The following is a 57,671-nucleotide window of genomic DNA, read 5'->3' on the forward strand; positions in this document are numbered from 1 at the left end:
GCATCACACCCGCAATGAAACTGAAAGCAGCCGCCTGAATTCTACGGCTGGACCCCATTAAAAATGGGGGGATTACCCGCCCAGACCTTGGCCTGGGCACCATGAAGTTACGGGCTTAGGATCGCCAGCTGTCCAACCACCGGCGAAACCGGCCACGTCTTTCAGAAATGGCATCGCCAGCCGCATCAAAGCTGTCGCCGACATCTTCCAGAACCGGATCGATCCGCTTTTCGCGAAACCGACGCCAACGCACCCAGATCGCATAAATAAGCGCCGCCAGAATCGTCAGAACGATGATATTGAACCAGTTGATCACGCGATGATCCGGCCCGTCGACCGACTTGATCCGCACGGCGTTGGGATAGATCGTCAGGTACGGAATGCGCCAGCCATAATGCGTCACGACCACCCAGTTCGGATCGCTTTCGGTCGACCGCAACTTGGACGCCTCGGTCTGCAGGTTGTCAGTGTCAAACTTGAAATAGGGCGGCCATCCCCACCCGGTATCCTCGTTGCGGTAGACAAACGGCTTGCCATTCGGGCGCACCGTGCGAATGAACTGGACATCGCGGTTGACCGTCCCCGGCGTTTCTCCGGTGTCAGGATGCGCCCAGAAGATCGAGTTTTCGCCAAAATCCACTCGCCGGACTTCAGTGTCCGTCACCCAAGCCACGTCATGTTGTGGCAAAGTGTAATGCAGGACGGTTCCGAACATCAGCCAGAAGATCAGGATAATTGCCCATTTGAGGTAAACCATGATGTGGCCTTTACGTGTAATTGATGAAGTAGACGATACTGGCGATCACCACAAAGGGCACGACATATACGCCAAGGATCAGCTTGCGCTTCAAGGACCGGTCATACTTATCCAACCCCCGTTTGACAAACGCCTCGCGATCCCCCGTCAGCCGCTTCTTGTCCCAATGCGCCTCAAGTTTGGTTTTGCGAACCCATCGCGAATACAGCGAAATCCCGACATAGACGACCGTCAGTACGACAAGCAGCGGGATCAGCAGACGAAACAAAGCCATTATGTGGACCTCCGGATAGCGCCCCATGGACCGACCCGCTGGATCAGATCCTTTTGAGGGCGCGGCGACTCTTGCGGCTCAGTCCCGGACATATCCGGCTCGTGCCCGAACAAAGCCGCCCGCGCCCCGGCCTTGTCCACCTGATACTCCCGCCGCAAGAATTCGGCAACATAGGCTTTCTTGACGTCAGGCCAGCGCGCATAGGTGCGATAGAACAGTTCTTTATGGCAAATGAACATCTGCCGGAAATCCAGCGGCGTGAGTTCGGCCAGCAGCATGTTGACCAGATCGCGGTCCGGTGTATCCGCCGCGCGCAACGCATAGAAATACGCCGGGTGCTCGGACCCGATGCGCGGCCACGTCCCACCGGATTGAGCCCAGTTCAGCAGCCGCCGCAGACCGTGGTATTCCTCTGGCAAAACCTCGGCATTGGTGCGGGCCAGCCGGCGCATATCGCTCCGGTCAAGGTTTCTCAGATCCAGCCCGGCGTTGGCGGCAGCATCGATCACGATAAAGTCCATCTTTTGCTGCAGGATCGCCGAGACATCGACGCCGCGCGCCTTGACGATGGGTTCGACCAGATCGTTGTACTCAAGGAATTTCGCGATCCGGTTGCTCTCTTTCAGACCGAATACATATTTGATCGGCAAGTCACCTTCGGGCTTGTCCCGCGAAGCGATAACCGCCGGGTGTTCGACATCCTGAAACAAGTACAACCCGCCAAAATGCGAGGTCCAGAAGTTGCCTTGCTCATAATCAACGGTTTTCAGACGCACCGGATTGCGGGTCAGGTCGCCAGATTTGCCAACCAGATCGATCATCTCGGCGATCAGCACATCATCGAACCAGGCGTCTTCCTGTTCCTTGAACTGATCAACCAGCGTGGCAAGGTGATCGGCATGTTTCAGCGTGCCGCTAGTCGTATCCGCCTCGATCGTGATCTGGCGGATATCGAACAGCCGGATCGGATCCCTGACCGAGAATACCGAATTCACCAGCTCGCCCGCCACCGCATCCGTGGCGGTCAGGGCAAACAGCTGGCTTTCGTTGTCCTGGATAAAGTCGCGCAGAATATCCCGGCTGGTCGAGAATTTTGCGTTCAGCAACGGCGCGCGTTTTTGTTCGGTCGTCAGCAGGATAAACTGCCGGTTCACCCCGCCGTGGTTCAGGTACAGATGATCGTCCAGTTCATCCCCAACCTCGGGCGAATACCCCGAGATATCGATGTGGAAATCACTGAGCGCAGTCTGCTTGCCCGCCAAATGCTCCAGCGCCCTGTTATAGCGGTCGATCAACACGGGGCTTTCCACGTGGATCAGGTTGCCGAACATCAGGCCGTTTTCGATGAGGCGTTTCATGGTTGGATCACCTCCGGCTCCCCCCAAATGTGCATCTTGATTAGCTTTTTTAGATTTGTCGAAAAGCCATGTAGGCCGATCTTTTCTAGTCGCTCTTTTTGATCTTCCGACAGCTTTCCTTCAAGCTCCAGAACATTGTTGACTAAAGCCTCGAGCAACAACGGCAAGTTGGATGGTGGACGCTTGTCTGGAGTAATCTCAACTTCGGCAGATTGAAGGTACTCTGTTTGTCGCTTCACCTCCAAAAACTGTTTCCAGAAATACTCATCTGTAGGCAGTTCACCCAATTTAGAATCCCTTGAAAACAGAGGGTATGGATGCAATTGCGGCACAATAGAATTTGGCTCTTCAACGTACCACCAACCCAAGTTCTCGCATTCAGTCTCGATGAAGTTTCGCAATAATCCCAAACGTTGTTCGAGAACGAGTTTTTCTCTTTCCTCTTGTCTTTGTCGTTGTTCATCTCGAAAAACATCCGCTTGTGCTTCCAGGGCCGTCGCCATTCGTGACGATTCTTTCCTTGACAGTTGCAGCTCCTTTCTTTGAGCTGCAAGCTCTTTGCCCTGCAACATTACTGTCACAATCAACCAAAGGAAGGCCAAGGATCCAGCAACACCAGCCAGTGTGTCACCTACTTCATTGGGGCTAGCACTCCAAAAGTAGGAAAATCCCGAACTTTCACAGCTCGACCCTGAAGGGCATCCTTTTGAGAAAGCAAAAACGAATAACACTACAAAAAAAGAAAATGTCGCAAACAAAGCAAGTTGAATTGCTCTATCGATCTGCGCCCAAATCAGCCGCGCAGCTCTAAACCTTTTCTTGAGAGGCAGCCCCCTAAACCTTTCCGGAAGAAATGGAATGAAAAGTGTACAGGCGATGTACTTACCCATCATCTCCCTCCACATACCGCCGCTTCGCCTCTTCCTGACGACCGAACTCGCGGACCATCGTTTCAATCGCCACCTCATCGGACTTGTCGGCATAGCGGAATTCGCTGTCGGCGTAGCGGTTGATTTCCTGCACAACCATCTCGGTTGTGATCGGCACGCGCAGTTCTTCGATCATCGCCTTTTTGGTGTCATAGTCACGGAACAAGAACAGCTCGGGGTCTTCCATCCACTCATCGGGCAGTTCGAAATCCATCGCCCGCACTTTGACCGCGTCGGTGATGTTCTTGATCGCCCGGCCCGTGAACCGTTCGTCCGCCTGCTGGATCGCCTTGAGATAGGTGCCCATCTTGGCAATCGTGTTCAGCGTGCCGACCTGATCATGCACCCGCTCGAACACTTTTATCAGCCCCTCTTCATGCGGGCGCGAATGGCTGTCAAAGCTGGCAGCGACCGCCTTTTTGATCTCTTGGGCGGAAAACAGATCATGATCGCCCAACGGGATGTCATGGTTCTTACCCATCAACAGGGCAAGGATATCGACATAGTCATCCCGCGTTTGCGGCCCGTCGACCAGAAACCGCGCACCCGCCCGCTGGCGCAACGCATCATCGACGTTCTCGGGATAGTTCGAAAACATCCCGAACGTGCAATTCCCACGCACCACGGTATTGGCCCCGGCAAAGCTCTCCATCAGCACGGCGGTGATCTCCAGCTGCCCGGCTGACGACTGCCGGTCACCCCGCTTGCCCGCCAGCTGGTCGATGTCGTCGATGGTACCAAACCCGATCACGCCGGGGTCGAGGATCGTGTTGATAAACGCCTTAGCATTCTGGCCGGATTTGCCCTGATAGCTGTCGATATTATCGGTGCTGAGGTTCTGATAGCGGAACGGATAGCCCGCGTTTTGGCAATAATCATTGATCAGCCCCGCCATCATCTGAATCAACGTGGTCTTGCCGGTGCCCGGCTTGCCATCGCCCATGAAGGTAAAGATGAACCCGCCCAGTTCGGCAAACGGGTTCAGACGGCGGTCGAAATCATAGGCCATCAGCATCTTGGACAGCTTCATCGCCTGGTACTTGGCGATATGGTTGCCAACCACCTCGTTCGGTTTCTTGAACGTCATGGTCAGCGTGGTGGACTTCGCCTTGGTCGCGGGGGTGAAGCCGCGAATGGTCAGATCATCTGCCTCAATCCGCCATGAGGCCCCGTTGAACGGGCCAAGCTGCGAGGCGGATTGCGCCCGCATGGAGGCCTTGTCCATCAGTTGTTCAGCATAGGCGCTGGTGGCCGCGATCAGGCGAGCATCGTCGCCGGCGTGCTGGGCGATCTTCTGGTCCAGTTCCCACAGCGCGCCATGTAGTGCAAGCAGACCATTGTCGGTCAGAACCTCTTCGGCTTCCCCCACCTCGACCGTGGTTTCGCTCATGTGCGAGGACAGCAGGTAAGCCAGCGCATTGCCAAAGACATGCAGGGTTATCAAAGCTTCGGCGGCCAGCAGTTCGGAAAACTCGGTCTTACGCGCCGATGGAAGATCACCCGCCAAATTGGCGCGTTTAAGGTCGGCAAGCGCCGTCTGTTCGCCAAAGGTGTCGCTGACGGCCAGCGCAATTGAAAGAGCGCGGCGCAGAACATTCATCGTGACAGCCTGGGCCGGGGAAACGAGTGGGTCATCGCCATCCGCAGCTTCGATCCGGGCGATCAGCTGGACCCCCTCTGGCCGCACTGTCTGCCGTGTCACAAGACCTGGCGTGGTCGAGCGGAACCGGCGGCGAGTACCTATGCCGGAAGACCGTTCTTCGGTCTTCTCGGGCGCCGCGGCCTTGCCAATGCGGGGCGCATGGTCGAACCCGGCCAGCATTGCTTCGGCCGCAGTATAATGCTTGACGATATCCGCTTCGCGGAGTTCCATTTGATCGGCAGATTGCGTCATTGGATCAACCTTTGCTGGGTGTTTGCGGATATTTTGGTTCCAGAAATCGGGAAAGCTTCGTGCCAGTCTTGCGAACGGTGCGGCTGCTGGAGAACGATCACATCGCCCTTTTGATCGAAGCATACTCGGACCAAAGCCGACCCGAATTGCGCCACTGTGTAAAGCGATGGATCAAAATCTTCCCGACATTCCCCCCCTGCGAGCCGAGGCCCCCGCGCCTCCGGGTGCAACTGACGAAAGCCCTTACTTTGTAGCCAGATTTCAGCGTCATATCTTTCCATCGGCGCGATTTTGCCGGCGACGGAACCAGCATTTGGGTCCACACCGAAGGTGCAGCCTGAACCATGCAGCAGGGTGGATAAGGTCAAGACATAACTCCCAAATTCGAATACAGACTTCATCTCTTTCCAAATACTCCCGCCGGAGGCATCCGTCATGACCCAACGCGCCATCAGATTATCACAGATAATCTACGCCAGACGCTGGGCGGCGGCGCAGGCGGGCGGGTGCTCAGTACCTGAGCACCCGCCCGCCTGCGCCCACCACGAATTTCCGAACGTCCGCGAAGCCTGATGGGTTCTTTTCGGCCAGCACCTGAAACTGGCTTTGCGGCAAAATGATCGATCGTTGGGTCCGGGTCGCACCGGTTTCCCCGCCTCTGCCTCCGAATGGATCAAGTGCGAAAATCTCCCGCTCCACTGTTCCGAACCACCCGGAACGTTCATCCACCGTGCGTTCGCTTTCCAATTCTTCGGTCGACCAGACCAATGCCCAATCCTGCCCCTGCGGCGCCCGGGCTTCGGCCAGCACATCCCGCAACGGACCGGATTGTTCGGTGTATTCGTGTGAATACATCGGGCCGACATGAATCCGGCGCAGGCGTTTGGGATGCAGGTCGTCAAAATCCTCGTCAAACCCTTTGGCAATGGTCACGAGTTTCAGCGCGCCCAACGATTGCGCCATCAGATGCGCCTGGGCCTCGGGCCAGCGGCGTTCGTCTTTGGGCAAGGCCACGCGACCGGTATCCTCAACCTCCATCATGTAGATGACCGGCAGGTTGATCTGGCTGTCATAGACCGCCCAATGCACCATGAACCGCCGCCTGTTTTCGCCCAGATTACCCAACCAGTTGCAGACAGGGTCGTTCTGCGCCCAAAACAGATCCCCCTTGGCCAGTTCCTCGTAGTAGAGCCGCTGGGACAGGGCGAATTGCAGACGGGTCGGGGTTGACCGTTCGCCAATGATCTCGCGGACCATATCGTCTTTGTATTGCTCCACGCTCGGCATATTGGCCAGATGCGTCTGCGCTTGCTGGGCGTCATTGGCCATGGTCAAAAGCTCGGCCGCCACCGGGAAACCGCTGTCGCGTTTATCCATCGCAAGGCTGCCAAAGAACCGTCCGGTGTCGCGCCCGACCAGCAGGTACTTCATGCTGAGTGCCCGGAACGAATAAGTCAGCGCCATCAGGTAACCGGTGATCACGCGCACCTCGTCCTTGGTGATCGCGCCTTCGCCCTGCATGGTCGCGGCTACCCGGGTCAGATGCCCGGTAATCGTCTCGAACTTGCGAAAATACCGGCGCGAGGCATAGGTATCGATCAGGCCGACGTGATCTTCTGTTGGATCAGTCATGCCGGACACGTTGTTTGCGCTTGAAAATCCACAGAGGGACGATCCCAGCGCTTGCCGCGACGGTCGCCGTCAGCAGTGGGTGGTTTGCTCCCATCGCCAAACCGGCCAAGTATCCGGCTACCGTGCCGACCAACAACCCTAAGAAAAGACCACCAACATCTTTAAGCATGATCGACGTCACCCGCCGTACAAGTTCTTGTCATGCTTCTCGACAATCTCGCTGAACCGACGGGCAAAGCGTTCATCCGCCTTGGCTTTCTTCTCTAGCACGTCGCGGGCAAAAACCATGTGGTCTTCGTGGGCTTCCAGCATGTCGGCCATTTTCTGGTTGGTCGCGGTGCCGATGGCGGCCATCGCCGTCTGCGCCTCTTGATCAGTCTTGACCCCGATCTCGTTGATGCGGTGCGCCACATCCTGCTGCTGTGCCGTTTTCAACGATTTCGACAGCGCATCGTACAAAACAACCCGCTGTTGCGTGTCTGTCTGCAGTTTGTTGATCAGCACCATTTGCGTCGCGGCCTGGTTTTGCAGCGAGTCGACCCAGGATTTGCCTTTTTCGATATAGCGCTCCAGCGTCTGCGATTTGGCCAGCTTGACCTGCTCGTCCTGGACCATGGCGTTATAGGCCTTGTTCAGATCGGCCAGTTCGGTTTCCAGCTTGGTGCGCTCGGCAGCGTCCTGTTCGACCGAGATCTTGTTCTCCAGTTCAATAATCTTGGGGTCCATCCCAAGGATATCAGCCCGCACACCCTCCAGTTCACCGACCGTGAATTCGCGCTCATCCAGCGTCGACGTCAGGTTGGTTTCAACCTTTGTGCGCTGTTCTTCCAACACCGACAACTGACCTTGCAAAAGCTGAACAATCACGTCCGACTTCGCGATCAAATCCTGAAGCTTGTCGTCGATATTTGCGGTGCGCATACGCTCTTGGCGCAGCGATTCCGATTTGCCGCGTGAGAAAATGCCAACAAAGCTTTCCCAGCCGGTTTTGGTCCGCATTTCGTCGAAGTCTTTGGAAAACGCGCTGGTGACATCGTCCAGTCCCATGATCAGTTCGGCGATGTTGGAATTCATCACCTCGGTATGGGCATGCACGTCGTCCAGAGTGGCGTTTTCGATGTCGATGCTGGCGTCTTCCCCGGCTTCGATCTTGGCCCGCGCGGATTCAATCCGCGATGTCAGCGCCTGAATCTCGGACTGTGATTTGGCCACCTGGTCCTGACTTTCACGCACCAACGCATCAAAATTCGCCATCAAATTCATCCCTTCGCTCAATCATACCAGTTATATAGGTGATGTTAACGCCATTTACATCACCGATCCCGCAATTTTCAGCGACAGTCTTACAAAAGACACGAGCCTTGGGAAGCACGCGTTTGCCAGACGCTGCGAATTGCCGCCGGTTTCCAAGCCGCTTGCGTCGCACCGGGCCAACAGTACAATCTTACCACATTAAGGGTTACGTATTGAAAAGGAGAATTCCATGTTCCGTTTTGCCCTGACCGCTGCAGTGCTGTCGCTGACGGCGGTCTCTGTTCAGGCCGACGATGTCACCGATGCCCTGTCCAGCGCAATCGAGGCATATCAGGATGGCGACATCAAATATGCGCTGGAAGAACTGGAATACGCCAAACAGCTGCTGAAATCGATGAAAACAGATGAACTGGTGCTGTTTCTGCCCGAAGCGCCCGACGGTTGGACCCGCGAGGTCAACACCGAGATGAACGCAAGCCTGACGATGATGGGCGGCGGAACCGGGGCCGAGGCCGAATATTCCAAATCCGGTGCAGAGTCGTTCAAAATCACCTTCATGGCTGACAATCCCATGGTCGGCGCCATGTCAGGGCTGCTTGGCAATGCAGCTGTGATTGGCGCAAAGATCGAACGCGTGGGGCGGCAGAAATTCATGGTTCAGGACGGCGAACTGACCGGTCTGGTCGACAGCCGCATACTGGTCAAAGCGTCCGGTGGCGACACTGAAACGATGCTTGAAACGCTGAAAATGATCGACTTCAAAGCACTCGCCGATTTCGGCCGCTAGGTCACACCGCTTTTCGCCCGGTCGGCGCGTACGTTTTCCCTGCGATTTGTGGGAAAGACGTTTGACAGCGCATTCTTCGATACAGCCCTGAATTCACAGAATTGTTGATGTGTGGGCAACATACCGCATAATTGTTTTTTGGCATTTTTTTGAAAAGTGATTCGATTGATGGACCGCCGTCTCACCACGATCCTGGCGGCAGATCTGGTAGGATACTCCCGCCTTGTCGCTGAGGATGAAGAAGGCATTATCCGCAGGCTTCGTGCTTTGCGCAAAGAACTGATAGCGCCGGAAATTGACGCGGCGTCCGGTCGGATCATCAAGCTTTTGGGTGATGGATTGCTGGCCGAGTTCGACTCGCCCGTGGCAGCCGTGCGATTTGCCTTGACCGTTCAGGATGCGATCGCCAAACGCGAAGCCGGGTTGGAAGCAAACCAGATGATCTTTCGCATCGGGATCAATCTGGGTGATATCGTGGCCGAGCAAGGCGACATTCTGGGCGATGCCGTAAACGTCGCCGCGAGGATCGAACCATTGGCCACACCGGGGGGCATCTGCATTACGCGGGCGGTCTGTGACCAGTTGCGCGGTAAGGTCGATGCCCGCCTGACCCTTGTCGGCCCACAAAAGCTTAAGAACCTACCTGATCCGGTTGAGGTTTGGCGCGTCGAACGGGACACTCCGATTGTCATAGTCAACGACGTCGAAACCCAGCACCCCAAAAATCCATCAATCGTGGTCCTGCCCTTTCAGAACATGTCATCTGACCCTGATCAGAGCTTCTTTTGCGATGGGCTGGTCGAAGATATCATCACTGCGCTCAGTCGGTTTCCCGCATTGTTCGTGATCGCCAGGAACACGGCGTTTACGTATCAGGGCAAATCTGTTGACGTACGCAGTATCGGGCGTGAATTGGGCGTTCGATACGTCCTTGAAGGGTCGGTCCGACGGGCGGGCGATCGCGTGCGCGCCACAGCCCAATTGATCGATGCTGTGCATGACCGCCACGTTTGGGCCGAAAAATACGATCGGGATCTGACTGATATCTTTGCAATACAAGACGAAATAACCCAAGCCATCGTTATGGCGGTCGCGCCCGAAGTGACGGCTGCCGAAATGGAAAGGGTCAGCCTCGAACCGACGGATGATCTAAAGGCCTGGGAGGCCTTCGCACGGGCGTCCTGGCACATGCGACGCTTTACAGAAGCCGACAATCTGACCTGCCAGAACATCTTGCGCGGAGCACTTACAGCGACCCCGGAATACGTGCCTGCTTTGGGCCACTTGGCGATGTCATACATGTTCGACGCGCTCTATTCTTGGAACCGCCCTGCAGGAGAGTCGACCCGAAAGGTCATCCAGTACGCCAAACAGGCAATCCGCCTGGATCCAAACGATCCTGATGCACTGACCTTATATGCCCTGATCCTTGGATTTCAGCGCCGTCACGCCGAAGCTGTGCGCCATGTTCGGGCGGCGCTTGAGATCAATCCGAATTCTTCTTTTTCGCACGGCATCCTTGGAATGACGCTGACCTGGATGCATCAATTCGATCAGGCCGAACAGCACCTGTCACTGGCGGCGCGGCTTAGTCCCCGCGACATTCTTCTGCCAATCTATTTGGCCCACCGGGGCGGCATCGACTGGCTGGAACGGAGATACGACGCCTCTATCGACAAGTATGAACAAGCGCTGCGCGCGGGCCCTGGCCACCCCACGCCCTTGCGCGGACTGGCCGTTGTTCTGGCCGAGATGGGCGACCTTGACCGGGCCAGCACCATCAACGGCAGAATCAGGAAAAACCTGCCCAACGCGACAGTGTCGTCATCGGCGCGCACGATGAGCTTTGCCTATCCCGAAGACGAAGAACGATACCGCGCTGGTCTGCGTCTGGCTGGCATGCCCGAATGACCCGGCCGCCGTCACATGGCAGCCCTGTGCCAGCTTACCCGGACGCGCTGATCTTTTCGGGTTTGGCCATCCACTCCTTACCGCGCAACATCGCCTGCCAATAAACCGGCGGCAGCATCTTTTCCTTCAGCAACCACGCAGCCCGCGACGGCTTGGTTCCGTCGATCAGCCACTTCGGGAAAGACGGCTTCATCGCCCCGCCATAGCCGAACTCTGCCAGAACGATCTTGCCGCGCTCAACAGTCAGCGGGCACGAGCCATAGCCATCATACTGTGCGTGCGGTGACAGGCCGTCGATATCGGCCGCGACATTCTCGGCCACAACCGGTGCCTGAATTCTGGCAGCTGCTGCTGTTTTGGCATTCGGCGCGTTCATCACGTCCCCCAAGCTCCAGACATTGTCGAAGGCTATATGGCGCAAAGTTGCCTGATCGACATCGACCCATCCGGCTGCATCCGCCAAGGGCGATACTTTCACGAAATCTGGGGCAGTTTGCGGCGGGCAGACATGCATCATGTCAAATTCCATTTCGACACGGCACGGGTCGGTATCCGGTGCCTTGACCTCGAACACCGCTTTTTTGGCAGGGCCGTCGACTGAAATCAGATTGTGGAAGAAATTCAGCGAGGCATCGTATTTCTGGATGTATTCCATCAAAGCCGGGACATAATCCTTGACCCCGAACAGCACGCCGCCTGCATTGTTGAACTGAATATCGATGTCTTTCAGAACGCCACGGCGATGCCACGCATCCCCCGACAGATACATAGCTTTTTGCGGTGCGCCAGCGCATTTGATCGGCATCGGCGGCTGGGTAAAGATGGCCCGGCCCTTGGACAACCCCTGAACCAATTCCCACGTATACGGAGCCAGATCATAGCGATAATTCGACGTCACCCCGTTACGGCCCAGCGTGTCTTCCAGACCTTCGACAGCGGCCCAGTCGAGTTTCAGACCCGGACACACAATCAACCGGTCGTATTTCACCACCCGACATCCGTCCAGCACCACGGCGTTGTCTTTCGGCTCGAACGCCGCGACGGCGGATTTGATCCAGTGCACGCCTTTGGGGATCAAGCTGCCCATGGTTTTGGCCGTCGATTGCGGGTCGAAGATGCCTCCGCCAACCATGGTCCAGCCGGGCTGATAGTAATGGATATCGGCCGGATCAATCAGCGCGATGTCCAGATCGGGTTTGCGCGCTGTCAGGCTGGCTGCAACCGCAATGCCCCCGGCCCCGGCGCCCACGATCACAACATCAAACTTTGCATCGCCGGTATCGGTTGGTGTCTTGCCTCCATTTGCGATCCGACGCGCGACGCCGCTCATGTCATACCCGGCCGCCTTGGTCGCCGCGAGGATCTCGGGCAGCGACCGGACATTGGCCTGACTTAACGACCACAGCGTGGCCGAGCGTGTGCCGGTGCGGCAATACGCCAGCACCGGACCGGGGAGTTCGGTCATCGCCACGCCGAATCCATCGGCAGTTTCATCTGTCACAATTCCGGGCGTAACAGGCAGAAACCGGAACTCCAGACCTTCTGCCGCCGCTGCGTCCTGTATTTCCTCGTGCCCGGGCTGGTCTGCCGCTTCGGCATCGGGGCGATTGCAAATGATCGACCGGAATCCCGCCGCCTTGATCGCTGACAAATCTGCCGCTGTGATCTGGGGGCTGACCGAAAGGCCGTCGGTAATTTTCTTGATGTCCATCGCGCGTCTCCTCACTACGAAAGGACCTGTCCGGTGGCCCCGTGGTTTCGAAGACTCGACATATTCATAAATTACAATTTGTGCAACAATGACCAGCCCGACTGCTCCGGAATGTCGCAATCCGCGCAGGCGTCGTCAATTTCAGGGGGCAGCTTTGCCCCCTGATCCAGAGATACCGTCTGGCCTATCCAACCACGTTGAAGTCAGGCCCATAGGGATAGCCGGTGATGTTTTCGTTGCCGTCTTCGGTGATCAGCAGGATGTCGTGTTCGCGATAACCACCGGCGCCGGGTTCGCCATCGGCGATGGTCAGCATCGGCTCCATCGAGATCACCATGCCGGGCCGCAGGATCGTGTCGATGTCTTCGCGCAGTTCCAGCCCGGCCTCGCGTCCATAGTAATGAGACAGCACGCCGAAGGAATGGCCATAGCCAAAGGTGCGATACTTCAGCAGATCGCGTTCCTGAAGGAACGCGTTGACGCCGTGAGTCACCTCGGCACAGTTTACGCCGGGCTTCAGCAGGCTCATACCAAGCTCATGGGCGGCGACATTAGCGTTCCAGATCTCAAGCGAGGCATCGTCGACCTCTTCCACAAACAGCGTGCGTTCCAACGCCGTGTAATACCCCGAAATCATCGGGAAGGTGTTCATCGACAGGATATCGCCACGTTCCAGCACGCGCCCCGTTACCGGATTGTGCGCCCCATCGGTGTTGAGGCCCGACTGAAACCAGACCCAGGTATCTCGGTATTCTGCATCCGGGAACCGTTTGGCGATCTCGATCTCCATCGCATCACGACCGGCCATGGCCACGTCAACCTCGCGCACGCCAGCCTTGATGGCATCCCGGATCGCGTATCCGCCAACGTCGGCCACCTGCGCACCATGCCGGATCAGCGCTATTTCGGCAGGGGATTTCATCAGCCGCTGACGCATCGTGGCGGGGGCGATATCGACCATGGTCAGCGGCGACAGGAAATCTTCCAGTTTGTCGCGCAGGCTCAGCGTCAGGTGATCGCCTTCGTACCCGACAATCCGCCCCTCGCCCGTGACCGATTTGATCGCGCGCCAGAAATTGTCGCGCTGCCAGTCAGTATAGGTGATGTTGTCACAAAAACTGCGCCGCCAGGGCTGGCCAGCGTCGATGCCCGCGCTGATCGTAACGGCCTCGGTTTCGGTGACGACCATCGCATAGGGCCGTCCGAACGCGCAGTACAGAAACCCCGAGTAATAGGCGACATTGTGCATCGAGGTCAGAACCACAGCGTTCGCGCCCGAGTCCTCCATAGACTGGCGCAACCCGTTCAGGCGGGCCTGATACTCGGTATCGGCAAACGGCAATCGCGCCTTCTGGCCATTGTGGTAACGATAAAATTCCGGACGTGCCGTAGGTGTGGCGGTCATGTGACCCTCCTTTTCAGAAAGGTCCTGGCGTTCAGGACGGGAACAGGCACATGTGTCATCACATGCGGCGACGCCATCGCCGGATGCCCGGCGCGACCATGCCGGGTTTCGATTGACCCGGCAAGCCATCGTGGCCAGAAACGCACTGCGTGTTTGCGTTTTGCCGGGAAGTTGCACTAGTAATTTGATCAAATGCCTGCGGACTCGACTCCATTGGGCGCAAATGTTACTTCACATGTTAAAGACAAGGGGAGACTGTCCATGCTCGATTCAATGACTGACCTGAAATCGCTTCTGAAAGACCCCAGCCTGCTGGCCACTCAAGCTTACATCGGTGGCCAATGGGTTGATGGCGATGGCGGTACCTTTGCCGTCACCAACCCGGCCCGTGGCGATGTGATTGCCGATGTGGCTGACCTGAGCCGTGCACAAGTCGCAGGCGCCATTGCCCAGGCCGAAGCCGCGCAGAAAGACTGGGCCTCGTGGACCGGCAAAGAACGCGCTGCAGTCTTGCGCAAATGGTTCGATCTGATGATCGAAAACGCTGACGATCTGGCCACGATCCTGACTGCTGAACAGGGGAAACCCCATGCCGAAGCCAAGGGCGAGATCGTCTATGGCGCGTCTTTCGTTGAATTTTTCGGGGAAGAGGCCAAGCGGGTCTACGGCGAAACCATTCCCGGCCACCAACGCGACAAACGTATCACTGTGATCAAGCAGCCGATTGGCGTCGCCGCGTCGATCACCCCGTGGAACTTCCCCAACGCGATGATCACCCGCAAGGCAGCCCCAGCGCTGGCGGTCGGCTGCTCCTTCGTCGCGCGCCCGGCCGCTGAAACGCCGCTTTCAGCGCTGGTTCTGGGCGTTCTGGCCGAGCGCGCCGGTATTCCGGCGGGCGTGCTGAACATCGTGCCGTCGTCGCGATCATCTGATATCGGCAAGGAATTCTGCGAAAACCCAGCCGTGCGCAAACTGACCTTCACCGGATCGACCGAAGTTGGCCGCATCCTGCTGAAGCAGGCCGCTGACCAGATCATGAAGTGTTCCATGGAACTGGGTGGCAACGCCCCGTTCATCGTGTTCGATGATGCCGATCTGGATGCTGCCGTCGAAGGCGCGATGATGTGCAAGTTCCGCAACAACGGCCAGACCTGCGTCTGCGCCAACCGGATCTACGTGCAGGCCGGTGTCTATGACGCTTTCGCCGAGAAACTGAAAGCTGCCGTTGAAAAGCTGACCATAGGCGATGGTCTGGATGACGGCATCACCACGGGACCCCTGATCAATCAGGATGCCGTGGACAAAGTGCTTGAACACTTGGGCGATGTCACCGCCAAAGGTGGCGCGGTTCTGACAGGTGGTCAGCGCCACGCGCTTGGTGGAACGTTCTTTGAACCGACTGTCGTGACGGGCGTCACACAGGATATGGCCGTCGCGCAGGAAGAGACCTTTGGCCCGTTGGCCCCGTTGTTCAAGTTCGACGACGTGGACGAAGTCATCGCCATGGCCAATGATACGATCTTTGGCCTTGCGGCGTATTTCTATGCCAAGGATCTGTCGCGAGTCTATAAAGTGGCAGAAGCGTTGGAATATGGCATCGTCGGCGTCAACACCGGGATCATCTCGACAGAGTTGGGCCCGTTTGGTGGCGTCAAACAATCCGGTCTTGGCCGCGAAGGCAGCCATCACGGGATAGAGGATTATCTTGAAATGAAATACATCTGCATGAGCGTCTGACGGCACGTCATGAAAACTGAGTAATGAACGCGGCGGTGGACCTTGTTCGCCGCCGCATTTCGTTCGGAACCGGGTTGCGCGCCTGCCGCTGAAGTGACGCAAAGTCAGGTGCAAATCGTCAACATTTAGGTGCTAGCCTTGCCTCGCAAGCCGGGAGGAGCCGCATGGGCCTGACTTATCGAGACATTCCACCGTTCCCCGACTATATCGAAGGTGAAACGGATCACGAATACATGGCCAAGTCGCGCGCGGTTGGCCCATTGGTCAAAGACCGTCTTGGCATCGTCAGCGCCTTTTCCCTCGCCGACATGCTTGAGTTCAATGATGACCGCTGGACCCGCCAGATCGAACTGGAAGGTATGTTCGCCAGCGGGGTCAGTGGCGGGCCAATGTTCGATTTCGTCAGCAATGTTCTGCTGTTTGCCAACGGTGCGACGCACAAGAACCGCCGAACTCCGCTGACCCGCACCTTTGCCCATCCAGTTGTCGCAGCCCTGCGCCCCGAAATCCGCCGCCGCGCCGATGCACTGATCAAACCGCTTGTCGGGACCGGGCAGATCGAATTTGTCGATGCCATCGCAAGCCCCCTGCCCGCCAAGATCATTGCCTCGATCGTTGGTGCCCCGGAAGATGACGCTGAACGGTTTGGTGCATATGTCTATTCGGCCATTCGCGGCTTGTCCCTGGTGTCTGAACAGGTCCGCGCCGAATCTGATCGCGACATGGCCGCCCTTACGGATTATGTCGGAGGCTTGCTGGAAGATCGCCGCCAGACCCCGCAAGAAGATTTCATGACCTCCTATCTGGAAAAGGTCGCGGACGGTCCGCTGGACGACACCGAAATCCGCGCACAGATGGTCGGGCTTGTCCTCGCCGGATCGGACACAACGCGCGGGGCGCTCACCGCAACTGTGTCGCAACTGATGCAGCACCCCGATCAATGGGCGTTGCTGGTGAGTGATCCCGACACCCACGCACCCGGTGCCGTGTCAGAAGGGCTGCGCTTTGATCCGGTGATCGGATCGCTGGCCCGGATTACAACTGAACCGCGCGACGTTCACGGATACCGCTTGCCCGCCAGCACGTTTGTGTCCGGATCCATGCTGACAGCCCTGCGTGATCCCGAGGTTTACGCCAACCCCGACCAGTTCGACATCACCCGGCAGGATCACCCGCGCTGGCACCCGGTATTCGGCGGCGGCCCACACCGGTGTCTGGGCGAGGCTTTGGCAAGGATCGAGCTGGAAGAAGCGCTGAAGGCGTTGGCGACACTCGCGCCAGACATGCAGCTGATCGGACCGCCCACACGTCTACGCGGTTACGGCGCTGTCCGGACCCTTACCCCGATGACCGTCTCGATCTAGATCATTTGCTCGTCGATCGGGGCCGCGTGAACACCATCTTCTGATTGGAAAGCTTGTCGCGGTCTCCGACCCACGCATAGCACAGCAAGGCCGGGTTACGGTCGGCCACCGTAATCCTGTGCAAATGGCTTGGCGGGTTAAAGATCAGCGACCCGGGCGCATAAACGCCCTGATCATTCTCGGACACGGCCCCCGACAAACAGATATAGCTTTCGGCAATGCCATCATGCGCATGAGCAGGATAGGTACACCCCGGCGCGAACAGAACCAGACCAAGGATGATCTCATCTGTCACAACCGGCCCCGTTGGCCCCGCCAGTTCGGCATAGGCATAATTGCGTTCCAACCCACGCGGAACCTTTTCATAGCCATACTGCCAGACCAAATGCTCTCGAACCGTTTCAAGCGCGCGGATGAAAGGCGCGTGGCGTTCCAGCCGTCCGTTGTCCAGCCCGCGCTGCAGATGCGCCGTGACCGGCTTGGACACACCTTCGGTTTCGCGCACTTCGGCATTGGATTTGATGACACGACTGATCCGCTCGCGCACAGTTTTCTGATGACTGCGGATCGCGGCGCTGCCGCCCGCCGACAGGAACCGATAGAATTCGTAATAATCGCGCAGCAAATAGCCCCACGCGGGTCGGTCCTGAAGGCGTACAGGTTGTGTCATAGTCCGTCACTCACACTCAAATCTGCAGCCTGTTTCCTTCGACACTTTTGCAAACGCAAGTCAAAACAAAACAACTGGCGTTATCTGGAAACGAAAAACCCCGCACCTGACAAGGTGCGGGGCAATGCCTGAGCAAGTCCGAGGGAGGTTACGAAACTCAGGTCGTGATCGTTTAGGGATCAAGCTGGTTTCAGTTGACCTGCTTGGCCGTTTCCACCTGGCTTTCAATCGCCTTCGAGCCACTGATCTGAATCCGGCGCGGTTTCAACGCTTCGGGGATTTCGCGCTGCAGATCGATATGCAGCATGCCGTCTTCGTGGCTGGCACCCGATACGCGGACATGATCGGCCAGCGTGAAGCGGCGCTCGAACGCGCGGGTTGCAATACCACGGTGCAGATAGGACCGTTCGGCATCATCGCCAGCTTTGCGGCCAGACACCACAAGCGCGTTTTCCTTCACTTCAACCGACAGGTCGGCTTCGGAAAAACCGGCCACGGCGATCGAGATCCGATACGCGTCGGCGGCAGTCTTTTCGATGTTATACGGGGGGTAGCTGGACTGGCTGACATCATTGGTCAGGGCGCGGTCCATAAGGTCGGCGATTTGGTCGAAACCAACAGTTGCACGGTGCAGCGGTGCAAAATCAAAAGTACGCATAGGTCGTTATCCTCATCTTCAGAGCGATTTACCAAAGACCCTCCGAAACGGACGGGCCATTCTGTTGTCAGAACCCAGATTTGGCGTCCCGACTGCTCTGAAATGGGTAGACCCCGTTTGCGTTTCAACCCCCGTTGGGGCGGACAAATTTTGCTCCGGACGACGGTCGACCCTGACCAACCCTGAGCCGTTTGACCGCGCGGTCCGGTGCGGCTGTCGGGTTTCGGCGCAGCATCGCTCTCAATTCCGCAACTCGCTCGGGCAAGGCCATGCCCACGGCGACCTTCTGCCCGTTGACGCTGGCCATTCCGGAAATCACAGACAATATGCGCCCCCGCGACCCGCTGCGTGCAAACACCGGGGACCCGGACGATCCATATGTGACATCGCAGTCAAAAATCATCAGGTTGCTCATGCTGTCCAGCAGGCTGCATTGCCTTTGACGGGACACCGCCTCCGACCGCCCCCGTCCATAGGACGCCACGCTGACCGTTTTATCGTCAACCGGACCAGAGTGCAGGACAAAAGGATCAGCATCGACGGTCGAAATCGGCTGATCCAACCGGACCAGAGCCACATCATGTCGGGCATTCTCAGCGTTGAACCCCTGACCGGGGCTATAGCCTGGGTGCGCCACGATCTGGAGCGCAACACGTTCAGCAATCGTTGCGCCATCCCGCAGACCTGCGCGGAACCTCACGGAACCCGTCTCGATCGCGGCTCCGGTTTGCCGATCATACACGCAATGTGCAGCGGTCAGCACCAGGTCTGTTTCGATCAGAGTACCCGTACAATATCCGGCACGCCCAAGATCAAGCCGACCCACGGCCTCCCATCCCAACTGAGCGGCCCGGGATCCTTGCCGTTGTAATGCAGTGCCATCGGCACCGGCCTGACCAGCGAACACCAGTCCAAGAAGCAATATTAGCAGTTTGTTCCGCATGACTTGATAAACTTCGCCCCAGTATCGTTGCGCTCGTTGCCCACCATGACCCGCGACACGCCCGGAGGCGGAGCCTGGAGAAACCCATGGCCCGACGCCATTTCGAGGTGAAGAAGCTTCAGTTGATCCTCAAGTGCGGCGCCCAGCGCGACACGTTCGCCCCGGACTTCGGCCTTGGCGGACACCACCGACACGATCCGCGGCTCGTCCCCGTCGAAGGAGAAGATCGGCGCTCCGGACGATCCGAAGTCCACATCGCACGACATCACCAGAACACCTTCCTGCCGGGCCATAACCGAACAGACCTCTTGCAAAGACGGTGCTTCGGCACGGTCCTTGGCATAAGAAACGACACCAACCTGTGCGCCCTTTTGCGGGCGGGCTGCGATTTGGAACGGCACAACGGTTGTGTTGCGGATGGGGCGTTGCAATTCAAGCAGGGCAACATCGTTGCTGACCCGCTCAGACGTGACCTCGCCACCAAATTCATAATCCGGGTGCACCAAGGCACGACGGACAAAGCGATAGGCCGACGCGCGGCCATTACGCCATCCCGCCAGAAACTCGATGCTTTCAGGATCGATACGGGCCTTGGTCTTTTTATCGAACAGGCAATGCGCTGCGGTCAGCACAAGATCCGGAGCAATCAGGGCACCTGTGCAGAACCCCATGCCGTTAATATCAAGACGACCGACAGCTTCCCAATCACGTCCGGCATCCGTGGTGTCCAGCCTTTCCAGACGCGAATCGCTGGCGACTGCACAAACTGGCAGCAGATACAGCATTACTCCAAGAACCCAACCGCGCACGCGCCTCTCCTTCGTGATCGTCGTTCCCAAAGAGGTATCGATCCGAATGGGCGAAATTGCGGCAAATACCGGGCATCATCTTAGTAGTGGAATGGCCGGTGCCTTATTTCCCTTCGCGGTCAGCGCCGGCGGCTGCGGCCCCCCGGTTGCCCAATCCAACAGTTCGACGGTGTGCATGATCGGCACTTGAGTCGCGCTGCCGATCTGCATCATGCACCCAATGTTGCCTGCCGCGATGATGTCAGGTGATTTGGCTTCAAGCGTGCGCACCTTGCGGTCTTTCAGCTGTCCCGAGATCTCGGGTTGCATCAGATTGTATGTCCCGGCCGATCCACAGCACAAATGGCTGTCAGCCGGTTCCACGACCTTAAACCCGGCCCGTTTCAGCAAATCCTTCGGATAGGTCTTGATCTTCTGGCCGTGCTGCAGCGAACAAGCCGCGTGATAGGCGACCGTCAGCCCCTTGGCTTCACCTTCCGGCAAGTCCAGCTTCATCAACAGTTCGCTGATATCCATCGCGATCTTCGACACCCGCCCCGCGTCTTCGGCAAGCGGGTCATTGCGAAACATGAACCCATAATCCTTTACGGTGGTGCCACACCCACTCGTGTTGATCACAATCGCATCAAGCCCATCACCGTCCATCTCGCGCGTCCAGGCCTGGATATTTCTGGCCGCCGTGTCGTGGCTTTCCTGTTCGCGCCCCATATGGTGTGTCAGTGCTCCGCAGCATCCGGCCCCTTCGGCCACCACCACTTCGCACCCCAGCCGCCGCAGCAGCCGGATTGTGGCATCGTTGATGTCGGTATTCAGCGCTTTCTGAGCGCAGCCAGTCATCAGCGCCACCCGCATCTTTTTCGCAGCCGCGGGGGCAAAGCTTTGCGGTTTGTCATTCGGGCTGACCGGAGGGATCCGTTTCGGCGCCATCTCAAGCATGGCCCGCAGGCGCGGATCGGGCATCAGACGCGCAAAGGGCCGCCCAACTTTAGCGCCAAGCAGTGCCAGCCTGAATCGACCCGGATAGGGCAAAACCCGCGACAACACCCAACGCAGGGCCCGGTCGCTGAACGGCCGTTTGTAGTTTTTTTCAATATAGGCCCGCGCGTGATCTACCAGATGCATATAATGCACCCCGGACGGACACGTGGTCATACAGGCCAGGCAGCTCAGGCATCGATCGATATGCTTGACCGTCTTCTCATCAGGAACCCGCTCGTTCTCCAGCATATCCTTGATCAGATAGATACGGCCCCGCGGGCTGTCCAATTCATCGCCCAGAACCTGATAGGTCGGGCAGGTCGCAGTACAAAACCCGCAATGCACACAGGACCGCAGGATTTGATTGGCCCGCTGAATGCCCGGGTCCTGCATCTGGCTTTCACTGAAATTCGTCTGCATTTCTCAGGCCTCTACCACTTGGTCCATCAGTCCGGGATTGAAGACCCCCCGTGGATCAAACCGGTCCCGCAAGCCTCGGCTTAGCGCCGCCAATGCTGGTTGTTCGGGGTGAAACATCCCCAGACGTGCACGGGTTTCGGCGCTTGCCCGGACCAGCGTCGCGTGCCCCGAAAAACTGCCGACCCGGGCGCGCAGGTCCGTCCCCGCGGGCACCCGGGCCCAGATCAGACCACCACCCCAGTCAAACAACAAATCATCTGCCTCCAAGCGCGCGGCAATTCCGGGCGCGTCGGTGGGCTTCACAGACATCCGCCAGACGTCGCCCGCCTGTCCATGAAACGGCGCGACATCCCGGATGTTCACCCAGATGCGTTCCGATTTTTCACCATACTCCACTGTGTCCGGAGCCCCGATCTGCCCCAACACATCGCGCAATTTCCCAACGCGATATGCGACTTGTTCGGCAAACCCTTCAATCCGAACCAAAGCCTCGCCCGCGACCGGATCATAGGCCGCCCCCGATACTTCGAAAGGTGAGCCCAATCCAGCCGACAAGACCTGAACACCTGTTGCCGCATCCGGCACACCTATGCGCAGGGTTGCTTCGGTTTCCACCTGCGGCAGGACTTTCAGGGAAACTTCGCTCAGAACACCCAAAGTGCCCCAGCTTCCGGCCATCAGCTTTACAAGATCATACCCGGTAACATTCTTCATCACCCGCCCGCCATTTCGAATAACCGTGCCTTGCCCATCGACGAATCGCACGCCCAGCAGAAAATCCCGGCAAGCACCCGACTGCACCCGGCGCGGTCCGCTGACGTTTGCGGCCACGACACCGCCAATGGTCGGCGCTCCATCGCTCCCAAGCAGAGCCCTGTGGTCCATGGGTTCAAAAGCCAGGCGTTGATTTTCAGCAGCCAGACCCGCGACGATATCCTCAAGCGGCGTCCCGGCCTGCGCGACCAACGTCAGCGCTCCGGGCTCATACAGGGTCACACCGGACAATCCGGTCGTGCTTAACACGTCGCCCGGCCCATTGACCCCACGCGTGCCCCCGCCCTGAACCTGCACTGGCGTCTTAAGCTCGCTCACACATCCCGCAAGCTCGGCCTCGCTCGTCGGTTTCATCATTTTCTTCTCTTTCCAAATACTCTGGGGGTTCGGGGGCAAAGCCCCCGTAACTTGCCCCCCAGTTCAGGCCCGCTACTCGGCCGCCATCTGCGCCGCACGCCGGTTTCGTGTCACCGATAGAGGAAACACCTTGGCCGGGTTTAGCAGCCAACTCGGATCGAACACGTCCTTCACCGCCAACTGCGCCTCCAGGTCTGCTGCCGAATACTGGTGCAGCATCAGATCGCGCTTCTCGATTCCGACCCCATGTTCCCCGGTCAGACAGCCGCCAACCTCGACACAAAGCTTCAGAATTTCGGCCCCGAAGGCTTCACAGGTTTCAAGATCACCCGGCTTGTTCGCATCAAACAGGATAAGCGGATGCATATTGCCATCCCCGGCATGAAACACATTCGCAACGTCCAGCCCAAACTCTTTCGACATCTCGGCAATTCGACGCAGGACAAACGGCAAAGCCGTCACCGGGATCGTTCCATCCAGACACATATAGTCGTTGATTTGCCCCATGGCACCAAACGCCGACTTCCGTCCCAGCCAGATCCGACCAGCCTCATCTGCATCTTTTGCTTCGCGCAGTTCCACCGGATCATGACTAAGCGCAATCCCCTTGATGACCGCCAACTGCGCATCAATCTCAGCCGGGCTGCCCTCAACCTCGACGATCAGCAGCGCCTCACAATCGGGATACCCGGCCCCGGCAAACGCTTCGCAAGCCCGGATACAGGGCCGGTCCATGAACTCAATCGCAACCGGCAGAACGCCTGCCTTGATGATATCGCTGACACAGGCCCCGGCCACTTCGTTCGAATCATACCCGATCAACACGGGCCGCGCGCCCTCGGGCTTGCGCAAAATGCGCAACGTCGCCTCGGTCACCACCCCCAGCTGCCCCTCGGACCCACAAATCAGCCCCAACAGATCCAATCCGCTGGCATCCAGATGCGCCCCGCCAATCTCAACCACGGTGCCATCCATAATCACCATGGTAACGCCCAGCAGATTGTTGGTCGTCACCCCGTATTTCAGGCAATGCGCCCCACCCGAATTCATCGCGATGTTCCCGGCGATGGCGCAAGCCAGTTGCGACGACGGGTCGGGGGCATAAAAAAAGTCGTGCTCTTCGACGGCCCCGCTGACGCTCAAATTCGTGCGTCCGGTCTGTACGCGAATGATCCGGTTGGCATAATCAGTCTCAAGCACATCATTCATCCGCGCCACACCAAGAATAACACAATCCGCTGTCGGCAAGGCTCCACCAGCCAGAGACGTTCCGGACCCGCGCGGGACCACCGGCACGCCTTCTTCGTGACAAATGCGCAGAACGTCCGATACCTCTTGCGTTGAAGAGGGCAAGACCGCCACAAGCGGTGGGCAACGATAGGCCGTCAGTGCGTCGCACTCATACGCGCGTGTTTCGACTTCGTCGTGAATCACGGACTCGACAGGCAAGACCTGCAGCAGCCGCTCAACCAAGCGGGCCTTACGGCTCAGAATCGCCGGGTTCGGTGTTGGCATCTCCATAGCGCGCCTCCTTTGGTAAACTAATATTACCAATAACCCCCTCTGGCAAGAGCAATGGATTGCCCCTAGTGTCGCAGATATGACCTGGATCGATCGTTTGGCCCTTTTTTCCTATTTCGACGCTGCGGCTTTGATCTTCCTGCTTGGCGCATGGATCTGGATCAGCTGGCGTATTGAGACCCCGCACCCCGACAAACCGTCCGTCTCGCTGTTGATGAACAAGTATCGCAGCGACTGGATGGTCCAGATGGTCACGCGCCAGCCCCGCATGTTTGACGCTCAGGTGGTCAACCTCATGCGGCAGGGCACCGCGTTCTTTGCGTCCGCCACGATGCTGGCCATCGGCGGCGGTCTGGCCTTGGTTGGCAACCCGGCACCGCTTCAGGGCATTGCAAGTGACCTGACACTGTCCATCGCCCCCGAAATCGTGTGGGAGATCAAACTCATCCTGATCATCACGTTTCTCGCCAGCGCCTTCCTCAAGTTCGTCTGGTCGCATCGTTTGTTCGGCTATTGTGCGATCATGATGGCTGCAGTTCCAAACGAACCCGAAGATCCGATGGCATATCCCCGCGCGGAACAAGCTGCCGAGGTCAGCATCACCGCAGCGCGCAGCTTCAACAAAGCAATGCGCGCCACCTACTTCTCACTGGCCTCGACGGCCTGGCTACTGGGCGCACTACCGCTGATGATCGCGACGGCTGCAACGCTCGCCATGCTATACCGGCGTGAATTCACCTCGCAATCGCGGGAAATCCTGTTGCAATCTCCGCCAGGCACGCAGACGTGACCACCAGACACCATCCAAACGGATAAACTATCTCCATGAAATACCTGCTTCCTCTGCTCGTCCTCGCTGCGCCGGCCTTTGCCGACCCACCCGTCGTCGAAAACGTGTCCGCCCAGAAAACGGGCTCTGGCTGGAGGTTCGATGTCACCCTGTCCCATCCGGATACGGGCTGGGATCACTATGCCGACGGGTGGCGGGTTTTGGACATGCAAGGCAATGAACTCGGCATGCGTGTACTTGCGCACCCCCACGAAACCGAACAACCATTTACTCGTTCATTGTCTGGCGTGGCTCTGCCTGAAGGCACGACACAAGTGCAGATTCAAGCCCGGTGCAACGTCGACGGCTGGAATACAGAAACAACCACATTCTCCCTGCGCTAATCTGCGCTTCTTTCTTGTTAAAAATACCCTCGCCGAAGGCCGCGCCCCTGAAAGGCGCGCCAAACACACTGTGGCGGGCTTGCCCGCCTCAATTCAACCGATCAAACCCGGTGATACGGCCCGCCAGAAAGGATCGTTGCAGCCCGATACAACTGCTCGGCCAGCATCACTCGCACAAGCATATGCGGCCACACCATCTTACCGAATGACAGGCTGAAATCCGCACCGGCCCGCAATGACGGGTCAATCCCGTCCGCGCCCCCGATCACCAACGCCAGATCTCCACGTCCCGAATCGCGCCAGTCCGCCAGCTTTCCGGCAAAGTCTGGCGAAGACAAAACCTTGCCCCGTTCATCCAGTGTACAAATCAAAGCTCCCGCCGGGATGGCCTTGCGCAGCAGCCCGGCTTCTGCCGCCATGCCACCGCCCTTGCGATCATCAACTTCAACGATTTCAGCCGGGCCAAGGCTCAGTGCCCGCCCCGTTCGGTCAAACCGTTTGAGATAGTCGTCGATCAGAGTTTTTTCGGGTCCGGCCCGCAATCGACCGACCGCACAAATCCGCACGCGCATTCGCGTTCAGTCCATTCCTCCGCAAAAAAGAACGCTCGGCCTTCAGGTAGGGGCGTCGGCTCCCTGCGGCATCCACATTTTTTCCAGCTGATAGAATTCGCGCACTTCAGGGCGGAAGATATGGACAATCACGTCGCCCGTATCGATCAGCACCCAATCGCCGGCATCCTTGCCTTCGATCTTGCAAGACATCCCGAACTCATGCTTGAGCTTTTCCACCAGCTTTTCCGACATCGCCGCCACCTGGCGGGTTGATCGGCCTGACGCGACAACCATATAGTCGCCAATCGACGATTTGCCCTGCAAATCAATCTGCACGACATCTTCGGCTTTGTCTTCGTCAAGTGAGGTTAGAATCCGCTCAAGCAGCTCTTCGCTGGTTGGCTGGAACTGGGCGGCCATCACACCGGCCCGATCATCAGCGGCCAGTGCCGCCTCTGCTTGGATTGACAGGACATTGTCCTCCTTCTGGCACGCCTCATGTCCCCGGCGCTGGGGTACTTAGAAAGTAGCAAGTGCGGCATCACATTTCAATGAATGCGGGCACATTGTCGGCGAATGGCCGCCTTCAGTGCCCTTCTTGCTGCACTTGCACACTTACCGCGTCGTTGACAACCCGTACTTCGCGTTGCGGGAACGGGATCGAAATACCGTTGTCTTTGAACGCATCCCACAGCGAAAGAAAGACATCGCCGCGCACATTCGTCAGGCCCGCCGTTGGATCAATGATCCAGAATCGCAGTACATAATCCACGCTGCTGTCTCCATACCCCACGATATGGCACACAGGATTGTATTTGTCCGACAAGACCCGCGGCACACGTTTGGCCGCTTCGATCGCGACACGGCGCACGACGTGGGGATCGTCCTGATAGGCCGCTCCGAAAGAGATATCCAGCCGGACACGGTCGTTCGAATACGTCCAGTTGACGACCTGCCCCGTGATCAGATCTTCATTCGGGATCAGATATTCGCGCCCGTCCCGGGTCACCACCGACACATACCGGGCCCCCAGCGAATCGATCCATCCAAAGGTTTCGCCCAGCGAAATCACATCCCCGGGCTTGATCGACCGGTCCAGCAGGATAATGATCCCCGACACCAGGTTCGACACGACTTTTTGCAGACCGAAACCGATACCGACACCGATGGCACCCGACAGGATCGCCAGTCCCGACAAATCAAAGCCCAGCGCCTGCACACCGAACAGAAAGATGAACCCGTAAAGCACGACCTGAACTGTCTTGATGCCCAGCACCTGCATCGATGGCGAGATATCTTCGTTGCGCCTGAGCGTGTTCCGGACACCTTGGGTGATCAGTCGCGCCACGGTCATCATCAAGGCGATCAGCAGCACGGCCTCGATCAAGGTCAGCAGTGACAGGCGCAGCGTTCCGACACCAATTGCAATGGTATCCAAAAACACTGTGGCTTCGTCCAGCAAGCCCAGTGCCAGAAATGTTGCATAGGCCCAGAGCGACCATTTGACGACACTGCGCAGGGCCCGATTTCGAACCAGGCGCGTCCCCAGTCCGATAACAAGCCAGGCCGCCGCCATCGTCGCGAACACGCCGATGATGCGGCTTCGCGACGGCCAGGTAACTTCTTGCATGATCAGATATACAGACCAGGACAGGATCACGAAGTAGAGCAGGGTCAGCCGGTTCCGAACTTGAACCAGCGTCCGCAACCGCCATTTCGGCCACTTGGCGCGGGCCCGCATCCAGTCGTCGAACCGGCGCTCGGTCAGGTACCGCAACACATACGACACGCCAACAAGTGCCACCAGGATCAGCAACTGGTATTGCCTCCAACCCGGAGTGGTGGCGACATCCCAAAGCCCGCTCAGCCAGTCAGTCAGCGATTGTGCGGCCTCTTGCGGAGTCATCGGAAGAGTCGTTTCCACAACGGTCCCGCTTTTGGTCGCTGCGGTTGCCGTCTGCGGTGCTTGCGAGACTGAATCCTGGTCCATACATCGTCCTGACCTGCAAATTCCGGCTGGAACGATGACGTGGCGGCCGGGGTAACGGCGATTAAGTCACGTTTCGCTGCTTGATTGCAACACGGCACACGCGTATCTGATCCGGCATGATACCTGTTCTGGCACCAAGACTCGACATTCAGGACCGCGCCCGCTTGCGCGAGCGGTTTTTCGGGGCTGCCCGCTCGGTGTTGGCGCGCCTATAAGCGCCGTCCGCCCCTCGCCAGCCAATTTCACGACAAACGGGAGAGAACCGATGTCCCCCAAAACACTGTACGACAAGATCTGGGACGCGCATGTGGCGCACGAAGCCGAAGACGGCACCAGCCTGCTTTATATCGACCGCCATCTGGTCCACGAAGTGACCAGCCCGCAAGCCTTTGAAGGCCTGCGCATGGCCGGTCGCCCGGTTCACGCTCCGGACAAGACCATCGCCGTTCCGGACCACAACGTGCCCACCACGCCCGGTCGCGAAGATCCGTCAAACATGACTGCAGACAGCGCAATTCAGGTCGCTGCGCTGGATAAGAACGCCAAGGATTTTGGCATTCACTATTATCCCGTGTCCGACGTCCGTCAGGGCATCGTGCATATCGTTGGCCCCGAACAGGGCTGGACGCTGCCCGGCATGACCGTCGTCTGCGGTGACTCGCATACTGCGACCCATGGCGCGTTCGGCGCGCTGGCCCATGGTATTGGAACGTCAGAAGTTGAACACGTTCTGGCCACCCAGACGCTGATCCAGAAGAAATCCAAGAACATGAAGGTCGAAATCACCGGCAAATTGCAGCCCGGTGTGACCGCCAAGGACATCACTTTGGCCGTGATCGGTGAAACCGGTACAGCTGGCGGCACCGGTTATGTGATCGAATACTGCGGCGAAGCGATCCGCGATCTGTCGATGGAAGGCCGCATGACCGTCTGTAATATGGCGATCGAAGGCGGCGCACGTGCGGGCCTGATCGCACCGGACGAAAAAACCTTTGAATACGTCAAGGGCCGCCCCCACGCGCCGAAAGGCGCACAATGGGAAGCGGCGCTGGCATGGTGGAAGACGCTTTATTCCGATGACGACGCACATTGGGACAAGGTCGTTACCCTGAAGGGTGAAGACATCGCGCCTGTCGTCACCTGGGGCACCTCGCCCGAAGACGTGCTGCCGATCACCGCAAATGTGCCCAGCCCCGAAGACTTCGAAGGCGGCAAAGTCGAAGCCGCTGCTCGGTCGTTGGAGTATATGGGCCTCAAGCCCGGCACACCGCTGAGCGAAGTCGAAATCGACACTGTCTTTATCGGATCTTGTACGAATGGCCGGATCGAAGATCTGCGTGCTGCCGCTGAGATCGTGAAGGGCAAAAAGATCAAGGAAGGCATGCGCGCCATGGTCGTTCCGGGCTCGGGTCTTGTCCGCGCGCAGGCCGAAGAAGAAGGTCTGGCTGACATCTTTAAAGACGCCGGGTTTGAATGGCGTCTGGCCGGATGTTCGATGTGTCTGGCGATGAACCCCGACCAGTTGCAGCCGGGCGAACGCTGTGCATCGACTTCGAACCGCAACTTCGAAGGTCGTCAGGGTCGTGGAGGCCGCACCCACCTGCTCAGCCCCGCAATGGCAGCAGCCGCAGCCGTAACCGGCAAGCTGACCGACATTCGCGATCTGACCTGACCCGGTCAGCGGGCTCATCAGGCAGCGATGTGAATTGGGGATGGGGGATCGGCACAGCCGGTCCCCCCATTGTTTTTAAACAAGGACTGACAAGTTGCCGCAGTCTGTTATAGTGCCTCCGAAACTTACCATCACAAGGACTGGTGAAATGAAGGAATGGGTAAAGTGGCTCTTATTGGGCCTGCTTTCGATAGTGTTCGGCGTATTTGTTCTGGGCGCTCCGGTAGTGGCTTCGATTGCCGTGACCGTTACCGCGGGGGTCCTGCTTTTGATCAGCGGTGCCGTTCAAGCTGTTGCCGGCTTTACGGCTGAAGGAACCGGGAACAAGATTCTGACCATCCTGATGGGTCTGTTGATGCTGTTTCTGGGTTGGTCGTTTCTGGCACACCCGTTGCAGGGCACAATTTCGCTGTCGATGCTGGTTCTGATCTTGTTTCTGGCCAACGGCATCTTGCGGATTGTCTTTTCCTTCCAGATGCGCGGAACCCAATACTTCTGGCCAACGCTGCTTTCCGGTGTTCTGACGCTGGTTCTGGCCGGAATCATCTGGAACTATGCCGCTGCCGATCCGGCCTGGTTGCTGCAGCTGCTGGGCATCCTGCTGGGGATCGAGTTGATCTTTAATGGGGTCGGGTTGGTCTTCCTGGCGTTGTTCTTGCGCAATGCGGGCGACGACATCCGCGAAGCACTGTCAGAGTAAACCCGACGGCAAAAAGGCGGGACCAGCCCCTGGTCCCGCCACGCAACTGGACCCGTCCAGCGCGCCAGATCCAAAGCCCAGTTTTTGATCGCTCTATGACAATCCAACACCTTGTTTTCGGCCATGCGACGTGATTAAAACCGTCAACTCGAAAAGGAGCGTCCGATGGACAAGTTCGAAAAACTGACTGGCGTCGCGGCGCCGATGCCCATGATCAACGTCGATACGGACATGATCATCCCCAAGCAGTTTCTGAAAACCATCAAACGGTCGGGCCTTGGTGTAAACCTGTTCGACGAAATGCGCTTTGACGATGATGGCAACGAGATCCCCGATTTCGTGCTGAACCAGCCTGCCTATCGCAATGCCGAAATCCTTGTCGCCGGTGACAATTTCGGCTGCGGATCATCGCGCGAACACGCCCCCTGGGCAATCAAGGACTTTGGCATCCGTTGCGTGATTGCACCCAGCTTTGCCGACATCTTCTTTAACAACTGCTTCAAGAATGGCATCCTGCCGATCGTGTTGCCACAGGAAGACGTCGATAAGCTGATGGACGACGCCCAGCGCGGCTCGAACGCGGTGCTGACAATTGATCTGGAAAACCAGACGATCAGCGGACCCGACGGTGGCGAGATCGCCTTTGAAGTCGATGCTTTCCGCAAGCATTGCCTTCTGAACGGTCTGGACGATATTGGCCTGACTCTGGAAAAAGCCGGCGCCATCCAAAGCTTTGAAACCAAAGCTGCGCAAGAGCGCCCCTGGGTCTGATTCCTCTGGCCATCTCCTATGAAAAAGCCGCGCCTATGCGCGGCTTTTTTGGTTTTGGCGCATGACCTAGCTCCCATTTCGAAAGATTTACGACCCGCGAAATTTGCAAATTAGTTAAGCATTCGGGCCAAGCCACAACATCTTGTGAACATGTGAAAAATTGCGCAGTGCCATTAACCAAATGATGCAAAGAGGCACCAGTCTCACCACGTTTTCGCCTTAAATCAATCGTTTGCTGACCGGCGTCTTGAGCGACGGAGCAAATGGCGGCACAAATAAGGCCAAAATGAGGCAACCCGCTCGCTCAAAGAGTGGAAATCAAGTTGGAACAAAGGCACGGCAACGAACCGGCCTGTCCAAGTTGAAGGGAACGGACAGTGTTTGCACGCTTCGTCGGCGCCGCGATGCGCGGATTTTCAGTGGCAGTATTGGTGGCAGCACCCTCTTTATTGCTGCCAGCGCATGCCGTGGGCTCGGCGGAAGTCATCGTACTTCTGGCGCTGCTGGCGGGTGGTCTGACCTTCGCTGAATACAGCTCGACCTACCCTAGTATTGTTGAGTTCCGGGATGCTCCGCCACTGAATCGCATGCGCTTTATCGCTTTGACGGTTATGGTCTTGTCGCTGACACTGATCCTGAAACATCGCCATGAGCCCAGCAACCTGACCGAGTTGTTCGCCGGACTTGGTTATTTGGCCACCGGGGCGATCGATTTCCCGTATTCGCCTGTCCGTCTGATGGTTCTGACTCTGCCACCCGATGCGTCGGACTATACGCTGGCCTCTGTCAGGGTCACGGCCGGGGTGTCCTATCTGATCGCGCTTGTCACGGTCGGCGCGTTTATGTTCCACGTTCGCGCCTTGAACTGGCCTTTGGCAAACGGCGCGTTCAACGTCTGGATCAACCTGCCTTTGTTCGACCCCACAACCGGAGGTGATGTTGTCCGCCGCTTGCAACGTGATGGGCGCGTCAACACCATCCTTGGCCTTTTGTTACCATTTCTGATTCCGGCTGTCGTCAAAGCCGGTTCTGACATTATCGATCCGCTGACCTTGACCAACCCGCATACATTGGTCTGGACGATGGCCGCTTGGGCCTTCCTCCCCGCCAGCATGATCATGCGCGGCACCGCGATGCTTCGCGTTGCAGAACTGATCGCGGCCAAACGGCAGCGCGCCTATGCCAACGCCGAGTCTGCCCAGACCGTATGATTCAGCTGCGCGTAGCTGCGGTTCTGATCCTTCTCAGCATTGCGCCCACCTATGCTGACTCGGTTCGTATCGCCACATTCAATGTAGAACTGCAACGCGCCGGTCCGGGGCTACTGCTGCGCGACATCCTGAAAGGCAAAGATTCACAGATCAATGCCGCCGCAAACGTGATTGTCCGGAACCGTCCCGACATTCTGGCGCTGCAGGGCTTTGATTGGGACTATGACACCGTCGCACTGAAGGCGTTTAACACCCGACTAAAGGCAGACGGACACGGCTTTGCACACCTACTGGCGCTGCAACCCAATTCCGGGTTTGCGACCGATCTGGACCTGAACGAAGACGGTCGGCTGGGACATGCCGCCGATGCACAGGGGTTCGGAGAATTCACCGGACAGGGCGGTATCGCTGTTCTGTCTCGTTTCCCAATCGACGTGGGCGGTGTGCAGGATTTCTCAGATGTCCTTTGGCGCGACCTGCCGGAGGCCCTGCTGCCGGAAACACCGGTCAAAACCCCCTTTCCGTCCGAAGATGCGCTGGCCATTCAGCGTCTTTCCAGCACAGGCCACTGGGCCGTTCCCATTCAGATCGCCAAGGACCAGCACATCACGCTCTTGACCTTTCAGGCCGGGCCGCCGGTTTTTGACGGCCCCGAAGACCGCAATGGCCGACGCAACCATGACGAGGTTCTGTTCTGGCGACATTTTCTGGACGGGCACATCGGAACGCCCCCAGCCGGGCCTTTTGTACTGGCTGGGGGTGCCAATCAGGATCCGCATGATGGCGACGGGTTGCATAATGCGATCCGGTCCCTGATCGAAGATCCACGCTTGCAAGATCCAAGGCCCGACAGCCTGGGCGCGTCCATGGCACCGGATCAGGGCCACGCCGGCCCCAATGCGCTGGACACCGTAGATTGGCCGGGACCGGGACGCATGCGCGTAGATCACATCCTGCCCTCTGCCCATTGGACTGTTACCGATGCGGGCGTGTTCTGGCCCGCACCGGACAACCCTGACAGCGCGATGGCCCTAGACGCCAGCCGCCACCGGTTGGTTTGGGTCGACCTGCGTCTGGACAAGTGACTTCGGGATTGCAGACGCAATAGCCAGATGCAGAGGCGTATGGTCGAACCCCGGCAGCAGACCCTCGAACAATGCGCCGTCCAGATGGTGCGGCGTATTCCAGAGATAACGCATTTCCATCAAACACCGCCCCGTCGGCCAAACCGCCCCGGCCAGCCGAATGGGCAGCCAGTTCATCTGCTTAAGGCGAACCGGGGCTTGCGTCGCGGCCTGCACTCCCGCCCGGAGATCCTCGCTCGTTAATGTATACCCCGGGAACGGGATGTCACAGAACACTGGGAGCTCTACACGTTTCTCAGCCAGTTCAACCGCCGCGCGGCAAAGGTCGGGCAAATATGTCCAAGCATGTGGGATATTCGGATTGCCCGGATAGGTGAAGACGCCTTTTTTCAACCCCTTGATCATGATCATGTCAAACCAGTTGCCCGACGTCTGGGTATCAAGAAAATCTCCGGTCCGCAGGATGATCGTGCGCACACCGGACCGGCGATATGCCTCTTCCATATCGATCCGTATCCGACCCAGCGGGTTCCTTGCCTGATAGGGCGAACGTTCTGACCACGGCGCAGGCGTGTCTTCGCCAAAAACATAGACGTTCCCCGGTATGATCACGGTCGCCCGCGCCTGGCGGGCCGCTTCTATCACCTTCGCATGCAAGGCGGGCACCTGCGCCGCCCAGTCGGGGTACTCCGGGTTCCAGGCATTGACGATCACATCAGCACCCTGTGCGGCGGTCATCAGGGTATCCGTGGCCCGGTCGAACCTGCGCACGGTCCACCCGGCCTTGGCAAACTGCTCCGCAGCATTTCGCCCGAACCGGCCCGAGGCCCCGAGAATGAGAACCGTTTGTGACATGTCTAACCTCCTGCAGCATATATCTCTGTACGATTGACAATTAGACGCCATGCACGGGCATTCATATTGCATTAGAAGTTTCATGTGGTATTCAATATTGAATGGATATGCCACTTTCCTTGTCTGACTGGTCCCTGATCCCCAGCTTTCTGGCCGTGGCCGAAACCGGATCTTTGTCCGGGGCCGCGCGAAAAATGGGCCGCAGCCAACCGTCGCTGGGCCGCGACATCCGGCTGCTGGAAGCCTCGCTGGGCGTCACCTTGTTCGAACGTCACGCACGGGGCCTGACGTTAAGCGACGTTGGCACCAGCCTTCTGCCTATGGCGCATCAGATGCGCGACACCATGAACGCGCTGGAACTCACCGCTGCCGGTCGGTCGCAGGATACCGGTGGCACCGTGCGGATCACCGCCAGCGTGTTCGCCTCGCACTTCATCCTGCCCCCGATCCTGGCCCGGATCCGTGAAGAAGCCCCTGAAATTCAGCTTGACCTGATGCCATCCGACGCCACCGAAAACCTGCTGTTTCACGAAGCCGACATAGCCGTGCGCATGTACCGCCCAACCCAATTGGATATCGTCACCCGCCAGATCGTCACCCTGAACATGGGCGTCTATGCCGCCCGCAGTTATCTGGACCACAAGGGCTGGCCCCAAACCCCCATCGAAATGATGCAGCACGATCTGGTCGGATTTGACGCCAACGATCTGATCCTCACGCGGATGCGCGAACAGGGCTGGCCCGTGACACGGGATGATTTTGCGGTGCGGTGTGATGATCAGGCGGCCTATTGGCACCTGATCCGCGCAGGGTGCGGCATCGGGTTCAGCCAGCGGGTGGTTGGCAATGCAGATCCGGGCGTGGTTGAACTTGACCTTGGTGTCGACGTCGGACATCTCGAAGTCTGGCTGGCCGCGCACCGCACCATGCGCCAGACCCCGCGCATCCGCCGGGTTTGGGATTTACTGGCCCGGGAACTAGCAGATCTGGACCAATAACACCGCCCCTTGTTGACCCGACGGACGCCAAAGGGTACGCCCGCTGCGATCAATGAACAGGAGACGTCCATGTCCAACCCTTCGCTTCTCATCCTGCCCGGTGACGGGATCGGCCCCGAAGTCATGGCCGAAGTCCGCAAGATCATCGACTGGTACGGCGCCAAGCGCGACCTGACGTTCGATGTCAGCGAAGATCTGGTCGGCGGCTGTGCCTATGACAAGCACGGCACCCCGCTGCACGACGACACCATGGCCAAAGCGCAAGAGGTCGACGCAGTTCTTCTGGGCGCAGTTGGCGGCCCGAAATACGACGATCTGGATTTCTCGGTCAAACCCGAGCGCGGCCTGCTGCGCCTGCGCAAGGAAATGGACCTGTTTTCAAACCTGCGCCCAGCGCAGTGCTTTGACGCTCTGGCCGATTTCTCGTCATTGAAAAAGGACGTGGTCGCCGGTCTGGACATCATGATTGTGCGCGAACTGACGTCCGGCATCTACTTTGGTGAGCCGCGCGGCATCATCAAGGAAGGCAACGAACGCGTCGGCATCAACACCCAGCGGTACACCGAATCTGAAATCGCCCGTGTGGCCCGGTCGGCCTTTGAACTGGCGCGGCGTCGCGGCAACAAGGTCTGCTCGATGGAGAAGGCCAACGTGATGGAATCCGGCATCCTCTGGCGTGACGTGGTGACCGAAATCCACGAAGCTGAATATCCAGATGTTGAACTGTCTCACATGTACGCCGATGCCGGTGCGATGCAGCTGTGCCGCTGGCCCAAGCAGTTCGACGTGATCGTCACAGACAACCTGTTCGGCGACCTGCTGTCAGACGCCGCCGCCATGCTGACCGGATCGCTGGGCATGCTGCCGTCTGCGTCGCTGGGCGCCCCGATGGACAATGGCCGCCCCAAGGCGCTGTACGAACCGGTACATGGCTCGGCACCTGACATTGCCGGACAAGGCAAAGCCAATCCCATCGCCTGCGTGCTCAGCTTTGCCATGGCGCTGCGGTACAGCTTTGACAACGGGGACGAAGCCGACCGTCTGGAACAGGCCGTCGAAACGGTACTGGCCGATGGTCTGCGCACCGCAGATCTTCTGGGCGAAGATGGCGCGACGCCAGTCACAACCTCGGAAATGGGCGATGCCATCATCGCCGCGCTGGACGCCAGCCTTTAATCGATCCTGTCTGCGGCGGTTGTGCCCGCCGCAGGCAACCCTTTGGCGGCCACCTGGTGATAATGGATCATCCGATCCACGTGGTGCAACATCCGGTCCAGCCAGCGCATCGCGTCGGTATGGGCAAACACTTCTGTCACCGAATAGATCCCGGCATGTTCCGCCAGCAACAACGACCGCCGATGTTGATGCCGCCGGTGACTGACGATCTTGTACAGGCGATGCGGGCGCATCATATCCTGGTCTGAAACCGGCTCGACCGAGAGGCGCGCCAAAGACGCGCCAACTGCCAAGGCCGGTCGCCGAAGCATCCGATCCTCCAGCAACGGTTCAATGTGACCTGTCTGATGCGCGCGGGCACTCAGCCGCAGCAGGTGATCGATCTGAAACAGCAGCGCAGAGTAAATCCCTTCCTCTTGCGGCCTGTCATCAGGCAGCCGGATGTCCGACACGAACCCTCGCAGTTCTTCGATCGCCTCGTCGCAGGCTCCGACAGTTGCCAGGCCCCGGTAATCCGGGACGCGCTGCAGCCCCAGTCCGAGGGCATCGAACAAATGACACCCGATGTCCCACGCCGCCGTCTGTGCAGCAAGCAACGCCGAATGCGGATCCTTCAGCAAAACGCGGTCCAGCGTGATCAAGGCAGCCGGACGATGATCGGGGATCAACCTTTCAATGAGACGGGCAAAGGCCGGTGTTGCAGGCAGAAACAACGCTGTCCCCACCAGATTAAAGCCGGTATGAAATACCAACAGCGCCGTTATCTCATCAGTAGCGTCGGCCAGATCCCCAAGCGCCCCGCGCCCCAGAATAAGCAGCGGAAATGCAATCAGCGACGTCACGATGTTGAACAACAGGTTCGCCAGGGCCGTCTGACGCATCGACCGTGATCCACCCAGTGACGCCAGAATGGCGGTGAAGGTGGTGCCGATATTCATCCCGATCACGATCATGCCGGCCTGCGTCAGCGAAATCGATCCGGCCTGAAGCATCACCAACGCCAAAGCCATCGCAGCACTGGACGATTGCATCAGGATCGTGATTCCGACCCCAATGCCAGCCAGTGCGAGAAACCCGAAAAACGTGGGTCCCGGCAGCAGATCGGGCGTGATCACATCACTGACCTCAGACATCCCCGTCTGCATCAGCTCAAGTCCGATCAGCAGCAGGAACAGCCCCGCAAGAACCCGACCGACGCGCGCCACAGCCCCGCGTCCCAACAAATCGGCCATGGCAGCGGGAAACAGCCCGACCATTGCTACTGTTCCCAGCTTCAGCTTGAAACCAAGGATCGACACCAGCCACCCGGTCGCTGTCGTTCCAATATTGGCGCCATACAGAATGCCCAGCGCCTGCGTCATCGAGATCAGACCCGCCCCGACAAACCCGACCGTCATAACTGTCGTGGCGCTGGACGATTGAATGATCATGGTCGACATCGTGCCGGTGGCAACCCCCCGCGCAGGTGTCGTGGTGAACCCCGCCAGCAAATTTCGCAGGTTGCTGCCCGCAGAATCCTTCAGCGCAGCCGTCATGATTTCCATGCCCAGAAGGAACATACCGATGCCACCGAGCAGCAGAAAGATATTGTCATCCATGACATCAACTCCTGCCCGAAGGTGTCCCGCCTGAAACCGGCTTTCAAGCCCTGATTTGCATGGCATCCTGCGCCTGAAACCACTTGCAAAGCGCCACCCACGCGTATAATCCACCCGCCACGGTCGGAGTGTAGCTCAGCCTGGTAGAGCACTGTCTTCGGGAGGCAGGGGTCGGAGGTTCGAATCCTCTCACTCCGACCAAGTCTTAGAGCGAAGTGGCAAATTCGCCGACGTCAATCGAACGTTGTTCGAAACCGCGTGCGAAAACGCTTACTTGGCAGCCGTGACCCCTGAATGCATCATGCACTCAATACGGTTTCTTGGTCGATCTTGCAGCCAATCTTTTTCAAACGACTCATAATGGCTTTGAGCACCTGGCGCGGACTCATGGCACGGGGCAGGGGCAGCTCCTGCATTGCCGGCACAGCGCCATAAAGGGTGTCGAATTCGGCAAAGTTGTCGAACACCCGCCGGCTGACATTATCGACAAAGGTCTCGGTCGGTGCACCATTGGCAAAGATAATCTCGTGGGCGTCGGTTTCGATATGGAAGACGGTATAGCGCTCGCCCATCTCTGCCAATGGCACGCGCGTGATGGTCGTGCCATTCACAAGCGCGCTTGCGTTGCAAAGGACACCCTCTACCAGAATGGCATGATCTGCCGTCACGGTAAGATCTGTATGAGGCAGGTTATCCCCCAGTGATCCCCTAGCAAACCGAACGGGCATCAGGCGCTCCGAAGGCCCAAACAATGCCGAGACCACTTTGCGACCGACCCACTTGACCGGCACGATTGAACCCCCAGAGGTCAAAATAGTTTCGCCTAATGTCAATTCTTCGACCCGTTTTTAACCAAACCCTGTATCAATCCGTGTTCCTTCCAGAAAACAGACAATACCTTGCCCCGGTTGCTAGTGCAGGCAGAGTGGCGGTGACCTGAGCCCCAGAATCTCCTCCAGCTTTGTGTAGAGTCCGCCCAACCAAAGGACGGACCAATGAAGACGAGATTCACCGACGAACAGATCATTCAGATGATCAAGGAACAGGAAGCTGGCGAGAAGACCTCGGACGTGTGCAGGCGCTACGGGATCAGCCAGGGCACTTTCTACAAATACAAATCGAAGTATGGCGGTATGGAACCGTCCGATGCGAAGAAGCTGCGTGCTCTGGAAGCCGAGAACGCCAAGCTGAAGAAGTTGCTGGCCGAGCAGATGCTCGACAACGCAATGCTGCGGGATGTGAACTCAAAAAAGTGGTGACGCCCGATGCCAAGCGGAAGGCGGTGGTTCATCTGATGGACGTTCATCAGGTGAGCCAGCGTCGGGCGTGCTCTGCGCTGGATGTGGATCGTTCGACGGTGCGATATCAATCTCGCCGGGCCGATGATGGTGAGCTACGCGATGCCATGAAGGCTGTGGCCAAGGATCGCCGCCGGTTTGGCTATCGGCGATTGCATGTGATGGTCGAACGACAGGGTTGGCACGTGAACCACAAGAAGTTCCGGCGGATCTATCGCGAAGAGAAGCTCCAAGTGCGCCGCAGGGGCGGTAGAAAGCGGGCTCTGGACACGAGGAAGCCGATGGTGGTGCCAGATGGAGCGAACCAGCGCTGGTCGCTCGACTTCGTCTCTGACGCGCTGACGGACGGCCGCAGGTTTCGTATCCTGACCGTCGTGGATGACCACACGCGGGAGAACCTGGTGCTGGTCGCCGATACATCGCTATCGGGCCTCCGGGTCACGAGGGAGTTGGATCGACTGATTGCCGAGAGGGGCGCACCGAACACCATCGTTTCGGACAATGGCACCGAGTTCACCAGCATGGCCGTGCTCAGATGGGTGCAGGAAACCGGCATCGACTGGCACTACATTGCGCCAGGGAAACCGACCCAGAACGCTTTCATCGAAAGCTTTAACGGCAAGCTGCGTGACGAATGCTTGAACGAGACACTTTTCAGCTCACTGGCCGAGGCTCGCGAGACACTGGAAGCATGGCAAGAGGACTACAACACCCACAGACCACACTCGGCGCTCGGAAATCTGACGCCGAGGGAATTTGCAGAGAAAATGAACATGGACAAACTGGCCGCGTAAGGCCATCAAACCAACCCCAAGGACTCTCCGTGAGGTGGAGGACACTTGGGGCTCAGGTCAGTCAAGGTCCCTGATTCAAAAAAACTGGGGTGAAGTTGTTTAAAATTAGGTCATTCCCTTGAAGGATAACCCCTGAAACCACAGAGTTTCCGATCAAAATTCCGTTTGCGCAAATTTCCACGGAATTAAGAGCATAGGAAGCAAATGGCATCGCGTTCTTCCCGGTTTCGCCCCTCGGGCGTTCATCTATCCAGGCGGCTGTTCAATCAAAGACAACCATCAAACTGTATATAAGTCCACCGACATACCTTAAGCAGATTACCGTCTTCAGAATTCTGCTCTTTAAGGTACCGATCAAGCCTATTGGGTACCCGGTGCAGATGTCTCGGCTTCCGGTGCGCGAGTTGAGCGTGATTGCTGGTTTTGGATGTTTTGATGCAGAGGGCTTTGTTCAAGACAATCGCCGGAGGGACCCTGACGGCCGCCGAGCCACTGGCCATCCCACTGGCCGAAGCGGCCCGGGCCGACGGTATCCCTATAAGCGAAACCGGCGGCGCGACGTTTATGCGGTCCTATAGCAAAACGGTTTCCGCAACACTTCAGGACTTGATAAAACCGGTCGGTGTTCTGCAATGCCAGCGTTGCAGCACCTCTGCGAAATTCCAAATTGATGTCTCCAATACCTGGTGTCCTGATCACAGACGCGCGTTCAAAGGACCGGGCCAACAATGGCCAGCGCGTTGTTCCACAGCCGTTTTGTCCACGGCCAGGCCTGCACCTCCTGCAAGCTGACAGCGGTGCACTCCGCCAGATACTCTTGCTGACGCGCGCGCATGTCGGCGGTCAGGGCCGGATCATGCAGCAGGATGTTGTTCTCATAGTTCAGATCAAAGCTCCGCCTATCCATGTTGGCGGACCCGATCAGCGTGATATCCCCGTCCAGCGTCAGGGATTTGGTGTGTAGAATGCCCTTTTGGTATTCATAGATCTTCACTCCGGCTGTCAGCAGATCAAGGTAATAGCTTTTGCTGGTCGCGCCGACCGCAAAATCATCGTTTCGGGCCGGGAAAATGATTGATGTATCGACCCCGCGATTGGCGGCCGCGCAAAGTGCCGCCTGCATCGAGCCATTCGGAACATAATAGGGCGTCGTGATGAACAATTCGCGGCGCGCGGCGTACATCAGGGTTTCGAACATCTCGGGCATCGCCGAATTGCGCACTGTCGGGCCGGTGCCAACCGCCTGCGCCGTGAACCCGGCTTGAGCGGCGGGCATTGGCTGGAGCAAAACGTCGCTGATGTCTTCGTCGCAATTGGCCATCCAATCACTTGCAAACAGGTGCTGGTTCTGGCGCACCACCGGGCCTTCGAAGCGCATCACCGCGTCCACCCAGGGCGCAAATTTCTTCTTGGGCAAGAATGCCGGGTCGGCGCAATTCTGGCTGCCGCAATAGGTGACGCGGTTGTCGATCACCAAAATCTTGCGGTGATCGCGCAAGTCGACCCGGCCATCAAACATCCGCACCAGCGGGTTGCCGATTTTCAACGCACTTGCCGTGCGCACACCTGCCGCCGCCATATCCTTCCATTGCTGGCTGTGCACCAGGTCGCGCGATCCAAGATCGTCGACCATCGCCCTGCAGGTCACTCCACGTGCTGCCGCCCGTTTCAGGGCTTCGATCATTTTAGTGCCGTTATTGTCGGTCAGCCAGATATAGAACATCAGATGCACGTGGTCTGTCGCCGCGTCGACATCAGCCACCATTTCGTCAATTGTTGCGTCCGAGTCTTTCATCAGACGCGCACGGTTGCCCCCGGTGGCCTGGTACCCGTTGATGGACCCTGCGACGTTGAACAAAGGCGCCACAAGCTCTGGAAGCGCGGGCTGGTTTTCTATGGCGTCCCAACCCGATGCGTCTTCGGGACGGGGCAAGTCATCAAAGACCTTCTTTAGCCGGGAAACTCGTTTGGTCCCAATATTGGTCTCGCCAAGCAGCAGATAGGCAAGCGCGCCAGCGAAGGGCACCGCCAGAACAACCACCATCCATGCCAGCCGCGATGTCGGATCCCTATGCGGGCGCAGGAGAATACGCGCAAGACAGGCGGAAACGACAACAACATGGGCGATCAGCAAGAACATCGCATTTTCTCCTCAATAGCCCCACGACCGACAGCGCGCGCCGCGTCTTTGGTTTTCAACTTGGTGTTTGGTCTTCCAGAGTGTTTAACGCTTTGTGCGCTGTTCGTTTGCCATCGAAAACACCTGCACCAAATCCATGCCTAACATCTCTCGATCTGAGCTTTTCACTTTGCAGACAGTCGATCAAGAGAGGTGTTTTCCCGTGATCACCGGGTCATTCCAATGATGCCCCCCCATTCTTTCGACCCGCGCACCCGCTGTGTTGGCGCGGCATGGATCAAGGCGCTGCCGCCCATACCTCGATTTCGACCTTGAACTCGGGCCGAGTAAATCCAGAAACGATGATCAGGGTTGAAGATGGCAGGTCATCGTCGGCTCGGTCCTGCAAGAACTGATCACGCGCCCGCATATATCCCTCCATATGCGCCCGGTCGGTGACATAAGCGCTGACATGGATGACATCCCCGGCCCCCATCCCGGCACTGGCGAGGATTTGTGTGATGTTGGCAAAGCAAAGCTGCGCCTGATCGTACGATTCTTCCGGAATTTTCCCATTTTTGGCCACCCCCAATTGCCCTGAGGTCCTGACAATCCGGTGCGTGGGTGGAATTTCCACCCCATGGGCATAACGAGCGAAGGGCGGGGCGATTGTATCTGGGGTCAGGGATTTCATTGGATCTTCCTTTGGTCCTCAAGACCCACTCTTGCCCGACTCGGTCATTTTTGACAGAAAGATACGCAATCTCTGGCACAGATCGAACCTTAGGGCCACGCAACGCATCTTTAGCGAAAGGACGCGGCTTGATCATATGTACGCCAAGGGCCCGATCAGGGCATGAACCGGAACGTGACCGGAGTGTCACCGGCCCAAAGTCGACTGACTGTCAAACAAATCCCCTCGGGCTTTTTTCTGGGCTGAATGATCAATGTACCCGATCCCCGACACACACTTTTGATGCGGGCTCGGCGCTATGACCGATCAATACATCGTCTCAAATATCAGGGTCCCTGCCGCATTTACGGACTCAGGTCAGGAATTTCATGGCGACCTCGTGATCGGCGGGGGCCATGTGGTCTCCCTTCGGTCAGCGCCCACATCAGATCCACGGCTTGTCATCCCGGCGCTGGTCGACGCGCATTGCCATTTGGACAAGTGCCACACGATTGACCGCCTGCCGGATGTGGGGGGCGACCTTGCCCATGCGATTACCGCCCAAGCCCGTGACAAGGCAAACTGGACCGTTACTGACCTTCGTGCCCGGGCGTCGCGCGGGGTGAACGAACTTGTCACTTCAGGGTGCCGCATCGCCCGGTCGCATTTGGACTGGGGTGATACAGCGGCCCCTCCTCTGGCTTGGTCCGTTCTGTCTGAACTGGCGCAAGACACCGCGCCGGACATCGACCTGACGCTTTGCCCGCTTGTAGACTGCGATCTGTGGCAGGACCCGGTCGCCGGATCATCGATTGCACGCACTGCGGCCAGCCGAAATAGCGCGCTGGGGTGTTTTCTGTTCAATCAGCCAAACCGGCGCATCGCGGTCAAGGCAATGTTTGCCCTTGCCGAACAGTTTGGAACACCCCTTGATTTCCATGTCGACGAAGGGTTGTCCGATGGGCTGGACGGATTGAAAATTATTGCCGACGCTGCGATTGAAACCGGGTTTCAGGGGCCCGTTCTATGCGGTCATGCCTGCAGTTTGATGAACCTGCACGGCAATGATCTTGGTAGGCTTCTGGACAAGCTGTTGGCCGCCAATATCACGGTTGCTGCACTGCCGACGACCAACCTCTACCTGCAGGGCCGCACCAATGGCACGCCAGACCGACGTGGGCTGACCCGACTAAGGGAACTGCGTGATGCAGGCGTCCCGATTGTACTGGCCTCGGACAACGTTGCTGACGCGTTTTGCCCGGTCGGGCAACATGATCCGATGGCCGCCCTGCATCTGGCCATTCTGGCAGGCCACCTCGACCCGCCCCTTGACCGTTGGCTGAGTACAATCACCACAGATGCAGCCCGCGCATTGGGGCGAGACCCGATCACGGTTCTTGGGGCTGACATTCGCGACCTTAGGGTGTCAGACGCCAGGTCTCTGCCCAGTCTTGTCTCGGGCAGCATGCCCCTGACGGCCTTTCCGAAAGGAGACACAGCATGACATCAATCTCAGGAAAAACAGACATCGATTGGGAGGCGTTCGCCAAAGCCCTAGCCCCGGTTGAGATCATCACCGATACCGTTCTGGTCAAGAAACGGTCACGCGACTTCTTCTGGTACAGCCCGATCCTGAACGCAGAGCTAAAAAAGTGCTTCGGGGATCTCGTGGCGCGCCCCAAGACCACCGAAGAACTCGCGCATGTCTTGAAGGTCGCCTATGCCCACAACGCGCCAATCGTTCTGCGCGGCGGTGGCACCGGAAATTACGGCCAGGCGGTACCGGTGGATGGCGGGTTGATCGTTGAAACCACGGCAATGAATCGCATTCTGGAAATCGGGGATGGGTTTGTGCGCTGCGAGGGCGGCGCGATCATTGCAAACGTAAACGCCGCTTTGAAGGAACAAGGTTGGGAGTTGGCCATGTTCCCGTCAACTCAGGACATCGCCACCATTGGCGGTTTTGTCGCCGGAGGGTCGTCGGGGATCGGGTCTGTTGCGCATGGGATGCTGCGCAGCGATGGCAACCTGATCGCGCTTAAGGCGATGTCAGTCGTTGACGACCCGCAAGAACACCTGTTCGAAGGCGAGGACGCTTTGCAGATCCATCACGCCTGGGGCATGAACGGTGCCATCACCGAAGTCACACTGCGCACCGTGCCAGCCCGAAACTGGATCGGGTGCATGGCGACATTCGATGCGTATGAACAGGCCTATGCTGCTGGCTGCGCGCTGACCACGGCCCCCGATGTTTCGCCCAAGCTGGTCAGCACCGTCGATGCCCGCATCACTGCTTACTTCCCCAAGCTTGCCGGGCATATCCGCCCAAACCGGCACTTACTGGTTTCACTGATCCCGCAAGAGGATGTAGACGCGTTCAGGGGGCTGATCGAAACCGAAGGTGGCCATGTCGATCTGATCATGGACGATGCTGAACGGCAGGCAAAAAACCTGCCACATGTCTTCGAATTTTCCTACAATCACACGACGCTCCAAGTGCTGAAGGCCGACAGGTCGGCCACCTATCAGCAAATCGGCTGCCCGATTCCCCCTGACCCGGCAAAAATCGCGGCTGTCAGGCCGGAACTTGGCGATGATGTCTGGATGCATCACGAGTTCGCGAGGCTGGATGGACAGGTCGTGACATTTGATCTGCCGATCATCTGGTATTCGACCACAGAGCGTCTGAACAAGATCAACACGATCTATGAGGCCCATCAACACAGTGTTTACGACGCGCATACATGGCACGTCGAAGGCGCCGGATTGAAGAATACAGACTATCGCCATCTTGCCTGGAAGAAGCGTATGGACCCGAAAGGGCTGTTAAACAGTGCCAAATCGCAGGTTTGGCAACAGATCTGCCATCTGGAGCCTGATCAGATCGAAAAGTTGGGAACGACATGATTTGGTGCCGAAAGCGACTTGCCCTGTTTCGGATGCGTCAATCCGGGGATGAAACCGCATAAAAACGACATATGTCAGATATGCGCACTGGAATGTCGGAGTCAGGCTTGTGCAACCCCTCGTGAGCGTTGTTGCATCTTTGCGGGGGTTGCAAGTACGATGAGCAACGCAAACCGGGAAAGACTGGCGCACCGGAGCAATCCGGGGAACGTGCTGAAGGAGAGACCGATTTTGCCAAAAAATGGCTCAAGATGCCCAAAATCACTCAAGGGCCGACACTGTTAAAAAGTGCCCGATAAGTTCAACAGAGAGGAAGACTATGACATTCACCACCAGCACCGGAAAACCGATGCCCAAAACAATCGTCGATTCGGCCAAGAACGTCGGCGACGATCCTGTTAACCGCCGCGAATTCCTTGCACTGGCCAGCGCATTCGGCGCAACGGCCGCAACGGCCTATTCGATGCTGGGCATGGCAACTCCGGCTCAGGCGGCGGGTCATGCCAAGATGGGCGGCACCGTTCGCATTCAGACCGAAGTGCGCGCGTTGAAAGACCCCCGCACGTATGACTGGAGCCAGATCGCCAACTTCTCGCGTGGGTGGCTGGAATATCTGGTGAGCTATGAGAACGATGGTACCTTCCAGCCTCAGCTGCTGGAAAGCTGGGAAATCAACGACGACGCCACCGTATATACCCTGAACGTCCGCAAGGGCGTAAAGTGGAACAACGGCGACGATTTCACCGCCGAAGATGTTGCACGCAACATCGCCGGTTGGTGCGAAAAAGCTGTCGAAGGCAACTCAATGGCCGGTCGTTTTGCGACACTGATCGACGCCGATACCGGCATGGCAATTGACGGCTCGATCCAGGTCGTCGACAGCCACACGGTCAAGCTGATGCTGCCCAAGCCCGACATCTCGCTGATCCCGGGCATGGCCGATTATCCGGCCGCCATCACGCACAGCTCACACACTGCTGAAACCATGATGACCAATCCGGTCGGAACCGGCCCCTACCTGCCAGAGTCGCTGGAAGTCGGCGTCAAATCCGTTCTGGTCCGCAACCCGGATCACACGTGGTGGAACGAAGGCAACGGTGCCTATATGGACCGGATCGAAAACATCGACTACGGCACAGACCCGTCGGCATGGGTTGCGGCGGCAGAAGCTGACGAAGTCGACATGATGTATTCGATTGATGGCGATTACATCGACATCATGGGCGTGCAGGACGGCTGGGATCAGCATGAAATCGTCACAGCTGCGACCATTCTGATCCGTCCCAACCAGTTGGCCGAAGTTGATGGCATGAAGCCATACGCTGACGTCCGCGTGCGTCGTGCCTTGCAGATGGCCGTGGACAACTCGGTTCTTCTGGAACTGGGCTATGGTGACCGTGGCGTTCCTGCCGAAAACCACCATGTCGCGCCGGTGCACCCGGAATATGCTGAACTTCCCCCGCAGAAAGTCGACCCTGCCGGTGCCATGGCACTGATGGAAGAAGCTGGCATGGCGGACTACGAGCACGTTCTGCTGTCGATCGACGATGCATGGCGCAAAGACACGACCGATGCTGTGGCCGCTCAGCTGCGCGACGCTGGTATCAAGGTCAAGCGCGAGGTTCTGCCGGGTTCAACCTTCTGGAACGACTGGGCGAAATACCCGTTCAGCTCGACCAACTGGAACCACCGTCCTCTGGGCGTCCAGATCTGGGCCCTGGCCTATCGTTCGGGCGAAGCCTGGAACGAAATGGGTTGGGCAAACGCTGATTTCGACGCGATCTTGGAAAAGGCGCTGGCCACTCCAGACGTAGAAAAGCGCCGCGCGTTAATGGCTCAGGGTGAAAAGCTGATCCAGGACGAAGGTGTGACGATCCAGCCGTACTGGCGGTCGCTCTATAACCACACCAAGTCGAACCTGTTGAATGGTGGTCACCACATCAGCTTTGAAATCCGTCCCGAGCGTCTGGCCTGGAGCTGATTTCTGAATGCTAAAAGGGGCCGCCATTGTGCGGCCCCTTTTTTTTGCATGTGTGTGACAATGCTCGACTCAGCTATTCTTCTGTCCCAAACCCTGATGCTTGCGCTGATCGCCGCATGGCTGACGGTCGGGGTACGCGACAACATTCTGTATCCGAACCAGAATGAGACCTTCACCACCGAAGTTCTGACGATGAGCCGACTTAAGGTCGAGTATCCGAATTTCTACGATCAGATCGCCCATCGCGTCGTTTCAGACCGACGCCATCAGATCGCTCTGTTTCGCCTTGCGGTTTTGATCGAACTTGTCGTCACTGTGCTGCTTTGGATCGGAGTGCTGATGATGGCGACCAGCCCGTTGGGTTGGGTTGCCGATGACACCGCTCGCAGCGTCGCCATTCTGGGCACCACCGGGTTTACGGCAATCTGGGCCGGTTTCCTCGTTATTGGCAATCATTTTGCCTATTGGTTTGGGCACGAAGGTGCGCAAAATACGCATTACCAAATGACGCTTTGGGGCATCGGAGTGCTGATCTTCCTGTGCCTGACCTGACCGGAGGATCGACATGAGCACCCATGGATATGAACGAGGCCGCCTGAACCTGCCGTTCGTCGGCATCTGCACGTTCGGCAAGTACCCCTATGTCGAAGACTGGGACGCAATCGATGCCGATGCGGCCGTCATGGGGGCACCGTTCGATTCCGGCACTCAATGGCGGTCAGGCGCGCGCATGGGGCCACGCGGCATTCGCGAGGCATCGACGCTGTTTTCTTTCGGTCATGCCGGGGCCTATGATTTTGAAGACGACATTACCTATCTGGATCCGGCCAAGGTCAGTATCGTCGATATCGGGGACGCGGATATCGTTCACACGAACACCGAAAGAAGCCACGAAAACATAGAATACGGCGTGCGCAAAATGTTGGCCGCTGGCGCGCTTCCCGTGGTTCTGGGCGGCGATCATTCGATCAACATTCCGTGCATCAACGCCTTTGACGATCAGGAGCCGATCCACATTGTTCAGATCGATGCGCATCTGGACTTTGTCGATGAACGTCACGGCGTGCGCTTTGGCCACGGCAACCCGATGCGCCGCGCCGCCGAAAAGCCCTATGTCACCGGGCTGACGCAGATAGGCATTCGCAATGTCTCTTCCACCGCACGCGACGGATATATGGATGCAATCGCGCTTGGGTCCGACATCCAGTCTGTGCGACAGTTCCGTCAGATGGGCGTGGAAACGATGCTGCGCCGTATTCCTGAAGGTGAGCGGTATTACCTGACGGTCGACATTGACGCCTTCGATCCCTCGATTGCCCCGGGTACCGGAACCCCCAGTCACGGCGGCTTTTTGTACTACGAAGTGCTTGAGCTGATCGACGGCTTGGCCAGACGGGGTGAAATCGTCGGCATGGATCTTGTTGAAGTGGCCCCGGATTACGACCAAACCGGATCGACGACCACATTGGCCGCGCAATTGCTGATGAACGCCATCGGTCGAATTCTGCACCACCGGTCAGACGATCTGTAAGGCACTTACATTGCGTTTGGTGCGCTGTTTTAGGGCCCGTCAGATCAGGTGATCAGCCCTGGTTGGCTTAGAAATGCCTCAGAACGGGTCTAGCTCATCTGGCCATCGGCGCGGATGCTCGCTGATGATCAGAATAACATCCGCACCCGACAATGCTTCCCGAACATCGTGGATCATACGCAAATTCAGTTGATCTGCTTCCCCGGCATCTATCGGTCGTTGCGGGTTGTAATAGACGCTGACAAGGTGCGTTCGTCCAAGCTTCATCACCGACAGATCAGTCACAACTCCGCCATCGTCGGCAACGCTGGGCCGGATCGCGCGACGGGCCGCGGCAACCGCTTTGGGGTTTGCTGTCGCCCCCACCAATTCCCCCATGCCGGAAACAAGGTTGCGCCGATACTGACCAATCGCGGTTAAGCACAGAATAAGGACAACGATAGAATCCCCGATTGGGGCAATCGGGGCAAGGAATCCGTCCTGGAAAAAGTAAACCGCGCCCAGTCCAGCCCCCGCCGCTGCAGTGATTATGCCATCAAACAAGGAAGCTTTTGCTTCGAGGCGAAGAATTTCGCTAACCTTTCCGGTGCGCGACCACGTGTATCGATGCAACGCCCAAAGCAAAAAAGAGGTCCCGCCAATCACCACAAAATAGACGAACAGCGGGCCGAAACTGAGCTCTGGCGTCGCCTCACCTTGCAAATACTTGTAGATATTCACCCCTGCCGAAGTCATGGCGAACATGACAAGGCCCAGCAACGACAAGGCCCGAAAGGTCGAGAACAGCGCCTCGTCAGCGGCGTACCCCATAGGGCGAAGCCGATCCGGCCCGGCATCCACCCTGCGGCTGATCTTGCGCCCCAAGAAGGCGGCTGTGAAACCGACCAGAGAGAACAGACCGTCCATCATGATCGCGGTAGAATTTGAAAGGACAGCCGCCAGAATGCCTGCCGCCCCCATGAAGAGGTTGCCCCACATGGCGATCAAAAGCGAACGGCTTTCCAGCTGTTTGATGCGCTGTGTGTCCATATGCAGGCCCTTCATTCTGAATGTGACTAACGGATAGACGGGGCAATTGTCCACAACGGCAATCGATGGGTCGGTCTTATCCATGCTCGTTATTGGACCCGGTTCCGAACGATGTGATAGGCTTACCGGTACATGGAAGGATCAATCATGAAGAAACTTATGCTGATCGCGGTGCTTGGCACCGTCGCCACCGGGGCATTTGCCAGTGACTTGGCGAAATGGGGAGAGACAGGCAAGTGGATCATCCGCGTAGACCCCGAGGCCGGGAATGGGTGCTTTATGGAAAGCCAGCTTGAGGACGGAACGCTTATTCAATTTGGGAATGTTCCAAATCGCGAGGGTGGCTTTTTCGCTGTCTATAATCCGGACTGGACTGACATCAAGGATGGCGAGATCAGCACGGTGAAATTCGATTTCGAAAAATTGCGCTTCTCAGGCGAGGCACTGGGCGTCGTGCGCGGGGACTTGTTTGGCGGCTATGCCTTTTTTGACAATCCAAATGTTCCGATGGAATTCGCAAAGAACAGATCCATGACCGTCATCGGCGGAAAGGGGCGGGTCGTCGAAGTTGATCTGTCGGGCACATCCAAGGCGATTTCCGCCGTGCAAAAATGTCAGGACGAACAGACAAAGTAATGCCGCCTTCCTGACTGCGAGCTACTGAAGCTGACGCGCATCTGGTTTGCATGGGGTACGGTTGGCTGGCATCTGTCGCGCTCCGCCTTTCGGCGCGGGTCGGGACCCTGTTCCAAGCAATTGAAGATCTGGCTTTCTCAGGCTTCCGGTGATGTTGATCGGCCAGGCACTGCGGGCCAGTGGCCGACCGACCGGCCTGGGTTCGGCCCGCATCGAAATGGTTTCGTTTTTCCAGTCCAGATTACCCGCGATAACCATTTGTACGCGTTCAGTTTCGATAACTGTTGAATTGGACGACACTTTGCCGGACTGGATTTTCAGCGGGGCGACAGCGCAGACGATATTGGTGTACCCCCGGTTCAGTTCGGCCGAAAATAACCAGGGGAAAACACCCAGTCCGGCCAGTTCCAACAGGCTGCTGGCAATCGCACCGCCTGACATCGACACCGTTGCTGACCCGTTCATCGAATTGACAAAGGCCTTGGCCGACGTCCGGGTGCCGGTCAGATTAAAATCGGCGCGCAGCTTCCCGCGGGCATCAAGATTCACCCCGACATTTTTCAGGATTTCTCCCAAATCCCAACCTTGGGTGGCGCCCGAGACGGTGACATGATCCGGGCTTTGCGCGATGTCCATAGCCGCGCTGACGTTGAAATACCCGCCACCATAGTTGAATTCCAATGGGCCGAACTGGGCCTTGGCGTCTTTGACGGTCAGTGTGCTGGCAACGGCAGATACGCCCTGCTGGCCCCTGATACTGGCGATTTCGATGCCAATCTGCAGATCCAGTTTACCCATAAAGCCAACCAGGTCGAAAAAATCTGTCGGTTCTTCCACTCCGGCGGCCCCGACCACTCCACCGTTCATGACCAAAGGTTCCTCCGGTTTTTCGGTGACAAGCGATTCTTCTTCTTTTTCAACGACCAGGGGTTCTTCGGGTCTTTTTGCATCAGCGGAGCTTAAGGAAGCAATCTGGATAGCACTTGCCACCGCGTTTTTCAGATCATCAATTTCAAGGAGATCACTGGCGATCCGCCCGCGAACAATGGGGATGGTTTGATTGCGTGTACTGTCCAGCGTCACATCAAGACGTGATTGGCTGACGGCAAAGGAACTTTTGATGGCCGTTTCGTCGCCCTGCCGTGTCGCACTGACAGAAAGCCCAACAGCCCCAGTATCAATGGGCTTAAGGTCCAATGCGGTCAGAAACGATTTTCCATCCGGAAGCGCCAAAACCATATTGAAATCCAACCCCTCAAGATCAGCCACACTGGCAACCGACATCTTGCTTTCAAGAGACCAGAGTGTCGTGTCCCTGGTCGAGGCGTGCAGTTTGGACAAGGTAAGCTGCCCGGTGGAATCCGTTACCGAAAAATCGGCGTGCACCCGCCCGAAGTCAGCTGCGTTGGCGTATTCGGACGGTGGAAGGATCATCGTGGCCGATGCGGCCAACACACCGTCAAAATCAATCCCCTTCAGTTGCAAGAGGTCCTGCATATCGCCCTTGGCCACCACATATGGAGCTTCTGCGGGGCCTATCTGAACCGCGATGTCCTGCATGCTGAGCTGCCCTGTTTCTGAGCGCATGATACGGCCGATCGAAACCGGACCCAGTTGACTGAACTCTTGGTCAAACGCGTTGGTTGCGAACTCAAGGCTTTCGAATTTCAAAGCCTGATCTTCGCTGACGATGTGCGCAGAAATCCCGGTCAGTTTCAGATCTGCAAGTTCGTGCGCACGGGCAGGTAAATTGTCTTCCGGATACAGACGCGCCTCGACAGACAGATCCAGACCTGTTGCCTCAAGAAGATTCATAACATCTCCGGTGGCCCGGATGCTCTGTCCGTCTGCCAAATCGATGTTGGTTTCGAAGTCTGACATTGCCAGTGTGCCTGACCGCCCCGAAATCCTCGCCGATAATTGCCCGCGCCCTTCCAGAACACGCTCCAGCCGAAGAATGTCCAACACCTCGCCGAATTCACCGGTATCCAGAGACAATTCGGCGGTATACCCGTTCCCCTGCCCGGCAGGCAGTGGTGACCCATCCAAGGCCATGGTCAACTGCCCGAAAGACGCCCGCGTCGTGAAGTCCTTGCCACGAGGGTAGTCTCCCTTTATCGCAAACGGCTCTCCGTTTACGGCCCCGTCGCCGGTCACTGCAACCCGTTGCCCGTCTTCCAATTGATCCAAATGCAGACTGTTCAGGTCGAAGTCGAAGACAAAGCCGGACTTTTCATTCTCGATCAACAAGTTAATCTCGGTGATCGACGCCGTCTTGTCGTGAAGAAAGTCCAGGACCCCACCATTTTCTGGGGCGGTATCCTCTGGCTTGGGTGTGGTCAGCTGGTCTTGGTCTGACCAGCTTTTGGCGCCTTCCAAATTCCTCAGAAGATTCACGGTCAGACCATGAACCGCCAGATTATCGATGTTGATCGCGCCTTTCAGCAAGGCAAGAAGGTCGACATCCAGTTCGAAAGTTTCCAGTTCGGCCAATGCGACATTCGTGATGTTTTCGCTTGGTATCCGAACCCCTGACACGTGAATGCGGCTTATTGGCCCAAGGTCGACCCTAACATCCTGATCGATAATCAGGGCCTGCCCGATTTGTTTTGACAGCACGTTTTCGACAACCGAGCGCCGGAAATCCACGAAAAACGGGCCGTTCAGAACCGCCCACGCGACGACAACAACCGTGGCGAGCAAACCCACCACCCCAACCACAATTATGGTCAAGCGCCTACGCATCAAAAATTCCTGAATATCCCAAAACGCACCTCCGTCTGGGCCTTCACCTGTCTGGGTCGAACACCCTCGTCGTCGGAAACCCAGTGACGATCTGCTTGGCTCCTGACGGTACCAAACTGCAACCTGGCTGATCTCAAGTGTGTAAGGGGCGTCATTTTGCGTCAACCCTCCCTTCGGTACAATACCGCGCGACACCCAATCTGTGCATCCTGCCTTGGTGCAAACCGTGGAGGCACATCATGTCCTCACATGTTCGGAACGTCTGTGTCATCGAAGATGATCGCAGCTTCCTGTCGGCCATCATGCGGTTGATCCGAATGGACGGATATTCAGTCTTGGGTGTCTCATCGCTGGAAGAGTTTCGAAACCTGCTGCCCCTCAAGGAAGAAACCTGTGTCGTCACTGACATAATGCTGTCCGGTGAAAGCGGTTTGGACGTGCCTGCGATTCTGCACGAAGCGCGGCAGGTTGCCCCTGTGATATTCATTTCGGCCACGGATGACCGATCCCTGATCAAGGCCGTATCGGCGCTTAGCAGGTCACCTGTTTTGCGAAAGCCGATCGAGGCTGAAAAGCTTTTCGACGCCCTGCGACAGGCCAAGCCAATTGACAGGCAGGTGAAGATTCAAAGCGATCCCTAACCCAATGATGAAACAAGACTGAAAGACGCGATAATGAGACTTCGAAACATTTTGGGCGGTAAAACCGGGTCTTTGAACCTCAGCCACATGGACCAGAGCCTACGACGCTTAAAAATACCCAACATCGACCAACGGATGGAAGTCACCCCAAAAGGTGCCAAGCGGGCCTTGTCGCCGCTCACCACAGTTCCCCTTTCAGGCGTTGCGCGTCACCGCCCCAACCACTCAACACTTGACCGAACACGATGTATCTTGAAGGATCATAACATGATCAAATCCGGACTTTTTTGCTTGGCTATGCTGTTAACTGCTTCTCAGAGTATGGCGCAGGATGATGGCGGCGATCTTCAGGCAGCTGTGCAAAACCCGATCAGTTCGCTTATCAGCCTGCCATTCAAGTTCACTTTCGACAACGGCGCCCCAAACGGGAAAGCGAACGTACTAAGCATCAATCCCGTGATCCCGGTCACCGTTGGCAATTGGAACTTGATCAACCGGCTTATCATCCCACTTTATGATGCGCCCGGAGGGATTGCCGGTTTGCCGGGGAACCCCGGAGTTGGCGACCCAAGCGTACCGGGCCGGACCACCGGGTTGGGCGACATCAATTACACATTGTTCTTCAGTCCAACTGAACCCGTTGGCGGTTGGATACTGGGGGCCGGTCCCTCAATCACCGCCCCGACAGCGACCGATGACAGACTGGGCTCCGGGAAGTGGAGCGGCGGCTTTTCTGCAGTGGCGCTTGCGCAACCAAGCTGGGGTACTTTTGGCGGGCTTGTGAGGCACTTGTGGTCCTTCGCCGGGGACAGCAACCGGGGGAAGGTAAACCAGACGCTGATTGAGCCCTTCCTCAACTACAACCTCAACAACGGTTGGTATCTGATTACCGACATGGTCATCACATATGACTGGGAAGGAACATCTGGAAACAAGTTGCTGCTTCCTGTTGGCGGCGGAATTGGCAAAATCACCAAATGGGGCGAACAACCGGTCAATATTCGCGCCGAGGCGTATTACAACGTAGAACGACCGGCGTCCGCACCCGAATGGTCTGTTGGCTTTACGGTGCAGTTCCTGTTCCCGAAGTAACAGACAGTTTGGAAGGGCAATTGCAGAAAAAGCGTAATCTCATGACCTTGGTCAAAACCACGCTTATCGGTGGGTTGTTTTTCCTGGTCCCGTTTGGCGTCTTGCTGCTGATTGCCCAGGAACTTGTAGATTTGGCCATGCTTGTGGCCGGACCTATTGCCGATCTGTTTCCAACAAGTGACACATTTGGAATCATACTGTCCCATATCATCGCCTGGCTCCTGATCCTGATCGCATGTTTTGTTGCCGGGCTGCTGGCACGGGTATCTGTTGTTGCCGGCATATCAGACCGGGCAGACGAAACATTGGCGAGCATTGTGCCTGGATATGCTTTGATTAAGGCCAAGATCTCGGGCATCGTTGCCAAATCCGACACCCCGTCGGATTTGCGTCCGGTCATGGTTCGGTTCGGGGCAGCCCTGCAATATGGATTCGAAACCAACCGCGACCCCGAACGTAACCTTGTCACTGTGTTTCTGCCCGATGCACCCAATCCCGAAAGCGGAAGGGTCATGGTCTTTCCCGCCGAGGATGTTGAGACTTCTGACTATCCTGCCCTCAGCATTCTGAATTCCCTGAGGTATTACGGACGTGAGGTATAGTCGGCTGAAATTCTTTGTCGGCCTTACCGGGATTCTTCAAAATCTGATACTTGCGGTGTGGCTGGTGTCTGGCACGGCCGATGCACAAGCCTTGGTCAGCCCAACCCTGCAAGAATTCACGACCACTCTGGAAGAACCGCTGCAGGTAGAGATCGGCATCAAGATTGATCAGGTCACAGACATCAATCAGAAAGCCGAAAACTTTACTGTTGTTGCTGGCATCCGGATGCGTTGGCAGGACCCCCTTCTGGCCTTCGACGACCAGGCGGGATCAAAGCTGATGACCTCGGGCGAATTCGTTGCGCATGCAAGGTCGATCCCGACGCACCTTCCGTTGTTTCTGTTTCAGAACCAACAAGCGCAGCGGTGGGAACAAGAGGCCTTTGTCTCTATCTCGGCTGACGGCACTGCAAATTTCTTTGAGCGCTCGACCCTGACCCTACAAGCCCCCTATTTCGACTTTGAAAAATACCCCTTCGACACACAGAAATTCTCACTTGATATCGTGTCGATTCCGCCGCTCGATATGATCGAATTTGTCCCGTTCGACGAGGTTTCCGGGCTGGGCGAAACCCTCGGTGAAGAGGCATGGATCCTTGAAAACCCGACCCTTACGATTGGAACCACCAGAGGGATCACGGGAATGGACAGCGCCACCGCTTCGCTGACCTTTTCCGGGCGACGGCATCTTCAATACTATGTCATCCGTATCTTCATCCCGATGCTGATATTGATCGCGGTGTCCTGGGTATCATTTTTCCTGGAGGATCTGCGCAAACGCATCGATATGGCCAGCGCCAACCTTCTGGTGTTTGTAGCCTTCAATTTTGCGGTATCGGAAAGTCTGCCGCATTTGGGTTACATCACTTTTCTGGATTTCGTTCTGCAATCGATGTTCATGGTCACCGCAACAGTCATCATAATGAATGTCGTTTTGAGGCGATTGAAGCTAAGGGGAAGGGAGTCGCTGGCTATTTCGATCGACAACTACATCGTCAAATGGGTTTTCCCGCTTGGGTATCTGGGCGTGATTGCCTACGCCTCCTATCGGTTCCTGCTGTCTTAAGCGTCACTCTCTGGCTGACCAGACGGTGCCTCTGGCGCAACCAGCCCCAGTTGATTTGCCAGATTTACCAAGTCCGGAAGCGTGCGGGCCTCTAGCCTCTGCATCAGGCCATGACGATGGGCCTTGACCGTGCGCTCGCTGATGCGCAGATCGCGTGCAATTTCTTTGTTGCTCAGCCCGGTGACCACTGCATCAAACACTTCACGTTGTCGTACTGTCAAACGTGACAGGCGCCCGGCAAGGGCAGTCTGGGCATCCATTGCGGCCGACAACTCGGCATACTTCACAAATGCCGCGTCTATGGCGCGCACCAGTTCAGTCACTTCCACCGGTTTTTCCAGAAAGTCGATCGCACCACCCCGCATGGCTTGTACGGTAGACCGAACATCGCCCTGCCCACTTAGAAAAACCACCGGCAAGGGCCGGTCACCCTCCGCCACACGCAACTGCAGATCAAGGCCGGACATACCTGGCATATTGAGATCCACCAGCAGGCACTGCCCACCACCTGAGCGCAGATAGAGCAGCGCATCATTTGCATCCTTGAACGGGCATGCGACATAACCAGAGACCGACACCTGCCGCGTCAAAGCCCGCAGCACGGAAGGATCGTCATCAACGATAACGACCT

52 protein-coding genes and 1 tRNA gene (1 of these 53 running past the window's edge) are annotated in these 57,671 nt (G+C 57.5%); 25 read left to right on the forward strand and 28 right to left on the reverse strand.

What is annotated here, in order from left to right:
• Positions 1–115: 115 nt before the first annotated feature.
• The 8 genes from FOY56_RS21920 to FOY56_RS21955 all read right to left on the reverse strand — a co-directional run bounded on the left by FOY56_RS21920 (position 116) and on the right by FOY56_RS21955 (position 8,098).
• Positions 116–757 carry a DUF1523 family protein gene (locus tag FOY56_RS21920; RefSeq protein WP_146348294.1) on the reverse strand — a complete coding sequence of 214 codons (642 nt, stop codon included), beginning with the start codon at positions 755–757 and terminating at the stop codon, positions 116–118.
• Positions 758–767: 10 nt separating this feature from the next.
• A complete protein-coding gene (locus FOY56_RS21925; protein WP_146348343.1) occupies positions 768–1,034 on the reverse strand; it encodes a hypothetical protein in 267 nt (88 codons plus the stop codon).
• On the reverse strand, positions 1,031–2,389 hold the full coding sequence (locus FOY56_RS21930) for a DUF6638 family protein (protein WP_146348295.1): 1,359 nt from the start codon (positions 2,387–2,389) through the stop codon (positions 1,031–1,033). The genes FOY56_RS21925 and FOY56_RS21930 overlap by 4 nt, the downstream gene beginning before the upstream one ends.
• The gene (locus FOY56_RS21935) at positions 2,386–3,279 is read right to left on the reverse strand and encodes a hypothetical protein (protein WP_146348296.1); all 894 of its coding nucleotides are present in this window, start codon (positions 3,277–3,279) and stop codon (positions 2,386–2,388) included. Before FOY56_RS21935 ends, FOY56_RS21930 begins: the two co-directional genes overlap by 4 nt.
• Complete coding sequence (locus FOY56_RS21940; protein WP_146348297.1) at positions 3,272–5,212, reverse strand: AAA family ATPase; 1,941 nt, start codon at positions 5,210–5,212, stop codon at positions 3,272–3,274. Before FOY56_RS21940 ends, FOY56_RS21935 begins: the two co-directional genes overlap by 8 nt.
• On the reverse strand, positions 5,209–5,664 hold the full coding sequence (locus tag FOY56_RS21945; RefSeq protein ID WP_146348298.1) for a hypothetical protein: 456 nt from the start codon (positions 5,662–5,664) through the stop codon (positions 5,209–5,211). Before FOY56_RS21945 ends, FOY56_RS21940 begins: the two co-directional genes overlap by 4 nt.
• A gap of 58 nt (positions 5,665–5,722) precedes the next feature.
• Complete coding sequence (locus tag FOY56_RS21950; protein ID WP_146348299.1) at positions 5,723–6,844, reverse strand: hypothetical protein; 1,122 nt, start codon at positions 6,842–6,844, stop codon at positions 5,723–5,725.
• Positions 6,845–7,021: 177 nt separating this feature from the next.
• Complete coding sequence (locus tag FOY56_RS21955) at positions 7,022–8,098, reverse strand: hypothetical protein (RefSeq protein WP_146348300.1); 1,077 nt, start codon at positions 8,096–8,098, stop codon at positions 7,022–7,024.
• 229 nt (positions 8,099–8,327) lie between these two features.
• Here FOY56_RS21955 and FOY56_RS21960 point away from each other — a divergent pair, with 229 nt between their 5' ends.
• Both FOY56_RS21960 and FOY56_RS21965 read left to right on the forward strand, forming a co-directional pair.
• Positions 8,328–8,885 (forward strand): hypothetical protein, encoded by a 558-nt coding sequence (locus tag FOY56_RS21960; RefSeq protein ID WP_146348301.1) that lies wholly within the window; start codon positions 8,328–8,330, stop codon positions 8,883–8,885.
• Positions 8,886–9,053: 168 nt separating this feature from the next.
• Positions 9,054–10,796 carry an adenylate/guanylate cyclase domain-containing protein gene (locus FOY56_RS21965; protein ID WP_146348302.1) on the forward strand — a complete coding sequence of 581 codons (1,743 nt, stop codon included), beginning with the start codon at positions 9,054–9,056 and terminating at the stop codon, positions 10,794–10,796.
• 34 nt (positions 10,797–10,830) lie between these two features.
• On the opposite strand, the gene FOY56_RS21970 is transcribed toward FOY56_RS21965, so the two are convergent.
• Entirely contained in the window at positions 10,831–12,507 is a 1,677-nt protein-coding gene (locus FOY56_RS21970) for a bifunctional protein tyrosine phosphatase family protein/NAD(P)/FAD-dependent oxidoreductase (RefSeq protein WP_146348303.1), read from the reverse strand.
• A 184-nt stretch (positions 12,508–12,691) separates the two neighbouring features.
• On the reverse strand, positions 12,692–13,912 hold the full coding sequence (locus FOY56_RS21975; protein ID WP_146348304.1) for an aminopeptidase P family protein: 1,221 nt from the start codon (positions 13,910–13,912) through the stop codon (positions 12,692–12,694).
• A 261-nt stretch (positions 13,913–14,173) separates the two neighbouring features.
• On the opposite strand from FOY56_RS21975, the gene FOY56_RS21980 reads away from it, so the two are divergent.
• Together FOY56_RS21980 and FOY56_RS21985 are read left to right on the forward strand one after the other, a co-directional pair.
• Positions 14,174–15,649 (forward strand): NAD-dependent succinate-semialdehyde dehydrogenase, encoded by a 1,476-nt coding sequence (locus FOY56_RS21980; protein WP_146348305.1) that lies wholly within the window; start codon positions 14,174–14,176, stop codon positions 15,647–15,649.
• 164 nt (positions 15,650–15,813) lie between these two features.
• Entirely contained in the window at positions 15,814–17,013 is a 1,200-nt protein-coding gene (locus FOY56_RS21985; RefSeq protein WP_146348306.1) for a cytochrome P450, read from the forward strand.
• Position 17,014: 1 nt separating this feature from the next.
• Here the strand turns inward: FOY56_RS21985 and FOY56_RS21990 are convergent, their stop codons facing one another.
• The 7 genes from FOY56_RS21990 to FOY56_RS22020 all read right to left on the reverse strand — a co-directional run bounded on the left by FOY56_RS21990 (position 17,015) and on the right by FOY56_RS22020 (position 24,143).
• Positions 17,015–17,683, reverse strand: a complete 669-nt coding sequence (locus FOY56_RS21990; protein ID WP_146348307.1) for a dimethylsulfonioproprionate lyase family protein — start codon at positions 17,681–17,683, stop codon at positions 17,015–17,017.
• Between the two features lie 190 nt (positions 17,684–17,873).
• The gene (locus tag FOY56_RS21995) at positions 17,874–18,341 is read right to left on the reverse strand and encodes an Hsp20 family protein (protein ID WP_146348308.1); all 468 of its coding nucleotides are present in this window, start codon (positions 18,339–18,341) and stop codon (positions 17,874–17,876) included.
• Between the two features lie 124 nt (positions 18,342–18,465).
• On the reverse strand, positions 18,466–19,284 hold the full coding sequence (locus tag FOY56_RS22000; RefSeq protein ID WP_146348309.1) for a trypsin-like serine peptidase: 819 nt from the start codon (positions 19,282–19,284) through the stop codon (positions 18,466–18,468).
• Positions 19,266–20,069, reverse strand: a complete 804-nt coding sequence (locus FOY56_RS22005; RefSeq protein ID WP_146348344.1) for a trypsin-like serine peptidase — start codon at positions 20,067–20,069, stop codon at positions 19,266–19,268. The genes FOY56_RS22000 and FOY56_RS22005 overlap by 19 nt, the downstream gene beginning before the upstream one ends.
• 99 nt (positions 20,070–20,168) lie before the next feature.
• On the reverse strand, positions 20,169–21,491 hold the full coding sequence (glcF, locus tag FOY56_RS22010; RefSeq protein ID WP_146348310.1) for a glycolate oxidase subunit GlcF: 1,323 nt from the start codon (positions 21,489–21,491) through the stop codon (positions 20,169–20,171).
• 3 nt (positions 21,492–21,494) lie between these two features.
• Entirely contained in the window at positions 21,495–22,619 is a 1,125-nt protein-coding gene (locus FOY56_RS22015; RefSeq protein ID WP_146348345.1) for an FAD-binding protein, read from the reverse strand.
• A 75-nt stretch (positions 22,620–22,694) separates the two neighbouring features.
• Positions 22,695–24,143, reverse strand: a complete 1,449-nt coding sequence (locus tag FOY56_RS22020; RefSeq protein WP_146348311.1) for an FAD-linked oxidase C-terminal domain-containing protein — start codon at positions 24,141–24,143, stop codon at positions 22,695–22,697.
• A 79-nt stretch (positions 24,144–24,222) separates the two neighbouring features.
• On the opposite strand from FOY56_RS22020, the gene FOY56_RS22025 reads away from it, so the two are divergent.
• Both FOY56_RS22025 and FOY56_RS22030 read left to right on the forward strand, forming a co-directional pair.
• The gene (locus FOY56_RS22025) at positions 24,223–24,933 is read left to right on the forward strand and encodes a DUF599 domain-containing protein (protein WP_146348312.1); all 711 of its coding nucleotides are present in this window, start codon (positions 24,223–24,225) and stop codon (positions 24,931–24,933) included.
• 35 nt (positions 24,934–24,968) lie between these two features.
• Positions 24,969–25,316 (forward strand): hypothetical protein, encoded by a 348-nt coding sequence (locus tag FOY56_RS22030; protein WP_146348313.1) that lies wholly within the window; start codon positions 24,969–24,971, stop codon positions 25,314–25,316.
• Positions 25,317–25,417: 101 nt separating this feature from the next.
• Here FOY56_RS22030 and rlmH read toward each other — a convergent pair whose 3' ends face one another.
• The 3 genes from rlmH to FOY56_RS22045 all read right to left on the reverse strand — a co-directional run bounded on the left by rlmH (position 25,418) and on the right by FOY56_RS22045 (position 27,776).
• Positions 25,418–25,888, reverse strand: a complete 471-nt coding sequence (gene rlmH / locus FOY56_RS22035) for a 23S rRNA (pseudouridine(1915)-N(3))-methyltransferase RlmH (protein ID WP_146348314.1) — start codon at positions 25,886–25,888, stop codon at positions 25,418–25,420.
• A 42-nt stretch (positions 25,889–25,930) separates the two neighbouring features.
• The gene (gene rsfS, locus FOY56_RS22040) at positions 25,931–26,290 is read right to left on the reverse strand and encodes a ribosome silencing factor (RefSeq protein ID WP_146348315.1); all 360 of its coding nucleotides are present in this window, start codon (positions 26,288–26,290) and stop codon (positions 25,931–25,933) included.
• A gap of 166 nt (positions 26,291–26,456) precedes the next feature.
• On the reverse strand, positions 26,457–27,776 hold the full coding sequence (locus FOY56_RS22045; protein ID WP_146348346.1) for a mechanosensitive ion channel family protein: 1,320 nt from the start codon (positions 27,774–27,776) through the stop codon (positions 26,457–26,459).
• A gap of 349 nt (positions 27,777–28,125) precedes the next feature.
• Here FOY56_RS22045 and leuC point away from each other — a divergent pair, with 349 nt between their 5' ends.
• The 5 genes from leuC (at position 28,126) to FOY56_RS22075 (ending at position 33,299) form a co-directional block, all read left to right on the forward strand.
• Positions 28,126–29,532, forward strand: coding sequence for a 3-isopropylmalate dehydratase large subunit (gene leuC / locus FOY56_RS22055; RefSeq protein ID WP_146348317.1), 1,407 nt, complete (start codon positions 28,126–28,128; stop codon positions 29,530–29,532).
• A gap of 148 nt (positions 29,533–29,680) precedes the next feature.
• Entirely contained in the window at positions 29,681–30,232 is a 552-nt protein-coding gene (locus FOY56_RS22060) for an HdeD family acid-resistance protein (protein ID WP_146348318.1), read from the forward strand.
• Positions 30,233–30,397: 165 nt separating this feature from the next.
• Complete coding sequence (gene leuD, locus FOY56_RS22065; protein WP_146348319.1) at positions 30,398–31,003, forward strand: 3-isopropylmalate dehydratase small subunit; 606 nt, start codon at positions 30,398–30,400, stop codon at positions 31,001–31,003.
• Between the two features lie 377 nt (positions 31,004–31,380).
• Positions 31,381–32,214 carry a hypothetical protein gene (locus tag FOY56_RS22070; protein WP_146348320.1) on the forward strand — a complete coding sequence of 278 codons (834 nt, stop codon included), beginning with the start codon at positions 31,381–31,383 and terminating at the stop codon, positions 32,212–32,214.
• Complete coding sequence (locus tag FOY56_RS22075) at positions 32,211–33,299, forward strand: endonuclease/exonuclease/phosphatase family protein (protein ID WP_146348321.1); 1,089 nt, start codon at positions 32,211–32,213, stop codon at positions 33,297–33,299. Before FOY56_RS22070 ends, FOY56_RS22075 begins: the two co-directional genes overlap by 4 nt.
• Here the strand turns inward: FOY56_RS22075 and FOY56_RS22080 are convergent.
• Positions 33,246–34,154: a sugar nucleotide-binding protein gene (locus FOY56_RS22080; RefSeq protein WP_146348322.1), complete on the reverse strand. Its 909-nt coding sequence runs from the start codon at positions 34,152–34,154 to the stop codon at positions 33,246–33,248. The genes FOY56_RS22075 and FOY56_RS22080 overlap by 54 nt on opposite strands.
• A gap of 101 nt (positions 34,155–34,255) precedes the next feature.
• Between FOY56_RS22080 and FOY56_RS22085 the strand changes: the two genes are divergently transcribed.
• Positions 34,256–35,152, forward strand: coding sequence for a LysR family transcriptional regulator (locus tag FOY56_RS22085; protein ID WP_146348323.1), 897 nt, complete (start codon positions 34,256–34,258; stop codon positions 35,150–35,152).
• 69 nt (positions 35,153–35,221) lie between these two features.
• Positions 35,222–36,328, forward strand: coding sequence for a 3-isopropylmalate dehydrogenase (leuB, locus tag FOY56_RS22090; RefSeq protein WP_146348324.1), 1,107 nt, complete (start codon positions 35,222–35,224; stop codon positions 36,326–36,328).
• Here leuB and FOY56_RS22095 read toward each other — a convergent pair.
• Complete coding sequence (locus FOY56_RS22095; protein ID WP_146348325.1) at positions 36,325–37,926, reverse strand: Na/Pi cotransporter family protein; 1,602 nt, start codon at positions 37,924–37,926, stop codon at positions 36,325–36,327. The genes leuB and FOY56_RS22095 overlap by 4 nt on opposite strands.
• Before the next feature lie 124 nt (positions 37,927–38,050).
• Between FOY56_RS22095 and FOY56_RS22100 the strand changes: the two genes are divergently transcribed.
• Positions 38,051–38,127 (forward strand) — tRNA-Pro (locus FOY56_RS22100).
• A gap of 98 nt (positions 38,128–38,225) precedes the next feature.
• Here the strand turns inward: FOY56_RS22100 and FOY56_RS22105 are convergent.
• Positions 38,226–38,759: a Hint domain-containing protein gene (locus tag FOY56_RS22105; RefSeq protein WP_146348326.1), complete on the reverse strand. Its 534-nt coding sequence runs from the start codon at positions 38,757–38,759 to the stop codon at positions 38,226–38,228.
• 162 nt (positions 38,760–38,921) lie between these two features.
• On the opposite strand from FOY56_RS22105, the gene FOY56_RS22110 reads away from it, so the two are divergent.
• Positions 38,922–40,018, forward strand: a protein-coding gene (locus tag FOY56_RS22110) for an IS3 family transposase (protein ID WP_146348327.1) whose coding sequence is annotated in 2 segments (ribosomal slippage) — positions 38,922–39,171 and positions 39,171–40,018 — 1,098 coding nt in all. Because the reading frame shifts where the segments join, the coding sequence is not laid out codon by codon here.
• A 709-nt stretch (positions 40,019–40,727) separates the two neighbouring features.
• On the opposite strand, the gene cls is transcribed toward FOY56_RS22110, so the two are convergent.
• Both cls and FOY56_RS22120 read right to left on the reverse strand, forming a co-directional pair.
• On the reverse strand, positions 40,728–42,158 hold the full coding sequence (gene cls, locus FOY56_RS22115) for a cardiolipin synthase (RefSeq protein ID WP_146348328.1): 1,431 nt from the start codon (positions 42,156–42,158) through the stop codon (positions 40,728–40,730).
• Positions 42,159–42,435: 277 nt separating this feature from the next.
• A complete protein-coding gene (locus FOY56_RS22120; protein WP_146348329.1) occupies positions 42,436–42,831 on the reverse strand; it encodes a RidA family protein in 396 nt (131 codons plus the stop codon).
• 298 nt (positions 42,832–43,129) lie between these two features.
• On the opposite strand from FOY56_RS22120, the gene FOY56_RS22125 reads away from it, so the two are divergent.
• The 5 genes from FOY56_RS22125 to speB all read left to right on the forward strand — a co-directional run bounded on the left by FOY56_RS22125 (position 43,130) and on the right by speB (position 49,229).
• Positions 43,130–44,314, forward strand: coding sequence for an amidohydrolase family protein (locus FOY56_RS22125; protein ID WP_146348330.1), 1,185 nt, complete (start codon positions 43,130–43,132; stop codon positions 44,312–44,314).
• Entirely contained in the window at positions 44,311–45,717 is a 1,407-nt protein-coding gene (locus tag FOY56_RS22130) for an FAD-binding oxidoreductase (protein ID WP_146348331.1), read from the forward strand. Before FOY56_RS22125 ends, FOY56_RS22130 begins: the two co-directional genes overlap by 4 nt.
• A gap of 319 nt (positions 45,718–46,036) precedes the next feature.
• Positions 46,037–47,698, forward strand: a complete 1,662-nt coding sequence (locus FOY56_RS22135) for an ABC transporter substrate-binding protein (RefSeq protein WP_146348332.1) — start codon at positions 46,037–46,039, stop codon at positions 47,696–47,698.
• 60 nt (positions 47,699–47,758) lie between these two features.
• Positions 47,759–48,250 (forward strand): DUF2165 family protein, encoded by a 492-nt coding sequence (locus tag FOY56_RS22140; protein ID WP_186766430.1) that lies wholly within the window; start codon positions 47,759–47,761, stop codon positions 48,248–48,250.
• Positions 48,251–48,263: 13 nt separating this feature from the next.
• Positions 48,264–49,229 (forward strand): agmatinase, encoded by a 966-nt coding sequence (speB, locus tag FOY56_RS22145; RefSeq protein ID WP_146348334.1) that lies wholly within the window; start codon positions 48,264–48,266, stop codon positions 49,227–49,229.
• Between the two features lie 78 nt (positions 49,230–49,307).
• Here speB and FOY56_RS22150 read toward each other — a convergent pair whose 3' ends face one another.
• Positions 49,308–50,342: a cation efflux transmembrane domain-containing protein gene (locus tag FOY56_RS22150; RefSeq protein WP_146348335.1), complete on the reverse strand. Its 1,035-nt coding sequence runs from the start codon at positions 50,340–50,342 to the stop codon at positions 49,308–49,310.
• Between the two features lie 63 nt (positions 50,343–50,405).
• On the opposite strand from FOY56_RS22150, the gene FOY56_RS22155 reads away from it, so the two are divergent.
• On the forward strand, positions 50,406–50,894 hold the full coding sequence (locus FOY56_RS22155) for a hypothetical protein (RefSeq protein ID WP_146348336.1): 489 nt from the start codon (positions 50,406–50,408) through the stop codon (positions 50,892–50,894).
• A 21-nt stretch (positions 50,895–50,915) separates the two neighbouring features.
• Here the strand turns inward: FOY56_RS22155 and FOY56_RS22160 are convergent, their stop codons facing one another.
• Entirely contained in the window at positions 50,916–53,639 is a 2,724-nt protein-coding gene (locus FOY56_RS22160) for an AsmA family protein (RefSeq protein WP_146348337.1), read from the reverse strand.
• Positions 53,640–53,878: 239 nt separating this feature from the next.
• On the opposite strand from FOY56_RS22160, the gene FOY56_RS22165 reads away from it, so the two are divergent.
• The 4 genes from FOY56_RS22165 (at position 53,879) to FOY56_RS22180 (ending at position 57,040) form a co-directional block, all read left to right on the forward strand.
• Complete coding sequence (locus FOY56_RS22165) at positions 53,879–54,280, forward strand: response regulator (RefSeq protein WP_146348338.1); 402 nt, start codon at positions 53,879–53,881, stop codon at positions 54,278–54,280.
• Positions 54,281–54,367: 87 nt separating this feature from the next.
• On the forward strand, positions 54,368–55,372 hold the full coding sequence (locus tag FOY56_RS22170) for a hypothetical protein (RefSeq protein ID WP_222435022.1): 1,005 nt from the start codon (positions 54,368–54,370) through the stop codon (positions 55,370–55,372).
• Between the two features lie 41 nt (positions 55,373–55,413).
• Positions 55,414–55,974, forward strand: coding sequence for a DUF502 domain-containing protein (locus FOY56_RS22175; RefSeq protein WP_186766431.1), 561 nt, complete (start codon positions 55,414–55,416; stop codon positions 55,972–55,974).
• Complete coding sequence (locus tag FOY56_RS22180) at positions 55,964–57,040, forward strand: ligand-gated ion channel (protein ID WP_186766432.1); 1,077 nt, start codon at positions 55,964–55,966, stop codon at positions 57,038–57,040. The genes FOY56_RS22175 and FOY56_RS22180 overlap by 11 nt, the downstream gene beginning before the upstream one ends.
• On the opposite strand, the gene FOY56_RS22185 is transcribed toward FOY56_RS22180, so the two are convergent.
• A protein-coding gene (locus FOY56_RS22185; RefSeq protein WP_186766433.1) for a response regulator transcription factor crosses the window boundary here: on the reverse strand, positions 57,037–57,671 show its 3' portion. Its footprint extends 25 nt past the window's final position; 635 of the gene's 660 nt are visible here — the last part of the coding sequence; its start codon lies off the right edge, out of view; its stop codon occupies positions 57,037–57,039. The genes FOY56_RS22180 and FOY56_RS22185 overlap by 4 nt on opposite strands.

Origin of the sequence: Falsiphaeobacter marinintestinus, assembly GCF_007923355.1 — a bacterium.
GTDB classification, from domain to species: Bacteria; Pseudomonadota; Alphaproteobacteria; order Rhodobacterales; family Rhodobacteraceae; genus Phaeobacter_A; species Phaeobacter_A marinintestinus.

Excerpts from the sequence above, each read along its gene's own strand:
- FOY56_RS22140 (WP_186766430.1), top strand. The coding sequence starts at position 47,759 with ATGCTCGACTCAGCTATTCTTCTGTCCCAAACCCTGATGCTTGCGCTG.
- leuB (WP_146348324.1), top strand. The coding sequence starts at position 35,222 with ATGTCCAACCCTTCGCTTCTCATCCTGCCCGGTGACGGGATCGGCCCC.
- FOY56_RS22170 (WP_222435022.1), top strand. The coding sequence starts at position 54,368 with ATGGACCAGAGCCTACGACGCTTAAAAATACCCAACATCGACCAACGG.
- FOY56_RS21965 (WP_146348302.1), top strand. The coding sequence starts at position 9,054 with ATGGACCGCCGTCTCACCACGATCCTGGCGGCAGATCTGGTAGGATAC.
- FOY56_RS21945 (WP_146348298.1), bottom strand. The coding sequence starts at position 5,664 with ATGGCGCGTTGGGTCATGACGGATGCCTCCGGCGGGAGTATTTGGAAA.
- FOY56_RS21995 (WP_146348308.1), bottom strand. The coding sequence starts at position 18,341 with ATGCGTACTTTTGATTTTGCACCGCTGCACCGTGCAACTGTTGGTTTC.
- FOY56_RS22005 (WP_146348344.1), bottom strand. The coding sequence starts at position 20,069 with ATGCTGTATCTGCTGCCAGTTTGTGCAGTCGCCAGCGATTCGCGTCTG.
- FOY56_RS22030 (WP_146348313.1), top strand. The coding sequence starts at position 24,969 with ATGAAATACCTGCTTCCTCTGCTCGTCCTCGCTGCGCCGGCCTTTGCC.
- FOY56_RS22135 (WP_146348332.1), top strand. The coding sequence starts at position 46,037 with ATGACATTCACCACCAGCACCGGAAAACCGATGCCCAAAACAATCGTC.
- FOY56_RS22000 (WP_146348309.1), bottom strand. The coding sequence starts at position 19,284 with ATGCGGAACAAACTGCTAATATTGCTTCTTGGACTGGTGTTCGCTGGT.
- leuD (WP_146348319.1), top strand. The coding sequence starts at position 30,398 with ATGGACAAGTTCGAAAAACTGACTGGCGTCGCGGCGCCGATGCCCATG.
- FOY56_RS21970 (WP_146348303.1), bottom strand. The coding sequence starts at position 12,507 with ATGGACATCAAGAAAATTACCGACGGCCTTTCGGTCAGCCCCCAGATC.
- FOY56_RS22155 (WP_146348336.1), top strand. The coding sequence starts at position 50,406 with ATGAAGAAACTTATGCTGATCGCGGTGCTTGGCACCGTCGCCACCGGG.
- FOY56_RS22015 (WP_146348345.1), bottom strand. The coding sequence starts at position 22,619 with ATGAAACCGACGAGCGAGGCCGAGCTTGCGGGATGTGTGAGCGAGCTT.
- FOY56_RS22120 (WP_146348329.1), bottom strand. The coding sequence starts at position 42,831 with ATGAAATCCCTGACCCCAGATACAATCGCCCCGCCCTTCGCTCGTTAT.
- speB (WP_146348334.1), top strand. The coding sequence starts at position 48,264 with ATGAGCACCCATGGATATGAACGAGGCCGCCTGAACCTGCCGTTCGTC.
- FOY56_RS21920 (WP_146348294.1), bottom strand. The coding sequence starts at position 757 with ATGGTTTACCTCAAATGGGCAATTATCCTGATCTTCTGGCTGATGTTC.
- FOY56_RS21960 (WP_146348301.1), top strand. The coding sequence starts at position 8,328 with ATGTTCCGTTTTGCCCTGACCGCTGCAGTGCTGTCGCTGACGGCGGTC.
- FOY56_RS21940 (WP_146348297.1), bottom strand. The coding sequence starts at position 5,212 with ATGACGCAATCTGCCGATCAAATGGAACTCCGCGAAGCGGATATCGTC.
- glcF (WP_146348310.1), bottom strand. The coding sequence starts at position 21,491 with ATGCAGACGAATTTCAGTGAAAGCCAGATGCAGGACCCGGGCATTCAG.
- FOY56_RS21990 (WP_146348307.1), bottom strand. The coding sequence starts at position 17,683 with ATGACACAACCTGTACGCCTTCAGGACCGACCCGCGTGGGGCTATTTG.
- FOY56_RS22095 (WP_146348325.1), bottom strand. The coding sequence starts at position 37,926 with ATGGATGACAATATCTTTCTGCTGCTCGGTGGCATCGGTATGTTCCTT.
- FOY56_RS22125 (WP_146348330.1), top strand. The coding sequence starts at position 43,130 with ATGACCGATCAATACATCGTCTCAAATATCAGGGTCCCTGCCGCATTT.
- leuC (WP_146348317.1), top strand. The coding sequence starts at position 28,126 with ATGTCCCCCAAAACACTGTACGACAAGATCTGGGACGCGCATGTGGCG.
- FOY56_RS22150 (WP_146348335.1), bottom strand. The coding sequence starts at position 50,342 with ATGGATAAGACCGACCCATCGATTGCCGTTGTGGACAATTGCCCCGTC.
- rsfS (WP_146348315.1), bottom strand. The coding sequence starts at position 26,290 with ATGGCCGCCCAGTTCCAGCCAACCAGCGAAGAGCTGCTTGAGCGGATT.
- FOY56_RS22025 (WP_146348312.1), top strand. The coding sequence starts at position 24,223 with ATGACCTGGATCGATCGTTTGGCCCTTTTTTCCTATTTCGACGCTGCG.
- FOY56_RS22165 (WP_146348338.1), top strand. The coding sequence starts at position 53,879 with ATGTCCTCACATGTTCGGAACGTCTGTGTCATCGAAGATGATCGCAGC.
- FOY56_RS22080 (WP_146348322.1), bottom strand. The coding sequence starts at position 34,154 with ATGTCACAAACGGTTCTCATTCTCGGGGCCTCGGGCCGGTTCGGGCGA.
- FOY56_RS21935 (WP_146348296.1), bottom strand. The coding sequence starts at position 3,279 with ATGGGTAAGTACATCGCCTGTACACTTTTCATTCCATTTCTTCCGGAA.
- FOY56_RS21985 (WP_146348306.1), top strand. The coding sequence starts at position 15,814 with ATGGGCCTGACTTATCGAGACATTCCACCGTTCCCCGACTATATCGAA.
- FOY56_RS22130 (WP_146348331.1), top strand. The coding sequence starts at position 44,311 with ATGACATCAATCTCAGGAAAAACAGACATCGATTGGGAGGCGTTCGCC.
- FOY56_RS22045 (WP_146348346.1), bottom strand. The coding sequence starts at position 27,776 with ATGACTCCGCAAGAGGCCGCACAATCGCTGACTGACTGGCTGAGCGGG.
- FOY56_RS22075 (WP_146348321.1), top strand. The coding sequence starts at position 32,211 with ATGATTCAGCTGCGCGTAGCTGCGGTTCTGATCCTTCTCAGCATTGCG.
- FOY56_RS22060 (WP_146348318.1), top strand. The coding sequence starts at position 29,681 with ATGAAGGAATGGGTAAAGTGGCTCTTATTGGGCCTGCTTTCGATAGTG.
- FOY56_RS21930 (WP_146348295.1), bottom strand. The coding sequence starts at position 2,389 with ATGAAACGCCTCATCGAAAACGGCCTGATGTTCGGCAACCTGATCCAC.
- cls (WP_146348328.1), bottom strand. The coding sequence starts at position 42,158 with ATGTTCTTGCTGATCGCCCATGTTGTTGTCGTTTCCGCCTGTCTTGCG.
- FOY56_RS22020 (WP_146348311.1), bottom strand. The coding sequence starts at position 24,143 with ATGGAGATGCCAACACCGAACCCGGCGATTCTGAGCCGTAAGGCCCGC.
- FOY56_RS21950 (WP_146348299.1), bottom strand. The coding sequence starts at position 6,844 with ATGACTGATCCAACAGAAGATCACGTCGGCCTGATCGATACCTATGCC.
- FOY56_RS22175 (WP_186766431.1), top strand. The coding sequence starts at position 55,414 with ATGACCTTGGTCAAAACCACGCTTATCGGTGGGTTGTTTTTCCTGGTC.
- FOY56_RS21980 (WP_146348305.1), top strand. The coding sequence starts at position 14,174 with ATGCTCGATTCAATGACTGACCTGAAATCGCTTCTGAAAGACCCCAGC.
- rlmH (WP_146348314.1), bottom strand. The coding sequence starts at position 25,888 with ATGCGCGTGCGGATTTGTGCGGTCGGTCGATTGCGGGCCGGACCCGAA.
- FOY56_RS21975 (WP_146348304.1), bottom strand. The coding sequence starts at position 13,912 with ATGACCGCCACACCTACGGCACGTCCGGAATTTTATCGTTACCACAAT.
- FOY56_RS22085 (WP_146348323.1), top strand. The coding sequence starts at position 34,256 with ATGGATATGCCACTTTCCTTGTCTGACTGGTCCCTGATCCCCAGCTTT.
- FOY56_RS22160 (WP_146348337.1), bottom strand. The coding sequence starts at position 53,639 with ATGCGTAGGCGCTTGACCATAATTGTGGTTGGGGTGGTGGGTTTGCTC.
- FOY56_RS21955 (WP_146348300.1), bottom strand. The coding sequence starts at position 8,098 with ATGGCGAATTTTGATGCGTTGGTGCGTGAAAGTCAGGACCAGGTGGCC.